Source organism: Bacillus sp. 166amftsu, assembly GCF_900107445.1.
GTDB classification, from domain to species: Bacteria; Bacillota; Bacilli; order Bacillales; family Bacillaceae_G; genus Bacillus_A; species Bacillus_A arachidis.
This window is the reverse complement of the sequence record NZ_FNQA01000018.1, coordinates 1-57,671: the sequence shown is the minus strand read 5'-3', so window position 1 is coordinate 57,671 and position 57,671 is coordinate 1. Positions and strand designations below refer to the sequence as shown.

Here is a 57,671-nt window from a genome sequence, read left to right as displayed (position 1 = left end):
TTCACAACTTCATACTGCTTCGTTGTATCAATCTCTGCCCATACAACATCCGATAACTTTGCATAACCGACGTCATACAACCTTGCCGCATCAAGAAGTAAATATTCATAGTTCACATATGGATTTTGATTATGACGGAATGTTGCTAACATGTTCATGAACACTTCATACGAGATTTTAGAAATCCCAACCATCTCACCATCAATACGATTTAACTGATGAATATCTTTTGAAATTTTATAAAGATAGCCATCCTGGAGCTCAACAAACGCTTCATCACCAGATCCACTCTCATTTGTAACCAACACACAATCCGGTTCTGGATGATGTAACACTTTAATAAGAGCCTTCTCTTCGATTAAAATATCATCTTCAATTAATAAGAAATCATCTGTAATAAGCTCTTGAACCTCCGCTAGTGATGCCATTGATCCCGTCCACTTATACTTCGGATTTTCCACAAAATGCACATTATAACGGCCTGACCAACCTTCAAACTGCTCCTTCTTATAGCCAACTACCACTACAATCTTTTCAATCCCATTATTTTCAAGAATTTCTAAACTACGATCTAGCAACAGCTTTTCCCCAACCGTTAATAAACCAGATGGCTTCCCAAAATCATGGCGCTTCCCAGCCGCAAGAACAACAGCTTGCGTAACCTTCTTTCCCTCTTTATGATGAACTCTAATCTTCTTCCCTTGGTACGCCACTAACTCCTGGCGCATATATTCAAAGCCTTTCTTATACAAATAATAATTCATGTACTTTCCTAACTTCTCGCTATAAATATATTGATTCTGTGCCAAATCATTCATAATATAATTTACTTTACCAACAGATATATTGCAGTGCTCTGCAATCTTTTTTTGGTTCATCTGTGGATTTTGATTAATAACTTCTAATACATTTAATACCTGCTGTGTAGCGCCCCTCTCCATAACCCCATCCATCCATTCATTTTTTGAACACATCATACCATTTACAGAGAATAATGTAAATATTTCGTAAATTTAACGTGTAGTTTGTAAATCCTATTGTATTTTTACATAACGTCAAAAAAGCCTAATTTCCCATACATTTCACAGGATCATTAGGCTTCTTACTATACTCACTGCTATTTTGTTAACTCTAAATGAGCTTTTAATTTATTAGACAAATCTTGACGATCCTTCTCTGGTACAAAGTAATACCATATACCATCTTGCTTGTGACCATCACCAGGGATTTGAACTTCCTCTTTCTTATTTATCGCAGACTTATAATTGCTTTGAAGATCCCACATTTGATCCTGAGTTAAATTTGTTTTTACGTTTTTCTCAACTGCTTCTAACATCGTACCAAGTTTTGTAATGGACGATATGTTAGCTCCTTTACTAATAACCGCTTCAAGCACTTGACGCTGACGCATTTGACGACCGAAATCACCGCGCGCATCCTGCTTACGCATACGTGTATACTTCAGGGCTTGTTCACCATTTAAATGAATGTTTCCTTTCTCAAATGACATCCCTTCAAGTGTGAACGCGATATCATTATACACATCAACTCCGCCAACAGCGTCTACAATATCACGGAACCCTTCCATATTTACTTCAATATAATAATCGATTGGAATATCTAAAAAGTTTTCAACCGTCTTCACAGACATATTAATTCCACCAAATGCATACGCATGGTTGATTTTATCCTTCTTCCCTTTACCAACAATCTCCGTATATGTATCACGAGGAATACTTGCGATTTTCATTGAACTATCTTTCGGATTTAGCGTTAATAACATAATCGAATCCGAACGCCCTTTATCTGCTCCGCGCTCATCTGCCCCTAATAATAAAATAGAAACAGGTTGTTTACTTCCTAACTTCACATCAGTAGATCGTTTCTCGGAATGATCACGTTCCAGCGGGGTATACACTTTATCGATTGTCCCCGAAACGGATGAGTACAGATAATACGCATAACCGCCTCCCGCAATGACAAGAACGCCAATAATACCAAGTATCCAAAATAGAATTTTCTTCATTGTGTAACCTTCTTTCTTGAATCAGCTTTATAGGTTTGTAAGGAATAAAGTACCAAGTCACATTATACATGTGAAGTTACCCATCAAATTATACTTTATTTCATAATTAAAACCCATATATTTTCTCATATAGCCTCTTATCTTTTTACTCCCTAATATAAATAAGCCCCCACTGCTCAAATAACGATGGGGCTATATTCTATTTTCACTATAAACAAAAAAGAAACTTCTGCTCGAAGTTTCCGATATCACCCATATATATCTACTGAATATTTCACATCAAAAATTGCTTTCCTAACAGATAACGAAATAACTCTTTCTTTTCCCGGTTGAATTATATGCTCTATTTCACATATATAGACTGTACTTCTTGATAGCCATTTTTATTATTTGACTGCCATCTCCAAGAATCTACACACATTTCTTCAATCCCACGCTTTGCTTCCCATCCTAATTCTCGCTTCGCTTTAGATACATCCGCAAAACATACAGCAACGTCTCCAGGTCTGCGTTCTGCAATTTTATATGGAACCGCCTTTCCTGAAACTTTCTCGAATGCTTGCACCATCTCTAGCACACTATAACCAGTACCTGTACCAAGATTATACGCATCTACTCCTGTTGTATGCAGTACTTTTTCAAGAGCCTTCACATGCCCATTCGCAAGATCCACAACGTGAATATAATCACGGACACCTGTACCATCTTTTGTTGGATAGTCATTTCCAAATACACTTAATTCTTTTAACTTACCAACTGCTACTTGCGTTACATATGGCATTAAGTTATTGGGAATTCCATTTGGATCTTCCCCAATACGTCCACTTTCATGTGCACCAAATGGATTGAAATACCGAAGTAATGCCATACTCCACTCTGAATCAGCTACAACTACATCATGCATCATTTGTTCAATCATCAACTTTGTTTGACCGTATGGATTTGTTGCACTTAAAGGGAACTCTTCTGTAATTGGTGATGTCTCAGGAATACCATACACCGTTGCTGATGAACTAAAAATCATTTTCTTTACATTGTGCTTCTGCATAACATCACATAATACTAATGTACTTGTAATGTTGTTGTGATAATACTTAAGCGGAATTGCTACTGATTCACCCACCGCTTTGAAACCAGCGAAATGAATCACTGCCTCAATCGTATTTTCTTTAAAAATCATATCAATTGCTTCTCGATTCAAAAGGTCTTCTTTATAGAATTTAAATTGTTTTCCTGTTATTTCTTTTACTCGATTTAATGATTCTACTGAGCTATTAGAAAGATTATCAACTACTATAATTTCATAACCATGATTCAATAATTCCACACATGTATGACTACCAATATACCCTGCTCCACCTGTTACAAGTATGGCCATGATGAAAACCTCCTAAATTTATTTACTAGCTTTTCATTACATATTTTTATGAACGCTGAACAGGATCAGTTCCAAATGTATTTATCCATATATCTCCTGTTTTTGTATTACATTAAAAAAGTCCAATTGCACGAACGACAATTGGGCTTTCTTTAAGAAATAATTGTCTCTCTAAATCCGGCTTAGATACAAGCTTCGTATACACAATAAAACGATCCGACGCGTCGCCAATATACTCAAATGGATAACATGTTGTTAACGTCAACGTCTCATAATCAGTTGGCACGATAATCATCTGGTCATTCGATCCCGTAATTTTGAAATCTGTTATTTCATAAACAACCTCACCATACGATTTGCTTCGTTAACTCCCAACCGAAAAGGCAACAATCCCAAGACCAAACAAAATAATAGAAACGGGAATCCTAATAATTACCCATCTCCATTTTGACTTACGCTTATGTACTTTCTTTCGCTTTTCCATAGGGTGTATTATGCTTGTTCTACTTTACGAGCTAATCACTGCTGGAACTAGCGCAGCTGCACTTGAAAGAAGTTCACTCACTCGTGCAGCATTTGCCTTAACCTAAGCTTGCTCTTGATTAGTCAAGTTCGTCTTTTGTAAATATGCATATAAATAGTCCACGCGATCAAGGTTTAAAGTTTTCAATGAATTTACAAGCTTTTGTGAAGCTTCTTTTCTATTCGTTTCTGCATTTGCTGCCGTTGCAGCAAATGCGTTTAAACCAAGAGCAAGTGCAGCGACTAATGAACTTTTTTTATAACAATTTTGAAACTCATGGTTATTTCTCCTTTTTATAACAATTTAACAATTTAACTATTTAAATATATCACAAGCAATCCTTAGTAGGATAACTTAACCATAATTTTTTAAAATGGGCATCTTACATAAAATCTAAGAACTAAACATTTTTTAATATGAAAGTGGCTGATTCTCATAACCGTTCGGATGATTACTATACCATTTCCAAGCTGAATAAAGGGCTTCATCAATTGAATACCTTATACTTTGGTTTCCATCCTAATTATGTACATATCTTTTTACCAAATATAAAAAGTGAATGCTCCGTATCTCTTATAAAATCATTAAATATCGCATTCATCGTTTCACCTGTTGTTTTCTCACACACTTGAATCAATTCATATTCTGAAGTTCCCACACCATAGCCTACATGATAAATTTCGTTTATTTTATATAGCCTTCTAATAAACCATGTAGTGAAAGCACATGTGCTTTCACTACATCCATGACATGGACATAATCACCTACCGCACTACCATCTTTGTACCATAGCCACCATCTATTATAAAACTCTCCTCTTGTTGTTTTACCATATGCAATAAAACATTCGGTACAATATGTGTTTCTGGACGATGCTCTTCACCTATTGTTCTATCTGTATGAGCGCCTATAGCATTGTGATAACAAAGAGACATATAACGTAAATCATATGCCTTATAAAAATCTTCTAAAGCCTATTCAATAATAAGGTTAGAATTCCCATAAAAAACAACTGGGAATGGGACATATGTGTTTCCTGCACTCGATCTTTATAAGGCATACCGTGAACTGATATAAATGATGAAAAAACAAAATGTATAATTGGATATCTGATCATTATTTTTAAAACTTGAAAAGTCGCTACAACATTACTTGTAACAGAATGACTTGACTAACACGATAAATCAAACTCGTTATGACAAAAACAAACTGCATGACAGCTTCAATACTATAATGCGAGAATACTGTCTCTAAATCAGCACTATTATGAAAGTTACCTTTTTCAAAAATAATGACCCTACCCTAAATTATAAAATTCATTTCTAATTATGCATCCGTTGCAAATTCAACATCTTAATAGTATGATAATAAAATTTTAATTGCACAAGTTATAAATAAACTCGCCCTTTTTTCATTAGAAAAGGAGACAAATGAGGATAGTCCTTTTCATTCATCTCCTAGAATAAAGAATATCTATTCTTTTTTATCACCAAGCGCGAATGTAACCTCAGCTTCACAAGCAATTTCACCATTTACAGTTGCAACTGCTTTCCCTTTTCCAATTGGTCCACGTACACGTGTCATTTCCACTTCTAAACGAAGTTGGTCACCCGGGCGTACTTGACGCTTGAAGCGGCAGTTGTCAATACCAGCAAAGAATGCGAGGCGCCCACGATTCTCCTCTTTTTTTAATACCGCAACAGCACCCACCTGCGCTAATGCTTCTACAATTAGCACACCTGGCATCACAGGATAATCTGGAAAGTGTCCATTAAAGTATTCCTCATTTGCCGTTACATTTTTAATTCCAACCGCACGCTTTCCTTCTTCTACTTCTAGAATTTGATCAACAAGTAAGAATGGATAACGATGTGGAATAATCTCTTTAATCTGCCCTATATCTAGCATATTACTCTCTCCTCATATATCAAATTGGTCATACCACCAACATACTGTCCTTATTATCCCATTCTCTATTGTTTTTGTCACGAAAAACAAGAAATGCTTTCTATCCAAAATATCTATTAGAACTATTCATACAAAAAAGATACACCCTTTTCCCTTCGCTAAAATCGGTATAACAAAATAATAGCAATTCACACGGAGGTTGGAAAAAGGGTGTATATCAAAGTTAGGGAAAGGCAATATACATTATTTGCCTTATGTGTCGTATTCATAGCTCATTATAAAGGACAAAAATAAGAAAGAAAAATTTAATATTTACTGATTTTTACCATTATGACCTTAATTTTCTACAAATTTCTACAAATTTCTTCATTTTTCTTATATTATCTTAAATGTTATATCTAGAAATTAAGATTCGCAATCTAGAACACTATACTTTATAAAGAATGCATCTTTATGGATTAGCCTTTAATACCAGTTCTATAAAATATTATCACAAAAGTCATATTTATTACATAAATATCCAATACTGCATATAAATTCTTTTAAATCTATTTAGCAATACATAAAAATAAAATATAATTAATAAGAAATTGTGGCTTTTTCTTGTTTATCTGTTAAATAAAAAAGAATTCCTTATGCCTTTGGGATTCTTTTTTATTTTTTACACATTACTCATATAGATAATTGTATAAGTATTAGTTACAAAATCAATAAATTGTATTACCGTTTTTAAGAGCTCTTATGCTAATGAAATTACGCCATCTACAAATTTTAAGATCGCCATTTCTATTTCTAAAACATCCATTTTTTATTATATTTAAATACCATTAATATCCATCTTCATAGTAGCAATATTCATTATACTGTTCTTTGGTTGATTCTGATTTCCACTATTTTCATCATAATAATCTTTTGCCTCATTTAAAAAAGCATTCCAACCATTACGTCTAATCATAATTGCTGGAGAGCTTTTCCCACTCCAATATTGGTGTTTTTTACATGATCTAGAGGTATATTTAATTCTTTCATTTAAACAGCTTATAATAAATATTCTTATGAAATTCTAATTATCCTTAAAAGAGAATTATATAGAAAAATCTCATTATCTAAAATGAAAATAGAAGAGACCCCTCGTCCTAAAAACAAGGGGTCTCGCTGCTTTTTGTTATATGGTATAAATAAAATCAGGTTCCATGTTCAATCATAACACGAATATTTATACATGTATATAGATGGTATATTAATAATTGCAAAAAGTATTTTCACTTTTATACTGTACACATAATTAAATTGAGCTCATATTTCCATAAAAAGACCAGTACACAAATACCAATTATCCCCCAAATCATAAATAATCAAATTGTGTTACCGGTCCGAAAAAAGTAAAGGCAGTGTATTCCTTAAGATTATAAAAAATAATTGTACCTGGCCATATTTAAATGTTTATCTTAGCCTGTTGACCAAGTAGGCTACTAAACAACCCACTTTTATCTTTTGCTAATTGAGTAAAACCGCCACTTTGAATAATTTGCCCTTGATCCATTACAATCACTTGATCAGCTTTACGTATAGTAGATAATCTGTGTGCAATGACAATAATTGTCATGCTTCCTTTCAATCTTTCCAATGCTTCTTGTATTTTCGCCTCATTTTCAGCATCCAACGCACTTGTTGCCTCATCTAATACTAAAATAGAAGGTTTCCGAAGTATCGCTCTCGCAAGAACAAGTCGTTGCCGTTCCCCTCCTGAGAGTTTAACCCCCCTATCGCCGATAAGTGTATCCAATCCCTGTGGAAGCCTACTGACAAACTCAGCAGAAGCGGAAAAATCCAATGCCTCCCAGATTTGCTCTTCACTCGCATCTGGCTCAACCATTCTCAAATTATCTCTTATACTAGCATTGAATAGAAATGGATCTTGAGAAACATAGCTAATTGATTTCCTCAATGACAATAGATTTTTACTCGTTAACGGTTTATTATCTATTAATAATTGACCGCTCTCTGGCTGAAGAAGCCCCATTACAATATCGATCAATGTACTTTTTCCAGCACCAGAACGCCCTGAGATGGCCGTCATACAATTGGATGGAATACTCAAATTGATATTTTTCAGGGCATATATAGAATCCTGTTTATTGTAACGGAAAGAGATATTACGGCACTCAATAGATTGCTCTATCTGAATAGGCTTCAAAAAATTATAATTTTGTTCTACATCTTGCAATTCTATACTTTTCTTACATTCTTCCTGTAAGTCCAGCAAAGCTTTAAAAGCAGGCAGATTCGCTGCAATTTGCTCCATATTGGATTGTATACCTGAAAATCGCGGCCACAATCGAGAAAATATAAGAATAATTAATAATAATTGCTCAGTCTGTGTCCGGAACAACTTGACCGATAGCAGAATCAGGAGGGCTATGGAAATCGCTGATGCGATCTTATAAAAAAGCTGGGAATTATTTCTCACCTTAATATATGCAAGCTGTTCACGTTCCACATCTTCCGTCCAATTACGTAGCCACATATAACGAGATTGTTCTAGGAGGTTGCTCTTTATATCCTTAATCCCATTAAAATGATCCGTTATGCCTGCAAGATAAGCTTTTGAATTCTCTGAGGTCCGGCCACCTAACCGTTTCGATTTCTTAATAAATCTTCGGGAAAAAAAGGCAAGCACTACACCGCAACATAGTACAAAGAGTGTTATATCTGCGGATAACCAAAAAGCAAGGCCAATCTGTATGAATGTGAAAATCAACGAAGTAAGCAATTGTAAAAATAAGTTAGTACCTGCACTAACACGCCCTAATTCCGTTGTTAAAGAGTTAATAAGATCCGACTTTCTTTTTTTCACAAAAAAACTCCAATTAGCCTGTAACAATCCACGATACGTTTCCAGTCTCAAGTGATTAATAAAACGTATCTGAATTTTCGCATTGCGAATCGTTATATTACTTTGCAAAACAGCTTGTCCCACAACCAATACGATATAGATCCCTAATACAAGTGGTAACCCTAAAGTTGCCGGAAAATCACTTAAAAATCCCAAAGCTCCTGAAAGTGGGCTTGCTTTTTCGTTCATATTCGCAATCCCGCTAATACTTAGCATAGGGATTAATAATAAAATACCGATTCCTTCTACAAGACTGACAGATACCATTCCCAAGAGATTAATAATGAGAATGTTTCCAGTAAAAGAGTATAACTGCTTTGTAAAGTATAAAATATTTCTCATTTTTACATCTCCTTACGGTATCTCGTTTTCCTCCAAGCCCATAAAACTGGCCGCAAAGGAAAATACAAAACATGCAATTGTTTTGGTAGTGGTAAAGTTTCCACATCCTGAGGGTAAGGGTATAACCAGCTAAGATGAAACAGTAGCTTTTGAGAGCTTGTTTTTAACAAATATAAATATCGCTCATGATATTTTGAAACTTCTTCTGGAACGGGATCTGTATGCAAGTTAATCATATTTTCCAAGTAATATATAGCAAGCTGCGCTAACTGCGTTACCCTTCTCCCTGACATTAATACTTTTGCCTCTTCTTCTATTATAAGAGTATCTAAAAGCTCGGAAGATAAAATAAGCGCCTGACCTACTAACTGCTTGCATCCATATCTTTTCAACAGAACAGTAAGTTCTTTCCAATCTATTTCTTGCCTTACCATACGGTCAATGTCTGTTAACCATCGAAGCCTGGACCAACCATGCCTAGTCCCATGAGTCACAAGAAACATAAACAAATCCTCTCTACCTAGAAAATAGACAGGATAATTCGTAATAGGGCTCATTCTTTTTCGTCCCCACAACTCATCAAAGTTTTGTTCCTTTCCAGGGCCTGGTTGTAGACGCCAATGAATCTCCAATTTTACCTTACTCATTGGATGCATATAAGTTGTATGATGGCGTCTCCACTTCCATTCATTCATAACTGTTGGAAAATCTTCCTCTTTGATATAACCATTCTTTACAAGTATTTCATTTACTTTTTCAAGATCATCTATAGGAACAAGAGCGTCCAGATCCCCAGATGTTCTAAGAGAAATATCTCCATATAAATCTACCCCAAGAATAGGGCCTTTCAAAAATAGGAGCCGGAGCTGATTTTCGGCAAATAATTTGCTTATCTTTCCCATTTCTCCACTTAAATGAAGCATATGAAATGTATTCCTTTTAAAGTATGTACTTAACACTTGTACAACATGCGAAGGAATGAGTTGATTATCGATATTCTTCATTTTTGTATAAATGAAGGCATACATGCGATGATGCAGCGCCAATTTCAGAAATTTGTTCCAATCAATATCGATAAACCAATCTTTTGGGATTGTTTGTATCTCTTTATCTTCCTTCTTTATAATTTCAAGTAACAATTTTAGTTCTTTAGGCAAATGGCTCAAATCAAGATTACAACCGGTATCCATCTCATTCTCCTTCAAGATTTTTTTACCCTATCCTTTTTGCAAATTTACTAACAACAGTAAATCTCTTCATTTCTTCTACGCCAGTAATATAAAAGGGCCCGCTACGTAACCACGCATGGGCAATCATATTTCCTGTCTCATCTTTCGCAGTCCCCAAGTAAAGGGTGCTTTCAATTTGACGCTTCTCCAACATTTTCATTGCAGCGATAGCTTTAACAAGACATTGGCTTTCCCAAAATGTATAACGGCTCATCATATGCACTGCTTGAGAAATTTTCCTTAACGTAATCTTTTCCGACTCATCATAGCTTAAAGACGTTTCTGCCATATGAATTCCTAATATAGGAGCAGCTTTAGAAAACGGTATACTTTTAAGAATACGAGCCCAACCTAAATAAAAGAAAGCTTCTATAAGTAATAATTTTGTTCCCATATCGAACGATAAGAAAGCTTTTGCTTTATTTATGATATTCATCGATCCTACTCCTAATCTATTAAATCTGAAACATTCAGCTATAAATCAATTTTTATCCCCAACCAAGATTAATCCTTCTGCATACAAGTGATTCAAGAAAGAGAGTACTTGTTCCTGACATTCTGCCTCTTCAATCATATATCGGGACATTAATATATTGACCAATTGATTAACTGATATCAATTCATTTATTAACTCCCAAATTTCACCGCCTATCCCTCCTAAATTGTAGTATTTTCCATTATGGATGCTCATCATCACTTTCTCTCCATCCATATCACTCACTACATTTTCTTGACCCTGTACGATAAAACTGTTTAATGAAATTTTTTTGTTAGTAATCATTATTTTTCCTCCTCTTTTAAAGACTCTAGGACTGTGGATACTAAATCATGCGCCGTAAACTTTGAAATAGGGCGCCTTAATTGAAACATCTCCACCTTATTTACAATATTTGTAGAGTTCATAAAATGCCATTCCATCATCCCCAATCGTGGGATTAATGAATTTCGATATGTATGGCGTAGCAATGTACGTAACCTTTCTAGTCCTTCAATACGCTGAATTTCAACATTCTCATTTTCCGTTTTCACCAATTCAAATACACCCGCAAGCGGTAACGGCTCATTGAAAAAGCTTGACGACACTGGTACAGCATATTTGGTCTCTCTTTCAAATAAAGGCTGATAATGCGTTGTTTCCATTCCAAATTGATCAAGACTCTCTTTCCATAACTTTTGTTGTGGATAAGAGGGTGTAACAAAAGGAATATTATCCTCAGAAAGAGATACCGCAATTACATCATCACTTAAAAGTTGATATCCCTTGCTCAAGAGAGCTGATGCAAGAGTTGACTTTCCAGCTCCCGATCTTCCTACAAAAGCATATACCTTCCCATTGATGGCTATTGCACTTCCATGCAAGGGAAGTATTTTTCTTTGCATCAATAATGCGCCCATGCAAGTTCCAAGAATATAAAGCCTAATCTTATCTTGGTCAGATCCTTTCATAGGTGAAACGATAATTTTTTCTCCATTTTGAATACAAAACGTGGCTGTTTCGGGGATTTGAAACATAACTAATTCTTCTTCGACTACGAATGCTGACTTTTTGGAGGATAACTCCTTCCATAACTTGGACAAATCTGCAGTTTCGATTCTGACGTCTACTTCATTTTCATAATTGTTTAATTGAGGCAATTCCGGCAGAGGAATCTCACTTAATAGGGTTAATCCGAAGGCTTTGTAAACCACTTTCTTTACAGTATGTATCATCTTTCTCACTCCACCTAGTTGGAAAATTGATTAGAAAAAACCCTTATACCGTTGTTAAACTATATAAGGGCTGTAAAGCATATAAATCTCATTTAAATATTAGTGCATTAGCTGTGGCTAAGTGTGCCTTGCTCATCCTCATCTTCAAACACTTGGTCAACAATTCGTTTTCCAGGTCCAGCCATTGTCATGTTGATATCAAGCACTTCTAATACTGGTGATTGCCATTCTTGTTTCATAGTTTCACCTCCCTTCAAATAAATTTCTTGATAAATCGATAAACGATAAGACTGCGCATTAAAATTCTAAAATCAGGATCAAACACGTTTTCTGGCTGTGGTTCTCCTTGAATTTTCAAAATCGCACTCTTAATGATTTCCATATTAAAAAAGTTAGAAGCTACAGGATCTGTGCTAAGCTGTTTTAGTTCCTCGATAAACATTTTCCATGAAGGAATCATGCGATGAATCACATCGGCAGCCTGTATCCCTCGCACACGTTGATTCAACCTTACTTTGTCAGGAAGCAATCCCTTTGTAGATCTTCGGATAAGTGCCCGATTTAAGCCATTTTGAACAAATTGTTCGAGTGGTAGAGATAAACAAAATCGAATTACTCGTAAGTCATTCGTCGGATCATGCCCCTGCAAGCCATAGCGCAAGGAAAGTTTTGTACCACTTGTACCAGTGGTATTCCATAAATTTAACTGCTCAAAATGTTTCTGCCTTATTTCATATATGTTAGGTATAGAAGCCCCCGTGACTTTAACACCATGTTCCTCCAGTTTGTTGAATACATCAGTACGTTTTGCAAGTTCTGGATTGACTAACGTCGGCAACTCATATTGCTGTTGTGGAGAGAACATGTTATTTATAAATGGGTATGCCTTCTTTCCTACGACTTTCAGTATTCGTGACTTTTTGACTCCAATACTTTTACCGTATAAGTCGATTTCATGATAAAGTTGGAACCATTTGAACTTTTTAAGTAAAACTGCATAATAATCTAGAGCTGGTCCCCAAGAGATGGTAAAATTCCCCCTCGCTCCATTTAAGAGCACTCCAACTCCTTGTTGCTGGGCTTTTTCATAAATTCCCTTTACCCAAATAGAATTTTCAAAGAATTTATAGGGCATTTCCATAATATCAAGCCAATCATCAATTTCAGAGAATGAATTTCTCCCTGGGAAATTCAAATAATGATCCGTAATATTCCCTACATGCTGTACTGTAGATTGGATAAACGGCTTCTCATCTGCAACCATATGACTACGAGTCCAATCAATAAATCCTTCTGCAGGTACAGAGCTGTATGTATATAATTTTTTATTTTCCTTTTGCAAGGCTCTTGCAGCAAAGCTAGCAACAGCACCTGAATCTAATCCTCCACTTAAATGGGAACCAACATTACGGTGCGTACGCAATCTTGATGTCACTGCACTTTCAAATACGTCCCGAAATGCCTCTTCATACTCTTGATTTGATTTGAGATGCAACTTCTCTCCTACAAATAACACGTCATATTTCGAAATACTAACTTTTCCATCGACTACAGAAATAGTATGAGAAGGAGGTACTTGTTCTATATTTTTATGGACTGTAGAAAAAGCATCTATCGTATCAAGCATATTAGGTATCGCTAAATATTCAGCTAACCACTGCTCATTTAAATCCTTCCCGACGTAAGGTAAGGAAAATAGTGGTCCTATGCTGGTACAAAAGGCAAATCGATTTTGATTACGGAAGAAGTAAAATGTTCTGCTTCCCGAAAAATCACGCGCACCGAAAAGTAAGCGTTTTCTTTCATCCCAAATCATAAAAGCAAAATCGCCAATCAAATATTTCGGCGCATTTTCCCCCCACTTTTGATAAGCCAATAAAATCAGCTTACTGTCAGGCATCTCCCTTCTAAGTGCCTGTTCCACTTGTAATCTATCAAATAATTCATCGCGATTATCAATAATAGCATCAGCCGTTATGACCAATTGCTTTTCATAATCATAATAAGGTAATTGTTCGTTGATAGATTGGGGTGTTATCCATTTCATATGGGCACCCAAAAAAATATTTTCCTTGTGCCACGTATTGGTACTATCGGCTGGATAACGAGATAAAGCTGACATGATTCCATTGCTATGCTCAAACGGTATGGGTTCCCTATTTAAATGATAAATTCCAGCTATTGCGCTCATTTCTTTCCTCCCGCTACGAAACAAGTAAGGGCAAACCCGATAAATAAGATAATCACCAGATATATCAATAAAACGTTATTTATATACCGGAAAAATCCTTTCTCAAACTACCGTGTTTCCGCATAACAGATTTTAAAGTTGAAATTTTCAGGCTATCTACCTTATAAATAAACCCTCGCCTTCTAATTTTGATATTCAAAAAAAGAACAAGGGTATAATTTTCTTATTTTCGCTAAAAAGTATTATGTATTTGTTTGTTGATTCAAATAAAAATAGATAAATTTAATATATCAATAAAGTATTTATATTCTTTATAAAGAATATAAACCCAGGTTATCATTTCACTATTGTATTGTCAAGTATCTATATACTCTAAATATTAAATGTTAACCCCTCTTTTTTGGATAATTAAAAAATGAATAATAAAATTATATCTTGCAAATAAATGGATTTATCTCCATATTTTTTCATTTTTTTGATATTAACATAATTTTTGTGCTATGATATTTTATATAGTTTAGTATAAACATGCTAATTAAAAAACATATTTTATATTCCTCTGCTGCTTTAATAGAAGCAGCCATGTTATTCAACATAGCTGTTTCTTTATAATTGAACAAAAGGCAAGTAACTTTTTATAGTTATACCATTTTTACTAAGGAGGTCATATAATATGCGTTCACCATTGATAATGCTAACCAAAAACATAATTCGTATTTACCACAAAATTATGTACGCTTACTATTTCACTCTCTATAGGGATTGCCTTGACTTTCATTCAAAAGAGGTTTATTTCCACAAAATGAAATTTCACAAAAACCGAACTAAATTAGATATTGAATCCTCCTAGTCCATTAACCTATATCCTATTAAAATTCTCTTATTGTTTCTTTTTATATACCAACATCTGTTGTCAACGCATTTTTGATACATGTAATAACTCTTGTCTGATCTTTTTCTGTCATACCTGATCCAGATGGAAGACAGAATCCAGTTTCAAATAATTTTCTAGCAATATCTTCGCAATCACTATGAGGGTAATAAGTTGTTCCCTTAAATAGGGGTTGCATGTGAAGAGGCTTCCAAACAGGGCGTGCCTCAATATTTTCATTTTCCAGGTGTTTCAGTAATTCCTGAATCGATACTCCTGTTTTTTCTTCATCTATAGTAAGAACTGTAAGCCATCGATTTGAATAAGTATCCTCTAACTCAGGCATAAACTGTACACCTGGAATATGAGATAATTCTTGATAGTATCTATCAAATATTTTTCTTCTTGCCTGTACCCTATCTTGGAGGATTTGCAACTGTGCTCTACCTATACCTGCCAAAACATTACTCATTCGATAGTTATATCCTATTACACTGTGTTGATAATGTGGGGCAGGATCTCTTGCCTGAGTAGCTAAAAACCTTGCTTTCCTTAATGCCTCAACATCATTAGATACAAGCATTCCTCCACCTGAGGTTGTAATGATTTTATTTCCGTTAAACGAATAAATCCCAAACTTCCCAAATGTTCCACTCGCCTTACCTTTGTAGTAAGAGCCAAGTGACTCTGCTGCGTCCTCAATTATTGGAACTTCATATTTATTACATAATGAGAGAATTTCATCCATTTTAGCACTTTGTCCATATAGATTTACAACAATTACCGCTTTTGGCAGCATTCCCTTTTCATTTGCTTCATGCAATGCACATTCTAAAGCTTGTGGTGACATATTCCATGTTTCAGGCTCTGAATCAATAAACACCGGTGTAGCACCTAAATATAAAATTGGATTTGCACTTGCTATAAAAGTAAGACTTGAACAAAATATCGTATCACCATCTTCTACATCCAATAAACGCAGCGCTAAATGAATAGCAGAGGTTCCTGAACTAACTGCAGCTGCATCACGAACTCCCACGTGAGATGAAAGCTCGCTTTCAAATGCATCCACATTTGGACCAAGTGGAGCGATCCAATTCATATCAAATGCTTCTTTTATATATTTTTGTTCATTACCGCTCATATGTGGGGCGGAGAGATAGATTCTTGTTTTTTCCTGTGAATATACCACTTTAAACACCATCCTACAGTTCTTTTTTTATTACTCTAGCTGGAACGCCCACTGCTGTACAATTTGCTGCAATATCACAGATTACTGTTGCCCCGGCACCAATAACGGACCAATCACCAATTGTAATATTGGGAATTACATTAGCTCCTACTCCTATATGTACTCCTGTTCCTACAGTAACAGATCCCGTAAGTACAGCATTTGGGGAAATATGTGCAAAATCTTTTACCCTATTATCATGTTCAATAATAGCGCCTGAATTGACAATAACTTGATTCCCAATTTCAACATCTGCATTAACAATTGCACCTGGCATAATAACCGTACCAGCTCCAATCTTTGCACTTAAACTAACGATAGCTTGCTTATGTATAAGCGTCACATAACGATGACTGGGAATCTCTAACTGCTCCATAATTCGTTTTCGTGTTCTGTTATTTCCTATAGCTACCACGAACCTTACATCTGTATGTTCGTTCATTAATTTTCCAGCCGCAGAAATAGGTCCAAAATATACGCCATCCTCAACTCTTAATTGTTCATACATATCATCTAATCGACCGATAATTTCATAATTCCCATATGATGATAGTATAATATCTTGGATAACCTTACTATGACCACCTGCCCCAATCATGATTATTTGCATTCATTTCACCTCCTCAAAAGTCCTTAGTACCAGTAAATTTCTCAATAGTTACATGCCCAACTTGGTTAATGCCTTCCGATTTAGATACCTTCTTCACCGTCAATAACAAAATTTTCATATCAAGAAAAAAAGTCCGATTTTTCACATACCACACATCAAAATCGAATTTTTCTTCCCATGAAATTGCATTTCTTCCATTCACTTGAGCCCACCCTGTAATTCCTGGTCTTACATTGTGCCGCTTAGCCTGTTCTTCTGTATATAGCTCCAAATATTCCATCAATAATGGTCTAGGACCCACCAAACTTAAATCCCCTTTTATAACATTAACTAACTGTGGCAATTCATCCAAACTATATTTTCTAAGAAATTTACCGAACTTAGTAAGTCTTACATTATCAGGCAGCATATTCCCCTCGCTATCTGTCTCATCAGTCATAGTTCTAAACTTATACAGGAAAAAAGGCTTACCATGTAATCCTGGACGTTGTTGCTTAAATAGGATAGGGGAACCTAACTTAAATCTAACTAAAACTGCTACTATTATAATAAGAAATGAAAACAACATCGATAATGACAAAGAAACGAACAAATCAAAAAGCCTTTTCATAAGTAATTATACTCCTATCGAAAATTTTTTGAGGCGCTTCCTACAGAACGAGGCTATAACCTTCCAACTACCTTTAGGGGATTCTTCTAATTCAACCATACTCTTGTATAAAATGAAATCAATTCGTAACTTACATTCTGCTATGAACTTCATTCAGTATGTTATAAATACATTTCCCCGTTCCCTGAAGATCAGACGCCTAAACTCAATAATAAAATCGCTATATTTTTATACAAATATAGCGGTTTTTTTCTTTCCATATTCAGTTGATGATAGTATTATCTATCAATCTAGTGGCCGTGCTTATATCACTAGATACATTATTGAATACACATTTGACTACAGTCATCGCCTTTTCCCTAGTTAACCAATGTAAACTAAGAAGAGTGTCTTCTAAATAGCTGTGCGTAATGATAGAAACAGCAGGATTATCAGTCTTCCTAATAACAGAATTTAGAAATGTGTTACAACTATGAACAATATTCCCTTCGAAGTTTATACCAACATTTTGAAACAAACAATTATCCGCATTAATTTTTCGCGTATATTGGGCATTATTGGAACCAAAAGATATATCCCCACCTATTCTGCTTGTTTTTGCTCTTATAAATTTACCGTTACTAAGGTTACAACATTCCAAATCTGCGGCCCCTTCTATTAAAATGAGACCTTCTATAGCAATAGGGCGACCACCATAATTAGCAGGTGGCTTAATATTAACATCATAATTCTTGACGGTAATATTCTTAATGACTCCACCTGTCAAAAGCACTGAAAAGTTTTGTGTTACCGCATTATCACTTCGCCACTCTCTTTCAACTGTGATGTCCGAAATATAGCATCTGCCATAATCATATCTGCTTATATTAAATCCGACTTTTCCAGCGTCAGTTATCACCACTGGTGGTCCATTCAATGTTTCAGATACTCGAAAACTTGTTGCCGTTACGTTAATCGTATAGTAGAGTTTATCCACACTAATTCCAGTAGGCACTTTGCCAACCCATTGTTCAAAACATATTTTTGCACCATTCCCCATTCCATGTGGAGTACTATAGGAAAACATTCCATTGGCGACATTTACAGTAGGGCTGCCAAAATATCCATAGATGCTTGAACCGTAAAATAAACCATTTTTTATCTGGCAATTTTGAATGACGGCTCCCCGGATATCCTGCAGTTTGATATTACCGTTATTACATATAGCTCCATTGACAAAATTATCCCCTTTCACAACGAGTTCACATCCAATGAAAGTGTTGTGAATGTATTTGACATACCAGTTATTCTGATAAGAACTAATTCCCCCTATGTTATATCCTTCAAATATATTATTTTCCAAAACTATATGAATGCCGTCTGCATTTACAAAATGTCCACGAGCATTATTAGAAATATAGTTATTATAAATATAAATTCTAGTATTCAATTCAAACCCCGATTGATTCAGTTCAGGTCGCCATGTCGGTATGTTACTTTCAGACCACATGGATTCGATATCTATTCCGAACATCGGGGCAATGCCATCGGTTGTAATGCCGTCATCAGCTTTACCAATTGAATAAATTTTATTTTCAAAAATATAAGTGTCATTTGAACCACCGAGAGTAATCCCTTGCCTTCTGCAGTTATGAATATCACAGTTATGAATGTAAATATGCGAACCCATCTGTTCCTGTGTATAATCAGCTGGATTAATCTTATATTCTAACCAGCCTGTTGAAATAGCATCCCCTGTACAATTGCTTATTTCTACACAATCTATCTCCACAAAGTTTGAGCCCCTTATTTCTATTCCTTGTCCCCACTCATGAGTGTAATTCTGGCTGTCCACTTTTGCATTTATTTTTGCAATTTGGGCATCGCTTAAAGGTGAAGACGTAATATCAATAACAAAAATCATTTTATTAGCATCTTCTATTGGAGCGAACCAACCTCTCCCAGTCGAAGATGCAGGAGCAAATTGACCGTTTGTTCTAGAACCGACTAGCGTGCCAATTGCAACAGTATCTTTATATTGATAAAAACTGTATGCTGTGGTGTTTATTCCAGAGATAGACCATAGTCTAAAAGCTTTAAGGAGCCCAGGATTCTCATATCTGTCCACTATTTCACTACGGATAAAATTGGGATTATTATTCAATGAACCGTCAGTATTCACTCCTCCTCTTACAAATTTCACACCTATTTCGTAAATATGTGTTTTTTTATCTCCGACTATTTTCCCACCAGAAATTTTCACATTTTTAACTCCCTTAATATCAAATACTCGATACCAGGGTGACGAATTAGTTTCCAGTTGTAAGACACACTCTCCCGACATTTCAAAATGTAAGCCGCTTGGTATGGCAATACACGAGAATGATGTATTGTCAATTTTCAACTTATATATGCCGCTCGGTAGTATAACATGATTGTATCCTTGGGACTTAGCCCAAACCAAAGCATCATTTATCCCCTTTGTAGTGGCAACAGAATTGGTACCATCGTTTTTAATATTCCATCTTACCAATTCTAATATATATGAATTTGAAACGTCCTCTGCATTTGAAACTGGTACCTTTTTTGGAGACCAGTGTGCTTTTGGGCCATCATAAGTTAATACATCACCATGAGTAGGTGATGCTGTTGTTACATCTACATCATTAAGGTCCCCAAGATTCGCATTTAAGTTTACGTCCATATTCCCACTTCCTTTTTTCTATATATTATGCTTCTATAGCTTAAATAGATTGGGTATATGAACTCTAACAATAAAAAGGATCCTTTCATTCCATAGCTTATAGCTCTTGAATTTTCCCCTTAAAACACGTGTTAATAGCATATAACAACACTTTGATTCGAATTAGGAGGGAATCCCCTTATTTAACTTAAATTTTTTTAATAACTTTTGTGAAATCCCTCTAATAATCCCAAATAAATATTTAAATTCCGTTGTTTTATGAAAAATCAATATATAAATCACATTAGGAACTATGATACATATGATTCCCTTTAACAATAACTCCAAGAAATTGCTTGATAACGTGAAATTGCTCGCAAAACTTGTAATAAAATACGTTCCTATGCCTATTGCTGCGTAGTAGGCGTATTTTAAGAAATAATCCATTACAGGCCTATTAAATACATTTTTGTATACTAAATAAGGGGTAAGCCAGAAAGGAACAGTAATCACACTTACAAGGGTACCAAGAAATACACCCATTATCCCCAGATATTTAACTAGTACGATGGAAAAAGCTAGGTTGACAGCAGCTTGAAACAAAGGTGCATATCTATCCTCATGAAAAACACCCGCTGTAGTTTTCACAGTTGTTATGGAGTTCCTCATGCCTCTTTCATAAAAAATAATTACTAATACAAACAACACACTTTTACTCATAAGATACTCTGATCCAATCCATAAAGTGATAAAGGGCTCCATTATAATACATAATAATATAGAGAAGAATGAGTATAACCAAAAATTCAAAAGCATATAGACCTTATACACACTATAAACCTTCTCTATACTTTCTTTTGCTACTAAATTCCCTACACTATGGTATGTATTATTAAAAATTTGATAAGTAAAATTCCTACAAATGTCTATTAACATACTGTAGTTAGAATACAGTCCAACTGCTGCTACACTAATAAATGAAGATATGATAATGTTATCGGTACCTAATACTAAGTAATTTCCTATGTTTTGCAACACAATTGCTTTCACATTCTTAACAATTTTATCTTTAGTTTCAGCATCTAATACACCCGAAACTTTATCTTTTAAAAACGGGTACATCCTGTTGACTATGATTGCCAAAGCAATGCTAGTAGTAACTGTTATCATACTGTCGATAACTAAATATAAAATATAATTTTTTGTAAAGTGAAGTATTCCAATTTTGAGACAAGCAGATACAATTGAAGATATGGAATATATTCCTGTTACAATATAGCCCTTCTGAGAAACACTTAAAAACGAATTCTTATGCATGTACAGATAAGGAGCAACTGTATTGAATAAAAATATAAGGTAAATCCAATGAATATTTTCAACATTGGAATCTTTAATAAAGTATCCAAGAAACGGCATTAAGGACAAACCGAGTAACAAGACAATCAAGGCAATTACCATATATGCTTTCCGATACAATCTCATAAGTATGTTGATTTTTTCTTGATCATTTTCTGCGACCGGCTTATAAAGACTGTACATTATACTAGCACCTATTCCTGCCTCCGCTAACGAAAGCATAGAAAGTATATTAGTAAGAAATCCATTTATACCTAGATATTCAATGCCCAGATTATTGATAAATACGGTTCTTGAAATAAAGCTTAAAGATGTGACAATGATTTGATTTCCGATTCCAGCAGATATATTAATTAGGGAATTTTTTACTCTCATATTAAAACCTTCTTGATATAGATTTTTTACATGTAGCCAACAAGATAGCTGATATTAAAGTAAACGAATGAATCCCCAAATGCTCTGCGGCTTTCTTTACATTTAAATTAGACTTAACAAAATCATAATATAAATTATAATAGGATAATTTCCCTTTCAGGCCACACTTATAAAATTCAATTTGCTGATTTATGTAATATGCGGTACCTTTCGGACTTTTAGCAAATATATCCCTCATATTTTTTGTTAAACCATCTTCTAAATAATTACATATATATATTGTCTTATTAAACCATCTTATTTTATAACCTTCATAAGCCATCCGATTCCATACCGTAGCCTCTGTCATAAATTTTTCCCCTTCAAACTCATGAAACTTGTATTTCCTTAGTATATCGGTATAAAAGGCTTCAGCTTTATCTCCTGTTATATTGTATTTATTCCGTTCAAGTGAAGTTGCATCAACATATTCACCTTTAAACGTTGTTCCTAAAAAATCCTTACTGCTCCCTCCCCTATTACCAGAAACACCACAAAATAATTTTTTATCCTCCAAACTATTTTCCCATTCTACTATACTTTCTAATGCATCCTCCGTAACATGATCATCGGAATCTACGATAAAAAACATTTCTCCTTCAGCCAAATCAACACCCTTGTTAATTGCTCTATGTTTTCCTCCATTTTCAACTTTATAGTATCGTATGGAAAATGAATTTTCTTCTAATTTCCACACTTTAAATAATTCCTCTGTATTATCACTTGATCCATCATCAATGACTAACCATTCAAAATTTCTATACGTTTGCTCCTGTAATGATCTGTATAATTTCTCTATAATATATCCTCTGTTATACGTTGGGGTGAATACTGTTATTCTCATTTATAATCATCCTTTGTATGAACCTTGCTTACTTCTCATATAATCTATTACTTTCACCTTTTTATCCCATTTCCCCATAAAAAAAGCACCACAGATTTTACTCTACTGGCGGGAAATCATGTCTTACTTTATTCAACCAAAATTATTAACTTCCTAACATATCCATCTAATTTATAAAAACCTATCTTATACATTATTTATACTTAATTTTTATTTAAATATAAATTAATGCTCCTCATACAAAATCCTTGGGTAAAAGGCAGAATATTAAACAATGTAGAATATACTCCTATATCCTTTGTATCTCCTTGGGAAAATTCAACTGCCCCATCTTTTCTTGTAACTTGCATTAAATAATGCATAGCTCTCTCTACACTATCCATGCATTCACTTGAAATTTCATCTATCTTTGAAGCATTTAACATAAACCATCCAAGTGTAGCTGTAGCAGAAGAATCAGGCCTACTCTCATTTCTAGTTACAGTCCAATTCCAACTTCCATTATCTTGTTGAAAACTCATTGCAGTTTTCGCAAACCTTTTAACACTCTCCTCAAGTGATAATTTATATTTACTATCTTGGGGCAATTCATTCCAAGCATCTATAAGACCAATAGCAAACCAACCAAGACCTCTTCCCCATCCATATAATCCAAGAGGGACTTTATTCTCTATCTTGTAGACATGACATGGTAGCGAATGTTTATGTAACATTCCGTACTTTTCATACTCCCTAATTTGTTTCACTGCTAAATCTATACATTCTTCCTCGTTATATCTAGTACCATAACAAACTAAAAAGGGGCATATAAATCCTATAGTATCTACATATCTGTAGCTCTTCATAAACTTCCTATATTCTACTGTGCCGTCTTCACCTATATGATCTTTAATCATTTCCCATGTATAATCTAATGCCTTTTTATATTTGTTTATGTCGATATGATCCAATTTCATAATAGCGTAAGCGAGTATAGCTCCATCTATATGCTTAGGTTTTTCTAGCCATTGACCACTACTATCAAATTTTGAATTCAAAAATTTTTCAATCTCATATTTCATTTCCTTATCATCATTATGTCTTAAATACTCAGATAAACCTAATACTAATGATGCTTCTTGCCAATGTTGTATCGTACTTTTCGTATAATTTCCTTTCAGCATATCTAATACAACTAATCTTGTATTGTCTGTTACTTTTATTTTTGGTGTGTTTAGTAACCACTTAGACCCTTTTTTCGTTATAGTGTTATTCCATATGGATTTATCCTCATATCTCCCCATATGAATTCTCAGTACCCAATCTTTTATTACAGGTACTACATCTATGGTAATAATCATTAAAATAATAAAAATTACAATGCAACTCAAAATTTGAAATATCATCTTTATATTGCCCTTTCAATGTAAAAATAATTTAAATACTTATTTAACATATCCAACAGTACTACCTAATGCTTCTGACATTTTGGTACACATATCTAGCGTGATATTCTCACCTATTGTCTAGCTTTTATCATAACGATGTGCTGTCTCTAGATTTAATTTGTGCCTATTGATATAATCTTTTGTTTTCCCTATAATTTCCGCTGGATTTCCCCCAACAATATACCCTTCTGGAACTGATTTTGTTACTACACTTCCCGCAGCCACAATAGCATTTTTCCCTATTGTAATCCCAGGCATAATTAAGGCCCTTGCTCCTACAAATACATTGTCTTCTATTTTTATTTTCGCTATTTTTGTATAATCTAAATATCGTTTCGTACTGGCGTCATGTGCAAGGAGATATACTTGGGGGCAAATGTAACATTATCACCTATTTCTATTAGCCAACAATGAGCATAGTCAATTGTACTTTCAGCTAATCCACTACAATTTTTCCCTATCTTCATAACTCTTTGCACACACGCTTCTACTGTTAAATCTTCAAGGGATATGATTCCTAATTTTACCATTTAGGATTTTTTTACCCGACTAAACATAATGGCCTCCAATGGATGTATTATTTAACTTATTTTTAAATGCTACATTTAACCATTTATTAAGTTATACAAATGATCCACTTCATCTTCTGTCCCCAATTCTTCTTTCTTGAGATTATCGATAAACTTACTTCTTAACTTTTCTTCTCTTATTAATAACTCAAGATGATTTGCCACTGACATAGGGGTCATCTCTGCAATTACTCCATTGATATTATTTCTTATATGATTATTAGCTGTCTCAAAATTAGTAATTAATATTGGCTTTGCCAGTATTTTTGCCTCATCTATAGAAATAGATTTACCTTCATATCTGGATGTTTGCATATATATATCTGCTTGTTTTATGTATGGATATGGATTTTCTTTTACACCTAATAATTTTACTCTTTTCTCCAGTTTTTCTTCCTTTATAATTCTTTCAAGTTCTTCTCTTACGTTGCCTTCTCCAATCAAATACCATGTAAGATCGTACCCTTTTTTTATGAGTATATTAAATGCTTCTAAAGAGATATCTAATCCCTTTTCTTTAGCCAATCTTCCTACCGAAATTAATGATATACTTCTATCGTTCTCTTCTTTAAAATCAACTTTCTCTAATGACATTTTCCTTATCATTCTGGAAGAAACTATATTGTGTATACATCCAATTTTTTTTGCATGTTCAGGAAAATTTTCTTTTAAAATATTTACTAGTTCTTCTGATACAGTCACTATATGATCCAGTTTACCAAAATAAAATTTTTCTTTGCTATAATCAATCCCTAATTTGTTATAATCCGTGTGTATCCATCCAATCTTTTTTTTTGCTTTTACCTTGTCTACACAGAAATATATAGGGTTTTTTTCCTGGAATCCTATAGCTACATCGTATTCCTCATTGATTTTACCTATCGAGTTTGACATATATTTCCATATTTTTTGTTCAATTATAGCCCCATTTGTTTCTGTCTTAGCCAGATAACCTAATACCCCTCTAGAAAATATCGTTTTAAAATCTCCTATTTTTATTAATTCTGTAAAAGACTTTTTTATGGGCATATCAAAATATTTATATTTTATCGGTTCTGGTAATACAGTGACTTCTTTTGGTAACTTATTTATAAATATTCCTTCATGCTTAAATAAAAATAAATCTACTTTGTATTTAGAATAATCTATAACTTCCAATAAAGAAATTAGGGCTTTTTCAGCCCCACCACAATTTAGATTATTCATTATAAATAATATATTTTTTTTCATGAACTTCACCCATTATAGAATTTCATATAACTTATATATTTCTTCTTCCGTTCCTAATTTCTCTTTCGAAAGGTTACTTACTAATGTTTTCTTTAGTTTTATATCTTTTATAAGTCTCTCAATTCCTTCTGCAATAGCCTCTGGTTTCATGTCTACAATTAATCCATTTATCTCGTTGTCAATTTGATCTTTCGCAGTACTAAAATCAGTAACAAGTATAGGCTTATTCAATATTTTTGCCTCATCAATTGCTATAGATTTCCCTTCAAATTTAGATGTCTGTGCATAAATATCTGCTTGTTTTATATACGGGTAAGGATTAGATTTTAACCCTAACAATTTGAAATTATTTTCTAATTTATTTGCTTTTATCAAATTAGTCAGTTGTTCTCTTTCTTCCCCCTCACCTATAATATTCCACTTTATTTTGTATCCTTTATCTATTAATTTCTTACAGGATTCTATAGCCATTTCAAAGCCTTTTTGATAGTGCAACCTACCTATCGAAAGGATAATAATTTCATTATCTTGCTTAACATAAACATCCTTATTTTCTTGATTAGCCATTTTATGTATCATTGTCGGTGATACAATATTGTAAATAACACTTATTTCATCTTTTTGATTAGGAAATCTATTTTTTAGAATGTTGGCACACTCTTCCGATACTGTAACTATATTGTTTAGCTTTTTGAAGTACAAAACATCAAAGTTCGAATCCATTCCTAATTTATTATAATCAATGTGTACCCATCCTATTTTTTTATGTGCTTTCACCTTATCTACACAAAAATATGTAGCGGTTTTTTCTAAGAACCCTATAGTAGCATCATACTGTTTCTCAATTTCATTTAAAGACTTAGCAATATATTTCCAGCTGCATTGTTCCTTTATCGATGTATTTTTTCCTATTCTATTCTTCATAGTGAACATACATCTATTATATGCTAGTGATATTTCTCCTTTTAATAAAAATGCTTTGACCGATTTAAACAAAGGTAAAGTAAACGTCTTATATGCTTCTGGTATAGGCAAAATTTGTACATCTTTTGGTACAAATTCCATAAATATACCTTCATGGTTAAACAAAAATAAATCCACATTATATAACTGATAATCTATTTGGGATAGTAAATTTACCAGACTTTTTTCTCCACCACCAGCAGATAGACTAGGCATAACAAATAATAAATTTTTTTTCATAATATAACCTCGATTTACTTAGCTAATTCTTGTAAGTATTCTACCGCTTTATATGACATTCTTTTAATATTAGGCATAGTTTGCTCTAGTTTTCGTTTTAATTGATCTTCTTCTCTTACCATCTCATCGAATTTAGCTTTTAATTTATTACTATTAGATATTTCTTCTATATTTAAGACTAATTTCTCTTCTCCAAATAAGTCTTTAGCTATTCCCTTCGATTTTATACTGTATCCCAATACCATAGTTGGAACACAGTTTGAGTAAGCCGCTATCGTGGCATGTGTTCTAGCTCCTATAAAGAATCGCATCCTAGCTATATAGCCTTTATATTGTATTGCATTTAAATTGTTTGGTAATATAATTACCCTACCTGTATTTTTAAATTCCTCATAATATGTATGCAGAACCTCATAATCATTATTCCCATCCTGCATAACATGCGGTGTGAGGGCAATTGTTGAATCTGTAGTATCTAGTATATGATTAATTAAATCTCTTACCGCAACTTGTGAATCCTTATTTCTATTCCATACAAGTGGACTAAAATTAAGACCTATTGTATTTTCCTCTTGCCATCCTTTAGGTAATTCCAACTCTTCTTTCTCCATGGTAAATGCAGGATCTGCACACAATTTAACATTATTCAGTCCCTTGTTTTTCAACATATTATAGGTAAGAGTTTCACGAGCTAATATTAAATCAAACTGTTTTAAGTCACCTAACTTTCTCTCCGACATATCCTCTTCACCTATAGAACATCCCCATAACACTAACTTCTTTCCTGCTGCTTTTACTTTTTTATCTATTTCATACAATGCAGGCTGCTCCCCGTAACAATAATTATCTCCGCCTATAGATAAGCATACATCCATATTCTTTATATGTTTAATTATATTATCTTCCATTTTAGCTATTGCATAAGATTCATCATTAAACATTTTTACTTTAAGTAAAGCCATCCACCAATCATATGAGTACTTTGCTATACTCTTAGTAGAACCATCATATATTCCATCTAACTTTGTTATAATCCTATCTGTTTCAGGCTTACTTGATATCAAATATATCTTTGCTTCATCTACCTCTTCTTTTATGATATTAGTAGAGGAACGAACAATAGCCTCACACCCTCTATTCAGACTTCCGCCATGGGCAAACATCATGATTTTCATACTTAAACTCCCTCACTATTATTTATTTCTAAATCTACTGTAGGCTGTGACGCAATATAACCCAACCGTTGATTGTCTCTTTATTAAATTTATTATTAGCCGCTCATATCTTCCTAGCTTGCTATAAATTTCACTATAATATATAGGTAGTGCCTCTCTCACATGTTTATTTCGTATCATACTTTTTACGTATTTATACCGCTTACTGAAACTTACATCTTTAGACGGTGTAAAATAAACGTGTATATAGGACATTACACTATTAATAAACTTTATTGATTTTAATTGATCTATTTTTACTTTATTAAATTTATCAGTATATATTTTAGGCAATTCCATAGTATATACTTCTACAGCCCTCTGAAAGTAATCTCTTTTCGATATATTTCTAGTAGCACTACCAGCTACTTCCCTATAATGATAACCTGCATAATTGATATATTTCATACGGGTTGCAACACTAAAGAATTCAACGTTAAACATTCCATCTTCCCCCAATGCAATTCCATTTGGAAATTTAACGTCATTTTCCTTGATTACATTATTTCGATAAATCTTATTTACAACGGTATTCAAGTTATCTGCCTTCAGAAAATAAGGTAATAATTCTCGATCTATATAATCCCTTTTGAGAACAGTATCTATAGGAAATGGATATTTTGTAGTTACCTTATGCCCTTCTGTTTCACTCTCGAAATTTGATATAACTACATCACAATTACTTTCTTTTACCGAATTATATAACACCCTATACATATCTCTTTTTACAGAATCATCAGCATCAACAAATCCAACATATTCCCCAACCGCTAAATGTAAGCCCCTATTTCTAGCAACACTTACACCTTGATTTCTTTGATTGATAAGTATAATCCGGTCATCTAATTCCTTATACTTCTCAATTATTTCTCTGCTGTTATCTGTTGAACCATCATTAATAAATATAAACTCACACTCTTGAAGTGTTTGATTTAAAAGTGACTCTATGCACTGAGTGATATATTTTTCTACGTTATAAACTGGTATTATTACACTTACTTTTTGGCTCATGCCTAATCACACCTTTATGGGAAATCTCTTACGCCACTATCATAAATACACCTCTATTATTATCCCCTATACTTGATGTATGAATTGGTTAGGCGCTTATAAAGTGGAACTTTAATCATTGAGGATTTTCTTCATCCCCCAATGATTATTAGTTGAACCAATCGGGTTTTTACGGGCCGTTGATCTCCCACCTAACTTCTTTGTTTTTGCCGAATTTTGAGGTGGGGGTCTTACTGCCCGTTAATGCGGGATAATTTTATATAACTTATTTAATTCAGCGTTATTACTATAATCTCGATCTCGCAAATTATTGATTAATGTTTTCCTTAGCTCATCATCTCTATATAAATTTTCGATACCTTCGACTAACCCCTCTACACTTGAATCACATATAACGCCTTCAATTCCATCATCCAATTGACTGGCCGCAGTAGGATAATTAGTTATCAATATAGGCTTTTCAAGGATTTTAGCTTCCGTAACCGTAACTGCCTTTCCCTCATATCTGGACGGTTGAACGTATAAATCACATAACTTCATATACGGATATGGATTAGTTTGTTTGCCTAATAGTATAAAACTGTCTTCTAACTGTTGTTCCATTATCAGTTCTTTAAGGATAGATTCATCCGATCCGTATCCTATCACATACCATTTTATATTGTTTAATCCTTTATTATGTAATGCTTTAAGAGCTTGTATAGCAACATCAAACCCTTTCGCATATGACAACCTTCCAACCGATAAAATATTAAAGGTATCGTTATTTTTTTTATTAAAATTCACAGTGCTTTCAGCCATATTTCGAATAAATTGGGGTGAAGTAATATTTTCTATTTGTACAATTTTATTTTTTAGCGATGGATATACAGTTAAAAACGTCTTTGTACATTCGTCTGATATAGATGCTATGTAATCAAATTTATTCCACATAGAAAAATCAATTTTATTATCAATTTCTAGTGTGCTATAATCTGTATGAATCCAAGCAACCTTCCTATCAGCGCTGACATTATCAGCTAAAACATCGTGTGGCCATGCGTAACTAATCGCAACGTCATATTTTTTTTTCTGTTTAGGCAAAAAATATGCTGCATATTTTGACACAAGTTGCATCTGAATATATCCCGAACCTTCCTTTAACTGTCTCTTTTTTGATATTCTGCCTGCCATATACTTACTGATTATTCTTGTGATTACTGCCCCAAAATATCCTCCACGTATACATTGCACAATTGACTTCCTAAAGACGGTATATCCACCTATCTGTGGTAGTACGTTAACTTTATTAGGTACTAGATTTAAGAACTCTCCGCTATGATTAAAAATCAATAAATCTATGTTGTATGTATCATAGTCGAAGCTTTCCAACATATTAATTAGACTTCTCTCTATTCCACCTATCTCCATATCATAGATAGAGATTAAAACATTTTTTTTCATACGCTTCCTCACATTCATGTTTTGTTTTGATGTAAGTAAATGAAAGCAATCGTAGTATGTGAATTCATATGGAATAAACTTTTCATTAGCTGCTTAAACTAGTGCGATCAATACAGATATTCTCTCTTTTATTCACAAATAGCGTATTAGAAGGAATACGCCCTTTTACAACGCTTCCGGCAGCTATTACGGTATTATCGCCTATAACAGTATCCTTCAATATAACTACATTAGAACCAATCCAAACATTCTTCCCTATCTTTACTTCACCTTTTACCAGATGACCATCTGTAGGGTCTTTATAATTATGATCGTGGTCATTAATGCACACATTGGGTCCTATCTTTGTACCTCTTCCAATCGATATTCTATTTACACAGTTGATATTACAGTTATCATTAATAAACACTTTTTCTTCTATATCTAATACTCCGTCAAAATCCAGTCTCATGCTGGCATTCTTTCTTACAAATACAAACTTTCCAATATTAACTTTTGAACGCTTATTAAAGATCTCAATCTTGCTATTTGCTTGGAGAAAAAAGATTGAACACTTTATATTACGAAAATATATTACCTTATAGAAGGCACCTCTTAATGCACCAATTACATGTGAAATATTCATTAGTACAGTAAAGTACAGCCCTCTATTACGGCTTTCTGCAACTATTGTTTGAATAATTTTCTTGAATACATTAATCATGTGTATTCTCCTTAAAACCTTTTTTTCCTATTATGTACTTTCTTAGCCTAGCAATATTATTTCCACCTATTATTTTCGCTAAGATCAATTTTATATTACCCTTGATTCTTACTTTGGGCGGCAACCAACTTTTATAAAAATGATGCATTGCATATGTATTTTCAGTTATAAATTTTCTGCAATTGATATAATCATATGGAGAAAAATAAGTTTGTGGATAAAAGGCCCCCATACCGCTTATTTCTTGATATTCTCCATTTAATTTTAACCCTGCATTTTTTAGTATATTCGTTACAATAGCCACATTGGTTAATTCATCATGTTTTCCATCTTCTTTGATGAACTCTTTCCCTTCATATGAATCCAAAAATGTTTTAATTAACTTATTTCCTTTCATAGCCCCTATAGTACTTGTAGCTATATAATTTTCTTGTTCAAATCCCCAAAATGAATCATGATGAAGCATATTATCAAAAGGTTTAAATACCTCTACATCAGTATCTAAATAAATACCTCCAAACTTATAAAGAACATATACTCTTACATAATCACTTACAAATGCAAATTTTTTCGCATCATAGGCTTCTTTGACATATAGGTTACATTCTATGTCAAAATTTTTTTCATTCCACTCAATAATTTCATATTCTGGGAGGTTCCTCTTCCAGCTATCTATGCATTTTTGTACGATCTCAGGTTTCTCTCCACCACCAAACCAACAATAATGTATGATTGATGGAATTTTCCTCACGTTCTCCAATTGATACACTCTCCCCGATATGCTTAAATTTATACTTAAAAGTAGGGGTTACTTAAAAATCTATAAAGATATATATTTACTTGTATAAATGATACCTAAACTTATTACATTCTCATAAAAATAATAAATGAGATAACATAATAAAAGGCCGTAATATACAAACTTCCTATCCTTTTTAGAAAATAATACAACAATCCATGAAATTAAAATTAATTGATATAAACTGAAATAAATGGTAAATCTTGCAAATATCCAATTTTGCGTTGAAATAATCATAAACACTAAACCAATTAAAGACATGTTTACAATGTAATCACTTTTCGGAAAGACTTCTCTTAATTTTTCTCTGCCAAGATATGCAATAACTATTGGCACAGCACTAACTGCAACACGTAATACATTTGCTCCTCCCTCTGCAAAGTTCTTATAGTGTCCATACTGAGTTGATTCTAATGCCGAAAACAAAGCGGATGAGAATTGGTTAAAACCAATTACTATAATGACCGAAAAGAACAGCAATACATACGTATCCCAAGCCCAAGCCTTTCTCCTAACCAAAAAATAAATTGGGATTAAGATAAGCGCTGACTTATGAATCATAGCTGCTAAAAGTACAATTAAAATATATTTTTTCCAATTTCCATTAAAAATATATTTCGTGGCCAGAAAGACAATGGATGCTGCTAAAAATTGTCTGATTCCATTCATGGATACCAAATACATTCCACCTGTAATATATACAAATAAAGCTAATTCAAACATTCGGGAGTATTTATAAAGAGTTATTACAATTAATACATTTGTTACTAAAGCGACAAAAAATATCATGATCTGCGGATCTTTTGAGAAATGTTGCAGAAACATCTGTAAAATATCAAATCCAAAATCCCCTGAAAAATCAATATTGCTCCAACTGAATTCATTGTGGGCATAGGAATACATGTAAAAATAAGTATCACCAATATTATTTCTAAGTCCCGATACAATAACAAGAGATGCCATTGCCAAGAAACTAAGCATCTTATTTGGTTGAACCGGAACGATCCCGTTGCTCATGCTCTTTGCAGAATACCTTGCAAAAAAAGATAAAATGTAAACTACAAAAAGGTTTATCCATAATATAGTCATTCCATAACTCCTTCCACACAGCAAACAAGCAAGTAACTTAGACAAGCAAAGACACTGAAAAAATAGATATATTTATACATAAATATATCAACAGACTCATCAGCCAATGATTGCAACCTTAAACAGCAATTACCCGCATGTCTTTACCTTCCTAATGACGCTTCGAAATGGTTTTATTACTCGTATTCTGTATATAAAGATAGAGAAGAATCCCGAAAGGTATCGCCAAGAGAGTCGTACCCTTACATGGTGATTCTTTAAGAAAAGCATAATTTCTAATCATTAGATTACTCGATACATAATGTATGGATTCTCGAAATCTCTCCTTAAAAGAAGGAGCATACTTCATAGCAACCTTCCTGAAGAATAAAAACCCACGCGGATTTTTCTTATATTGTTTAATCATGTTCATGCTTGAACCATCATCTAAATATTCCACATGGCATAAGACTTCGTTCATAATAAGTAAAGGACATTGTTGATCAATTAAAATATACTTATAACTGAGCGGACAGTACTTTTCTCCTGAAAATATAGGATATGGCAAAGATTTTTTTGTCAATTCCGAACGATAAACTAGTTTCTTATCGCCTCTAACCCCATGAAGACCATACAAACCTGATAGTGTGGAAGCCTGAATATTAGATGGCATTTTTGTTCCAATGATCTCCCCATTCTGTTTCGCATCCAAACCGACTATTCCAGCAAACTTCTTACTTCCATGTGTCTTCCAAAATGAAGCAATCTTTTCAACTGCATCTTCAGCCATATAATCATCCGAGTCTATACAAACATTTAGCTCTGTATCAATTAATTCATAAGCGGTATTGTGTGCTCCGTGCATACCTTGATTTTCTTGGTAATGATAACGAATGGGAACGACATCTTCTGCAATCCAAGTATCTATAAGTTCCTTTGTGTTATCAGTAGAGCCATCATCAATAATTAACCAAATAAAATCTTTACATTTTTGTCTCTTTAAACTTTCGTAACATAAATGAAGGGTATATGCACGATTATATGTAGGCGTAAAAATGGTTAAGAGTTGTGTCATTGCAACCCCTCCTGCATCAAATTTTTATTATTTATAGGCATGTGCATAATAGTAATCTGTCAGCCAATTTGCCATAGTAGCCGTATCATAGCCCTTATTTTGCATGACATTTGTTGTATCCTCATGCTCTAATGATAAGGAAAGAATTGAATCTGCCCATAATTCCGTTGAACTCTTTAAGCTCATGAATTTCATTCGACCAGTCAAGTTAGATTCACTAGTAATTGCATCAGACACCACACAATTTAAACCAGCAGCCTGTGCTTCCACTAGTACAACTGGCAAGCCTTCAAAAAGCGATGGAAATAGAAAAACATCAAATCCTTGCATCAATTGCGGGATATCAGTTCTAGTTCCTAGAAATCTGACTTTAGAAGACAATCCTAAGTCAGCGACTTTTTTTTCAATGCTTGCATGTAGAGTACCCTCTCCTATGAGAACCAGTATGGATTCTGGGTTCTTTTTATGTACAGCATGGAAAATATCTATTAAAAATTCATGATTTTTTTGCTTATTGAATCTTCCTACATGCCCGATAACTAACGTATTATCGTTTGCTCCAATTTCTTCTCTTACCTTATTTCTGTTACTTTCGTTATATTTAAATTCTGCAGCATTCACTGCGTTATTTAGAACTTTTACTTCATTAGAGTTTGCTCTTTTCTTCCCAAACAACCATTCCCCTGCTTTTTTTGAACATGCAAAATATGCAGTCGGATTTTCTTTCATTGTGAATCGTGCATATAATCGAAAAGGAAGTTTTATGTCGATACCTAAATCACTCAAATGACTGTGAGCAATACGGCACGGAACACCTGCATTTTTTGCTGCTCTTAATACAAAACTACTGTTCTCATTGATATGGGAATGTACTACTTTATACTCAGGATTAGTAGCAAAGAACTCATTGAGCAATTTAAAGTAACGTCGATAATTTCCAGGGCGTATCTGTGGCATTCGATAAATTTTTCCACCAAGCTCCTCAATTTCATCATCATAATGTCCCTTATCTGTTCTATGTACCATAAAATCAAATTGAATCTTACTGCGATCTATTCTTCGATAATAATTCATCAACATAGTTTCAAGCCCGCCACGATTCATGACGGTAACTACTTGAAGTATACGAATAGGTTTCAAGAGTACCACCCCTATCTAATCATCTTTCTGAGTGAATCTATTGCCACTAACATGAAATAATATCCTGCAGTAAATCTGTATTTTACACAAAAGTAAAACGCCTTCCAAACAATCGGAAAGTAATTCATTTCTAATTGTTTAAAAGAACGTTTTATACGATTATCATTCAGTATTTTACTTAATATATTAAATTTCGTTAATGGAGATACACGATTACTTTTACTGATTGTATTCAGACCAAGTCCGAGCGTATTAAGACAAATACGATTATTTAAAGCTAATTGGAAATTCCCTGATAGCCCCTTATCTTTTAAAAATCTCTCGATGATGTCATACAGGTTAAACCATTGGTTCATCAATTCCGATTTATAATTAGATGTCACCGAAGCCGTATTTGTTTTCCAATAATGATAAAATGGCTCGTTTAAGAAAACAAAATGATCTATATAATAAAACACCTGTATATTAAATAATGAATCTTCATTTGTACCAATATAACTCAAATCCACAAACTGAATAGCATTTTCTTTAATAACCGCAGAACGATAAAGCTTTGACCAAACAGTGCCCCACGCATCTAAGAATTCTGGATTTCCCATTTCTTCATTTATAGGACCGATTAAACGTCTCATTACATTTGCTTTAATTTCTTCGCCTTCATAACAAATTTTTTCAGGAAGATCAAATTTCTTCTCTTTTGAATGACTTCCAAATTCACGAGTATATGTACACATAACAACGTCTGCTTTACCTTGAACTGCTTCCTTATACAAGGTTTCATACATTTCCATGTCTATCCAATCATCCGGATCAACAAACCCAATATATTCCCCGCTCGCAGTTTGTATACCTGCATTTCTTGCTGAAGAAACACCACCATTTTCTTTTTCAATCACTATAATCCTTTTATCTTTCTTTGCATACTCATTAAGTATATTTGCACTCTTATCTGTTGAGCCATCGTTTACCACGATGATTTCGATATCTTCAAGTGTTTGTGATATTAAGCTGTTTAAACATCTTCCTAATAAATTTTCAACATTATAGACAGGAACTATTATACTTACTTTCGGCTTCATCCGTTTCCTCCAGAATATATTTCCCATAAATAGAACTCAATTCCGATTTAACTTGAATAATCGAATATTTATGTACTTTCCGCTTACTTTCAATACCCATTTTTACAAGTAATTCCTTTGACTTGCTCATCTCTACTACTTTTAAAGCAAACACTTGAGCATCTTGATTGGAAATGATATGACCATTTACTTCATCTTCTACAAGCTCCAAATGTCCCCTATTCTCACTTGCAATTATTGGCAACCCACAAGCCATTGCCTCCATAATATTAACCGGTAAACCTTCGCGAAGACTCGATGCAACCGCAATATCGCAGGCTGGTAAAAATTTCGGGATATCATTCCGATAACCAAGAAAGTCCACCATTTCATATACGCCAATTTGTTTGGCCAAGTCTTTACAATCCTCTAGTAAGGGACCGTTTCCAGCTAATAGGAGCTTTGCGTTTGGGACAATATCCTTTATTAAAGCCAATGACCGAATCAAAAATTGTTGATTTTTATTTTTATTAAACTCAGCCGCATAGAACATCAAGAAATCATTAGGTTTATATCCCATCTCACTCCTTATACAAAGCTTTTGAATCTCATCAACTGGTTTAAAGTATTCTGTATCTACTCCCACTCCGTGAACCTGTTCAATTTTAACTGCTTTGAAACGCCGCTGAACAGCCAGATTATAATCCTCTTGATTTATTGTTATCAGGCAGTCTGTGTAATTTGCCATTATTTTTTCAATGGGATAATATAATAACCAATTTATAAGCGGGGCACCTTTACAAAAATGGAACCCGTGAGCAGTATATAAAACCTTCGTTCCATATTTCCTAGCATTTCTTGCCGCTAAACGTGTAATCACGCCCCCCATTGGTGTATGGCAATGAATAATTTTGTATCCATTTTCATTAATAATAGCTTTCAATTCTTTATAAGCCTTAATATTTTTGAACTGCAAAGGTGATCTTTGGATAGAAATTTCATACTTCTTATCCACGTAGGGAAGTTCCATGTTGCCAGCAGCAGCAACATGAACTTCCCACCCTTGTTCTTTAAACCATTTCATATACGGCAAGTGAAAAGCTTTAAAATGAAAATCAACTGTTGCACAGAATAATACTTTATTTCTCACATATATCACCCTACACTCGTTATAATCTGTCTAACCAACTTGCACATACTTCATTTTTCTAAATAATAAAATGCGTATCTACGCACACGTACTCAAATTGACATTCATACTATATTTTGCAGAACTATACGACTATTTGCCAATTTCAATAGCTCTTCTCTTAATTCTGATTTCTCAATATTATGATATGTTTGAATAATTTCTTCGATTTCTTTTATGTAAAGATCAGACCTTTTACCTATATAAATTTTAGGATGGATTTGTTGCTCATGTACTTCCTCTTTTTTCAACAACTCTTCAAAAAGCTTCTCTCCAGGTCTCATTCCAGTGAACTTTATTTGTATCTCATCTAATGAATGTCCAGATAATGTAATTAAGTTTTTCGCAAGATCCACTATTTTGACAGGATCACCCATATCCAAAATGAATATCTCCCCACCTTTAGCTAATGCCCCGGCTTGTATTACAAGTTTAGATGCCTCTGGAATTGTCATAAAGTAACGAATCATTTTTGGATCAGTGACAGTCACTGGTCCCCCTTGCTTAATTTGCTTTTTGAACAGTGGTATAACACTACCACGGCTCCCTAATACATTTCCAAATCGTACAGCCACAAATTTCGTACTACTTGTTTTATCTAAGTTTTGGATTACCATTTCAGCAAGCCTTTTTGTCGCTCCCATTACACTCGTAGGATTCACAGCTTTATCTGTAGAAATCATTACAAACGTCTCAACGCCATGCCAACTTGCTGCTTTTGCTACGTTTGTTGTCCCAATCAAATTATTTTTTACCGCTTCTTCAGGATTACGTTCCATTAAGGGTACATGCTTATGTGCAGCAGCGTGATAAACAACTTGAGGATGATATTGACTCATGACTGACATCATTTTCATATCATCCTGTACATCAGCAATTTCTGTAGTAAAGATAATATCGGTGTCACTGTATAGCTCTTTTAATTCCATTTCAATAGAATAGATACTATTTTCCCCATGGCCTAATAAAACCAATTGTTTTGGATTAAATTTTGCGATTTGACGACAAATTTCAGATCCAATTGAACCACCGGCACCAGTTACCAAAATAACTTTATCAGTAATGAAACCTGAAATACTTTCAATATCTAATTCAACAGGTTCACGCCCTAATAAATCTTCTACCTGAACATCACGAAATTCATTTACTGAAACCTTCCCAGTCATTAAATCCTCTAACCTTGGGAGAATTTGTGTTTTTATTTTTGTCTTGGAACATTCTTGGAAAATCGTATTTAATGCTTTCTTGCTAAGCGACGGAATTGCTATTATGATATTATCAATATCTAATTGCTGAACAGCAGATTCAATACGTTTAACCCCTCCGATTACTGGTACCCCAAGAATATCCAATCCATGTTTCTTTATATTGTCATCGATGAAGGCAACAGGCAGTAATTCTGTTTCATTATTATTCAAAAGCTGTCGTACAACCATTGCTCCCGCAGAACCTGCCCCAATAATCATTGTTCTTTTTTTGTCGTCACCCTTTTTAATATATGCATCTCTAAATATTCGCCATAGAAAGCGTGATCCTCCAATCAGTAAAACATGAATCATCCACGTTACAACAAGCAGACGGAAATAAATATCATGGAGCAATATCTGTTGTACTACTGCTGTTGTGATAACAGAAAGTGTAACTGCTTTCAAAACAATGAATAGTTCGCCTATACTTGCATACTCCCATGCTTTTTTATATAACTTATAAATAAAAGAAAAAACATGATGGCTAAGAAGCAAGGTCAGTGCACTTACTACAATAGGCAATGTTATGACATGGAAATCAGCACTTACTAAAAAGCGACTAAAGAAAATCGTGGTTAATACAATTAAGGAATCTATTAAAATTAATAGAAACAACCTTTGATGATACGTCATAATAAGCCCCTCTCTCAATTTTTTGCAACTGATATTTTTATTTATATATACCCAACTAAAGATTTAATGAAGGAAATAAATGAATAACTAATACAAAGTTCCTGTCTACAAGATCCTTCAAAAAGACTTTCTAGACAGAAACTTCAAATAAATACGGGCATTTAACCCTCCCTCACATCACGCTCTTGACGACTAACGTCTAAGGTCTTTTAACCCACAGCATAATCGAGTGCCTCCATTGATAGCGGTAAGGAGACATCACCGTACCCTATACTTTTTTTTATAGGTGACCTTTCATTCTCTACCGAAGAATGTCCTTCCTCCTTACCCCATGGGCTAAAAAGTACTGTACGAGCATCTCCCGCATAACTGATTTGAATAAATCTCTTATACCTTTTTATTCAAAATAGCTCCTAGAAACCTACTGTTGCTTAAACCTAACACTCTTTCTGCTTCAACTACTGCTTCACTAGCAGTTTTATTGCAATTTAATACCAACAATACACCATCACACTGACTAGCTAGTATACTCGTGTCTGTTACTTCCAGAAGAGGTGAAGAATCAAATAAAATAACGTCATATTGTTCGATTACTTTGTTAATTAAATCTTGCATGGATGGTAAGCTAAGCAGCTCAGCCGGATTATTAACTTCAGAACCACTTGTTAAAACATGCACATTTTTGATTTTCGTCTGAATTACCGCCTTCTCTAGCGTTACTTTCCCCTCTAGAACATTTGTTAATCCCGATCTATTTTCTATTCCAAAAATTTTATGTAATTCTGAAGTTCTTAAATCCGCATCAATGACTAAGACCTTTTCATCCTGCTGGGCCATAGAAACCGCCAAATTTGCCACAGTAATGGTTTTCCCTTCCCCATATCCAGGAGAAGTAATTATTATAGTTCTTTTTTTATCTGCTTCAGATACAAACTGAAGATTAGTACGAATTGTTCGATATTCCTCAGCAACCTTCGAATTCGGAGCTGTATGCGCAATCAAATTACTATTATCAAGAGGACGACTTTGTTTTTTATTAAGAATCAAATGTTTTTCCTCCTACCATTACACTTTCTTTCTTACTGTTTTGATCTACTATGTTATTTTTTTTCATTTGGGAAACACTTCCCAAAATAGGGATCGGTAGTAACTTCTCAATATCACGTTCGGATTTAATTGTTTCATCAAGGGAATCTAATAAGAAAACGATCCCTATACTCAATATAAATGCGACAGCCATGGCCAGCTCTATCGTACCTGCATGATTTAAATTTATTGGTGAAGGATTTCCTTTTTCGTTCGCTTCTGTTAAGACACGAACACCTCCAAAATTCATAACAGATTTTACTTCTTCTTTATAAACATTTGCTGTAACATTAGCAATTTGAGCAGCCTGTACTGGATTAGTATCTACAGCTGTTATAGTGATAACCTGCGATTCTTCTACCTTTCCAACATTTATCTGCCCGCTTAATGCGCCTGCTGATTTTTTCAAATTTAGTTGCTGAACTACTTTTTCTAAAACAACAGGTTCTTTAATCATCACTTTAAGTGTACCCATTGTTTCAGCATTTGCCGGAATAAGGATCCTTGCGGAAGACGAATATAAAGGCGTTTTCATAAAAAAACTGTATATCCCACCAACGAATCCGGCCAATAGTGTGATTACTGCGATAATCCAAAATCTTCTTTTTATAACATTAAACAAACTTTTTAAATTTATTTCCTTCTCCATACTTCCCCTCCACTATTATTTAATTAAAAATGAAGTTAAATATATATTGAACAACATCATTTATTTTACATTTGAATATATTTACAAATCACCATCCAAATATACATATTTTCAATTATTTAAAAATGTACAAAATCACTTCTAATTTTTATTACAATGACTGACCCTAAAGCATGAATAACTCCTCAAAAATTCCTTCGTATTGTTACATTATTTCATGTCACAATACGAAGGAATTAGTGTTAGTATCATCCACATAGAACATTGCACAGTCTTTTAAACAAATCCTTACCCTATAAGGTTTTAACAATATACCTATGTATATTTACTTTTCATAGTCAGGGAAAATGAATCAAAATTGTACATATTTATCCCAGCGTTAACACGTATATTTAAATTAATATTTATATATATTCAATGTAATTTAATGCAAGATAAGAAAATTGAACTTTTCAAGTATAGATTTAATTAATAAAAACAAATGTTTTGTTTTGTTAATCATAATATACTCATGTATTATTCATTTTAGTTCTTGATAATACCCTCGTCAATATAAATTTATACGTCCACTTCACTCTCTCCCCAGAATATTACATTCAATTATCTTCATATAAATTCACACACAATCTCATAAATAATTGTTTCAAGGAAGTAAAGATCATATAGTCATATGCATATTACCCAATTAAAAATTAGTTACAAACCTTTTCGTTTTCTACTAACTTCTTCATATGATCTAATAGCTCTTTCTTTAGCTCTTCATGTTGCAGTGCCATTTCAATAGTTGTTTGAATGAAACCAAGCTTTTCTCCAACATCATAGCGTTTTCCTTCAAAATCATATGCGAATACACGTTGAATTTCATTTAAACGTTGAATCGCATCTGTTAATTGAATTTCTCCACCAGCTCCTGTTTGTTGATCTTCTAAGAACGTAAAGATTTCTGGTGTTAACACATAACGTCCCATAATTGCTAAATTAGATGGCGCTGTTCCTTTAGCAGGTTTTTCAACAAACTTACTCACTTGATAACTTCTATCCTTCTGCTCTAACGGATCAATAATACCATAGCGATGTGTTTCATTCTCTGGAACAGCTTGAACACCAATTACTGATGATTGTGTATTCTCATATTGATTCATTAATTGGCGTAAACACGGCGTATCCGCTTGAACAATATCATCACCAAGTAGTACCGCAAACGGCTCATTTCCAATAAATTTACGAGCACACCAAACAGCATGCCCTAGACCTTTCGGCTCTTTTTGGCGGATATAATGAATATTGATTTTTGAAGACTCTTGTACTTTTTCAAGGATTTCATATTTCCCTTTTGAAAGTAAGTTTTGTTCTAACTCAAAAGAATGATCGAAATGGTCTTCAATTGCACGTTTTCCTTTTCCCGTTACAATAATGATATCTTCAATGCCAGACTCAATTGCCTCTTCCACAATATATTGAATTGTTGGTTTATCAACAATCGGTAACATTTCTTTCGGCATTGCTTTCGTTACTGGTAAGAATCGAGTTCCTAATCCTGCAGCTGGAATAATAGCTTTTCTTATTTTTTTCAATGGTAATCCTCCTAGTAATCTAAAACATATTTATATAAACCATAAAATTTAACCGTTATAAAAAACATCAAATAATTGAATTACACTCGATGTGGAATAATTTATCCATATATACCTTGTTTTAATTTTATGATTTTTGCCTATTCATATTTCACACATTATTATTCTATGAATGCAGATATTACTAATACAGAATCAATAAAGTATTATATTGATATCTCTGATAATACCTTACCATTCTTTTTTAACTTCTTTTGTACTTGCTCTTCTAAAATATTTTCCCACTTGTCACCAACGACATTAAAAGTGTATCTTTCAACATTCTCTTTAGCCTTACGGCCATACTCTTTTCTTAATTCTTCAGATTCCATTAAAGTCATTAATGAATTGGCAAGTTCATCAATATTTCCTTCCTCTACAAGCAATCCATCTTCTTTATTTTTAATTATTTCAACAGGACCTGTACAAGCAAAACTTACACACGGAACTCCTACTGACATAGCTTCAATGATAACCATCCCAAAAGGTTCGTATCTAGAACTTAAAACATAAATTGATGAATTAAGCATTTCACCAATAATATCATTCGTTTTTGGCATTAGAAAAATATTATTATAAGCTTTATAATCAAAAATTTGTTGTCGAAGGAGTTGTTCATCTTCCCCCGAACCAAATATTTTCAGCTTCCAATCTGGATATTTCCCTATAACTTTAGCGAATGCAGGGACTAAAAGGTCAAAACCTTTCTGAGGCACATACCTACCCGCCGCAATCACTACTTTTTTATCCAATTCAGCTGTTTCCTCAGGGATTGCTGTAGCATTTTCTACTTTATATAACTTTACCCCAGTTCCTTTTAAGAGCGATTGATAGTCGTTAATTTCCGAATCTGTTAGGCATGTTAAAGCATCTAATTTCCCATAATATTTTTCAATTTTATTTTGTAAACATTTTTCATGGCCACCAAAATACTTATGTTCTTGACCAATCTTGATTACATTATTACTTACAAACCTAGCTGCTAAGATATTAAATGATGGTATTGTTGTAATTAAGATACCTTCATTAATTTTTCTTAGTGCAGCAATAATTTTAAAGTCAACAAAAAGATTGAACATGTGATATAAATCTTCACTTTTATCTATGAAAAAACTAGGCATTTTCAATAAAATTTTCTTTATTACTTTCTGATAAAGAGGTGTGTTTCTTCCGAATAGTTTTCCTCTTCTAGCATCAAAAATAGGAGTAAGCTTTACTTTTTTATCAATATCAAACATCGGTTTTGCACTCGTTCTCCTAACACTAACAATCTCTACATCATAGTTTTGAGAGGCAAAATAGTTAGCAGTATTCACAACTGTCCTTACAGTTCCTCCCATTCCGTAAATATTATATACAAGGAAAGTAATTTTCACCCGTCCATACCTCACTATTTCTTTATTTTTTCATTGATATTTTTTTAATTTCTTTATAAATTCGTTCAAAGTTCTTTTCATCATGGTAAGCATAATACTTTTTAGATTTAATAAGATACTGAGGTTTGTATTTAAAATCATTTTTAACATATTCACTAATGGATTTTATTACTTCTTCTTTTGTATATGCTATATCTCCAACTAAATCTTTATTTAAATCTACATAAGATCCTCTGTGTTTCAAATAATCATTCACATCAAAATGATAAAAAATTGTTGGCTTTTTCAAATAATTAAAATCAAAGACAACGCTTGAGTAATCCGTAATCATTAAAGAACTATTTTGAATCAGTTCTTTTACACTCTCTTCACCAAGTTTAACAAATTGTATTCTTTCATTTAAGTTTGTAAATTCATCCTTATATTTTTTTTGTATTTCAATATGTGGGAAGAATTTAAGTACTAAATTATTTTTTTCAAGCAAATCATGTAATCTTTTATCCTGCAATAATCCCTGATAATATACAAAGAAATCTGATTCTAAAAACCCTTCTTTTGAGCCAATTATCCATTCTCTCCATGTAGGCATAAGTAGAATCTCCCTACTTTTCTTATCCTTACTTTTATCCACCAGTGAATCAAATCTAGCTAAGCCTGTAGTCATTATTTGCTTTTCTTTAAAATTCATTTTATTTATCAAAATGTTCTTTTCATGCGTAGAAGAAACGACAAACTTTTTAATCATTCCGTTATACGATTTGCTATTGAACTCTAACTTTTTCATTGCAATAATACCATGTTGTAAGTAAATAATTGGCTTTGTGTTACTACCCATTTTAGGATGAACAATATTTGGAATAACATCTCGAATTCCATGGCTTACAATAAGATAATTACTTAAATGATATAAGCAAAGATGTTTAAAACTATCATAGCGAATAACCTTAGCTTTATATGGCTCTAGATTATCCATATTCTTATTCTCCGCTTTACTTACATAATAATAGTCTTCTGAAACATTCTTCTTAACACATGATTCAAAAAAGGCAAATCCGTTATCTTGCGCAACCTCTCCTAAGTTCTCACCAATAAGCCATACTGGTTTCTTCCTAAATTTACTCCATATTTTAGCAATCCCTTTAGCCATTAAGAATCTTACTTTCTCCTTTTTCTTCTCATGGGCCTTTAAGTTTCGCGTTTCAAACGACATCGTCTTATTCTTTTTTTCAAAGAATATAGAACCGTATAACTCACTTCCAACTTTTATTGCATTCGACTTAAAAGTAGAGTTCTGGTTTATAATATTTATATCATTACACAATACCCTTGTTTTAACCTCGTTATTATTAATCCTTGCAGCAAAGTAAACATCCCATTTCCCTGCATCCTGAACTTCATTTGTTTGTATAAGTGATCTATCAATATCAAATTGATACTCATTCAACTTATTCAGCTTACCATTTTGTATAAAAGTTTGGCCTGTGTTTCTTTCTATACAAATTAACCTTGTATCCTGAACTTCAAACTGCTCTTCAGTCATTGAACAAATAACAAGGTTAATATTGTTATTTTTGGAATCCATTGCAATACAATATGCCTGTAAAGAATTTTGTACAGTTACCGATAATTCATTTTGATTTGTGTAATATGGAAGGATTTGCATCGGATACCCATTAATATTTTGGTTTAATGGTGGATAGATAATTGCTTTAGCTTTATTATCTATATCATCTAAGTTAGAAGCCAAACTAAACTCAATACTATGCCCATCACTCTCAATATGAATCATAAACTTTAAATTCAATTCACCATAGCGCCCAATATCAAATGCATTCCAATTATATGAACTATTAAAATAATATCCCTCATCTTCTTTTACAAATTCGCTTATACATTTCATTTTCAAATCGAGGGACTCTTCATACAGATACACGTTTTTTACAACATAATCAATATCTGGAATGTCTATAAAACCTTTTACTATCAAATTGCTAGCCTCGTAATCAACACTGATTACATCACAATATACTCCTTCATCCCTAATTAATAGTGCTAGGTTATCGTCTAAAGTCGCATATGGTCGAATTCTCTTTACACCACTAGACTGATTGTAAACTGTCCTAGGAATAATCACAAAATCCGATTTAGAATCTAAATTTAATTTGACTTTATCTCTGATCCCCTGTACTTCAAAGCTTACAAATATATCCCAAATCCCTTTTTCCCAAAAGACATTCTCTTCCCCAAAATCGACAATTGATTCAAAATATTTGTCTGTTACAGAAATAGGATAAGATAGTTCTCTTTTGGTACCTCGTTGAATAAACAGCAACTCCGCTCTTTGATTTTCCGTATCTATGGAGCTTTGAAATTGAACTTCCCCTTCAATAATTAACTTATTTTGATCCAATTCTACATTGTCAATTTGGGCAGAAACCATTTGTTCTGTATTCTTTTCAATACTCATAACTACTTCATGTTTATTATTACGAGAAAACACATGATAGTATAATTGATCATGATTACTAAAATAACTGCCCACTACTTTATCTGCTTTTGTGTATTTAACCTTTATTGATATAGGCTTATCATTAAAGGTTCCTGAACAAAACATTTCCCAATTGCCGTCATATAGTGGATTGTCTTTTAACTCTAATATTGCTTGATATTCATTTGTATGACTGTTCACTTTTAAACCAGCTAGTTTCCTAACTTCTTTTGTAAGGTTATTTTCCAAGAACAACTCTTTTAAGCATACTTCCTTACGTTTAAACTCTGGTGAAAAATCCCCTAGTATTAGGAGATCTTTTTCCTTATTTTCACTAACTTCAGTTACAGAAACTATAATACTTACGGAATCTTTTCTACTAAACTCAACAACTTTTTCAATCGAATCACTAGTACTTAATTGAAATACCGTTTGTTTTAGACATATATAGAAATCTTCCTTTATATTGTTATATATAGGAATAGAAATTATATCCTGATCCAGTTGTAAACAAAGATTTAATTTTCCATCATTCATTATTTTTGACAGCTCAGAAATTGGTAACGTGTATACCATTCTATCTGCATGAAGTTCTGCGCTAGATGACAATAATTGCTTTTTAAAACTTCCCTTTTGAATAAATAGCCCCTTTATTCTCTTATAGACTTCTTCAATCTCCCCATCTGTTTCTACAGAAATATCCAATCTAATATTTCCCTTTGGAACATTGTTTATTTCTTCTAGTAACAATTTGACTTTCAATTCTCTCTCACCTTTCTTCTACTAATAGTTCAATTTGCCCATCAACTACATAATCTTCAGCTATCGCTTTAATTGCTTAGCTTTTTCAAATATCCCTTTCGCAATCCTCTTTGAATTATTCTGATCGACATATGAAAATAAGCGATTTCTAAGCAATGTATATTTTTCTTTTTCCTTAAACCCATTATTTATATAAAAATCCAGTGATCGGATTAGCTCCTCCATATGGATGCATCTATCTCCAAACAGTTCCCGTTCTACATCTAAATACCCATTTAACATACCATCAAATTGAAAGAAAATAATTGGCTTTTTTAAATAGTACATGTCCCAAGAAACACTAGAATAATCTGTTATAAGCAACGAAGATTCCATTATCAACTCATTAATTTTTATATCCCCGTATCTAACAAACTGTACATTTGGGGTATGATATCGGAAATAATGAATAGAATTATGAATTCTTGGATGCATACAAAATTTTAATATAACGTTATTTTTCTCTAATTGTTCAGCTAGGTTTGGATCATTTAGTAGCCTTTCATATTGCCTATAGAATTGACTATTTAAAAACTCTTCCTCTGATACTTCATCTAGCCACTCTCGCCATGTCGGCAGCAATAAAATTTGCTTTTGCTTCCCGCCCCTATTTTGCAAATGATCCCACCTTGCTAATCCGCTCACAATGATTTCATCTTCTGTGTAATTGAAAAATTGTTTTACAATTTCTTTTTCGTATTCCGAGGATACAAAAAATAAATTTGTTCCATTCGGGCTCCCTTTTTTAAAGATCGAATCTACCTTTTTTAACCCTAGTACACCGTGTTGTAAAAAAACGTGTTTTTTAGCATGGATAACTTTCTTTAACGTTCCTCTGTTTTCCTTCCATATATAACAGTGTGCTTTTGACTCAGAAGATATCATAAATGTACTAGCAAGGAGATAAATCATATGCTTCACACTCATAAAATCAATAACTTTATCCTCATATTGATTGAGCATCTTATAGTCATTAGATCTTTTGTTAATTACATAATATAGGTTAGGAAATTGCTTATGATCATAGCAATACTTAAAGAAATAATAAGAATTATCTTGTGCAGTTTGGCTAAATTTTTCATATGCTAATACAATGCATTTTCGATCCCAATATCGTTTAAACGTATAGTATATAATTAGTGCCACCTTTTCTTTCAAGGCATATTTTAGCTGGTCATAAGCTCCCTTTTTTCGATAATGTAAGCTGAGCCCATCTTTAACAGTCACATATGGATACACTACATACCCACCTTCAGTATGGTCACGCTGTAAGCGATTGTTTATTTTTTTATTAACAATGTAGCTAGGATGTTTAACTCGATAGCTTTTAAGTTCATCAGATTTCAAATGCACATAAAAATCCCAAAAAAACGGACCTAGCTCAAGTTGACTCAATTCTACTTCGAAGACAATCTTTTTTTCAAATTTATTTACGTTACTTTCTTGATAGGGGAGATGATAAAATTTATCTTCTCCCCTTTTTTTTAAAGTTACACCCTTTGTCTCACATTTACCTGTATATTTTATTCTAATAGCAAATTGCCACTTTTTTTTTCTCTTCTTAAACGATGTTATTCGCATTTTAGCAATTAATTTTCCAGAGGATTTTACCATTCGCCTCACTCTTTCCTCAATATTTCACTGAATTTAATTCATAAAGTTAGCTATACAGCTGCGCACCTTAGATTTCTAAGTAACTTTTATCGTATAACTCAACTATGAGCGATATACGAAGGTTTTAATCCTGCCGTAATCATGCAAATCCTTCATCCATTTAATTAACGTGTAAAAATACAGATATCTGATCGATAGTTATACCATCTACGGATGACAATTTAAAATCATATTTATCAGAGCGATATATAAATGATGCTCCGTCTTCACTTGTTAATTGTGCTTGACCTAACTTCTCTAACATCGCTGCTTTCGGGATAGACATATTCTGCATTGTAACTTGTTTTACAATGGACTGCTGGTTATATAGAACAATAATGTTTTTATAACTATTTAATGTACCTTCTAATAGATTTTCGACATTTTTCGACTTCCCTATTACACTTTGCACATCTTGTTGATTTTTTCCTAATAAAGATATACCACTTTCAAAATCTTGATTTGAGCCCGATAGCTCCTTTAACTTGTTATAGATATCCTCATACTGTAATGCTGAGCTAAAAGGAATCGCACTAGAAACACTCTCACTAACCCAACCTTCCGTTCCATCTTCATATACAAGTTTTAACCAATTGATATCATCTTTTGCATCTTTTTGCTGTTGTTTTACAACAAACGGTGTGCCGAATCCTATCATGTTTACTTGCTCGCTATTTAGATTTGGCATACTTCTCACATATGCCTTTGCTGTTTTCACATATCGAACATCTAAATTTGCCACCGGATTTTTTTTCTTTTCGGCGGAAACATGTTTCTTTTTACCTACTGCCTCTACCTGTGGCGATTTTGAGAATGCATCTTTTTTCAAATAAGCAGTACTTCCTAATCCGATACATAAAACCAATCCTGCCAAAGGAATCGTATACTTTTTCTTGTTATTACTTCTCTTGCGGCTTAATGTAGTATAGGGTAATTTCCTACTTAATTTTTCATCACTTTCTTGCTTCATATCTTGTCCGGCCTGTTTTCGCTGCGCCTCTTCTTTAAATTTCTGTTGCTCTTCTTTACTCATTGCACGATATTCTTTTAAAAACTGCTCATATTTAGGCATTACATCTTGGATGAGTCCATAATCTTTAATTTCACCATATTCAAGCCACAATGCCTTTGTACAAAAAGACTTAACTTGTCCTAATGAATGACTCACAAAAAAGATCGTTTTCCCTTGTTCTTTAAATTCATTCATTCGCTTTAAACATTTATCTGTAAATGTTTGATCTCCTACAGACAAGGCTTCATCAATAACTAAGACATCTGGATTAATATTCACAGAAATTGCAAAACCAAGGCGGGATTTCATACCACTAGAATATTTTTTTACAGGCATATCAATAAACTTACCAATATCAGCAAACTCAATAATATCTGGTGCTAAAGCTTGAATCTCTTCTTTGCTTAAACCCATCATCAGGCATTTTAGTTCAATATTTTCCCGACCCGTTAATTGGTTATTAAGTCCAGCGGCTATTGCAATAAGTGCAATTTTCCCCTTTATATCAATACTTCCCAACGTAGCTGGTGTAATACCAGCAATTAAATTAGACACTGTGGATTTACCAGATCCATTTACGCCAATAATACCTATTACATCCCCTTTTTGAGCCTCAAAACTTAAATTTCGTAATGCGTAAAAATCTTCACCGAATCCGCCAGGGCATATAATATCCTTTAACTTATCAGAACTTTTACTATGCATTTTATATTTTTTTGTTACATTATGAAACTTCACTGAATAATTCATTTTTTACAATCCTCATTATAGGTAGTCTACAAAATGTTTTCTAAATTTCACATGTATTGCTGTACCAATCAATAACATAAGGAATACAATTCCCCAAAAATAGAGCGTGTATTTTATATCTTCATAAAACCAACCTGTTCCTAAAAAAGCATCTCGATAACCTTCAACGATATAACATAATGGGTTTAGTTGCATAATCTTTTGTAATGATAGCGGTAACTTCTCAGGAGTCCATAAAATAGGAGTTAAATAGAGTAGCATCCGCATTAAAGATTGAACTATCATTTGTACGTCACGTACGATTGTAGCTAACGTAGAAGTAATTAAAGAAAATGCAAAGATTAACATAACGGCGGAGAACATATAATAGATCAGTTGGAGATAATGTATTGAAATCCCTTGACCCGTCACTAAAAATATTACAGTAACAATACCAACTAATATTATATGTTGATAAAAGTTAGCCATAATTACATAGCTAGGAATAACACTCATTGGAAAGCTCATCTTTGAAATCATATTCAATCTTGTATAAATAGATTTAGAGGCCTGCATAGTTGCAGGGTTAATAAAGAACCACACAGATATACCTGACACCAACCAATATACAAACGGTATACCATCAACACTGGAGCCACCCCTTATTGCAACTCCAAAAACGAACCAATAAATACACATTTGAATTAAAGGGTTTAACATTTCCCAAATAATGCCTAGATAGTTATCTTTATTTGTACTTTTAACTTGATAAATAGATAGACGTTTAATTAAATAGAGACTATTTATCTGTTCTTTTAATACCATAATCATTGCATTCATTTTATTGTGCCTCTCCAAAAAACACTTTCTCTACCACACGTCTAGATGCAAAACCATCTTCCAAATAACAGTAGTTACTATAGAAAGTATCGTATTTTTTTTCAAATTCGCCTAATCCATTCCTTTGGAATTTCATAATTTCTTCTAACACACCTTCACTTGTTGAAACAACTGGTCCAGGGGCTTCTTTTTCTAAATCAAAATAAAAACCTCTTAGTTTATCACGATATGAATCAATATCATACGTGTAAAAAATCATAGGCCTTTTTAAATTGGCATAATCAAAAAAGACAGAAGAATAATCTGTAATTAGCAAATCTGATAACACGTATAATTCATTAATATCAACATGCTGCGAAAAATCATAAACAAATCCTTTATAGGGGGCTAAATCAAATTGCTCTGCTACTAGGTAATGCATTCTTAGCAAAATAATATACTCAGAACTTAAATTTCGTTGTAAAAGGCTTAAATCCAATTGCAAGTCCAGCTTATAACGCCCTTTACTATAAAATTGATCATCCCTCCATGTTGGAGCATATAAAATAACTTTTTTATCTACCGGTAAACCATTCTTTTTCTTTATCTCTTCAATTTTCTTATCATTATTGTCTACATATAAAAAATCATTTCGAGGATATCCTGCCTCAACTATATTTTTTTTAAATTGAAACGCCCTTTGAAAAATCTCTGTGGAATATGCATTAGGTGATAATAAATAATCCCAATTTTGCACTTCTCTTTTGAAATTTTCCTTATATTTTTCTGTAGTTGTTCCTGGCATATGGACTTCATTCATATCCATTGCTAATTTCTTTAATGGTGTACCATGCCAAGTTTGTACATAGGTGGTGTGCTTCGGTTTTGGGAGCCACAATGGCATCCGACTATTTGTAACCCAATATTGTGCACGTGCCATTAAAATAAACCAACGAAGCGAAAAACGTTTAATATATGGAATATTTGCCTCTTTAAACTGTACTGTGTAATTTTTATTCACACTCCAAACCATATGGAATCCTGCCTGTTGTTCCATATATTCATATATCGCACGCGGGTTACAACTGTACTGTTTGCCAGAAAAACTTTCAAAAACAACTAATTTTTTCCGAACAGGTAAGCGACTACAAGCGACAAATATCGTTTTACAAACAACCTTTATGATTCGATGGTTTTTTATTCTTCTGATTACACTCATTTTTATTAATCACCTTCTAACTACAATTAGCCGTTTTATAAATTACACACTAACAATTAAAATTCTTACATAAATAAAAAAGCTAAGTAATTTTCATGAATTTCACTTAGCCTCTTTCACTCGCTACTTATGACATAGCTTAAATCTTAATTTCATTTCGACCAAATAAGTAATTCACTAAATTCCTACTTGAATTACCATTTGAATATTGATTCCAACGTGCATTAAATTGTTCCAACTTTTTAATATCGAATGAATGATTTTGTATCGTCTCAATAATTTCAGCCGAACTATACACAACGGGTCCAGGAACATCTAACATAAAATCTCCAATGATTCCTCTTTTCTTCGCGTATTTCTTTAAATCATATGTGAAGAATACCATTGGTTTATTTAGTAGACAAAATTCAAAAGGTACAGAGGAATAGTCTGTTATTAAAATATCCGTTACTAAAAACAAATCATTTATATTAGGATATAGAGAATAATCATATAGGAAATTCTTATATTTTTCCTTGTATCCCAATTCATTCCTAATAGCAGGGTGTAGTTTAATAACAAGAATATATTCATCTTTTAACGCTTCATACATTGCATTAATATTTAAATGTAAGTCAAAATCTTCTAGCTCTTTATCTCTAAAAGTCGGCGCATATAAAATTACTTTTTTCTTTTTTAAATCGGGATTATCACTTACAAGATTATGGATAATGTGTTTTTGATCATCTTTATTAAAAAACAAATCCGTACGCGGAATACCTGTTTTTAATATATTGTCGGTTGTTATTCCAAATGCATTTATATAAATCTCTGCCAATGAATCTGATCCTACAACAATCTTATGAAAATTGTTATATACCCTTAAAAATCTATTCTGAGCATATTTACTTCTCTTTTTAAAAGAAGGAGCTAGTAATCCAAATTTCTTGATAGCGCCTGCCGCATGCCAAAGTTGGATACATTGTACCCCACTTTTAAATCGGACCGTCGACAACGATCCGAAATAATTATCAATAATGACGTGTTGAGCTGTCGCTAAATGATATATTGCTTGTACCGTTTGTGCTATATTTTTTGTTTCAAATGCGAATGATTTTACATCCGAATAACTTTTTACTTCATACTTACAAGTTGCTTTATATAAAAAAACAACTTCACAATCTATATGTTGCCTCTTCATTTCTTCATAGATAAAAATAAGATTTTCCCCATAAGACATAATAAAGGTCACCTTATTTTTAAGGGGGAATAACTTTGCTATACTAAATAGGATTTTGAATACAATGAGGTATACCGTTATAATAAATTCTCGAAACATACTAAACTACCTAGCAACTAGCACTAGCTCCTTTTTAATTTTAGTAGTAGAAATCCCAATTGTTCTTGGTAAATAAACAACCTCACAGTGTTCCTTCAAGAAATCAAAATTTCCTTCCCAATCATCACCCATAACAAAAATATCCACGTCATGATTAATAACATCTTCCATTTTTTGTTCCCAATTATGCTCAGGAATTACCTCATCTACATAGCGAACCGCTTCTAGAATCATTTTACGATTTTCATAGCTATGATAAGATTTTTTATTTTTTAATTTATTAAACTCATCTGAAGAAACCGCAACAATTAAATAATCCCCCAAATCTTTCGCTCTCTTTAACAAATTAATATGTCCCCAGTGCAATAAATCAAAAGTCCCATATGTAATAACCTTTTTCATAATCCTGCCCCCTGCGAATTATCATTATCATTTCATAATTTTTTAGTTTATAAATATATTTAAATTAGAGCTTTTCCTATACAAGTGAATCGTGAGGGAAACTCGCATCCAATGTAAAAATTATGTAATTCTAAGATATTTTTACATAATTTTTACATTCAGTTCACACGAAATTCACAAAAGTGATTATAACATATTTTTTATTTACAAACTATGACAACCAGATGAAGATTATTGTCATATTAAACAAAAGAATGCGCTTTCTTGTCGTTTTTTGTAATGTTCATTTGCTTTTAAAAAAATAACAAAAAAAGGTGCGAAGAAAATATTCCCTTCGCACCTTTTCTAAATTATAAACTTTCCAGCCTTATCGCAACGCACGACGTGGTAATTTATCAATATTCTCTAACATGATACCTGTACCAACAGCAACACAGTGCATTGGGTTTTCAGCGATTAATACTGGTACTTTTAATTCTTCTGCTAGAAGCATGTCAATACCGTGTAATAATGCGCCACCGCCTGTTAAAATAACACCGCGGTCAATGATATCCGCAGATAGTTCTGGCGGAGTACGTTCCAATACGCCTTTTGCAGCTTGTACAATGACAGCTGCATTTTCTTTTAATGCTTCTGTAATCTCTTCTGAACATACTGTAATTGTACGTGGTAAGCCCGTTACCATGTCACGTCCGCGAATTTCAAGTTCTTCACTACGTGCACCTGGGAATACTGTACCGACTTTAATTTTAATATCTTCTGATGTACGCTCCCCAATTAATAGCTTATACTTACGTTTAATATAATTTAAGATTTCCATATCAAACTTGTCGCCAGCCATTTTGATAGAGGAGGAGGTAACAATATCACCCATTGAAAGTACAGCGATATCTGTTGTACCTCCGCCAATATCAACAACCATATTTCCGCTCGGTTGGAAGATTTCCATACCAGCACCAACAGCAGCTACTTTTGGTTCTTCTTCTAGGAATACTGTTTTACCACCTGAACGTTCAGCAGCTTCACGAATTGCTTTTTGTTCTACAGATGTGATGTTTGTTGGACAACAAATTAAAATGCGAGGTTTTGAAAAGAAGCTCTTCACGTCCAATTTGTTAATGAAATACTTTAACATTGCTTCTGTAATTTCGAAATCTGCAATTACACCATCTTTAAGCGGACGAATCGCTATAATATTACCAGGTGTACGCCCTACCATACTTCTTGCATCTTCACCTACCGCTAATACTTTTCCAGTATTACGATCAATCGCTACAACAGACGGTTCGTTTAAAACGATCCCTTTACCCTTTACATGAATTAATACGTTAGCCGTGCCTAAGTCAATTCCGATATCTCTCGCAAACATTCCTGCTTCTTCCTCCTTGATATTCAAAATCAGGTTGTACCCGAATTCTTTTACACCTAATTTCAAATTTTATCATAGTTTTAACGGAAACGTAATATTTGAAAAGATAATTCTTCTGAAAAATGTTCCGTTATTCTCAGGGGAATGTTTGCATATGATACTTTATTGTCGCACAGGCTTTTCTACATCTTCTTTTCTGTACTTCTGTTTCGTCGCTTCTCCGCCTCTTAAGTGACGAATCGACTTATGATAATCAAGAATTTCTTTCACTTCATTTGCGAGCTCTGCATTAATTTCTGGTAAACGTTCTGTCAAATCTTTATGGACTGTACTCTTTGATACCCCAAACTCCTTTGCGATTACACGCACTGTCTTTCTTGTCTCCACGATATACTTACCAATCTTGATAGTTCTCTCTTTGATGTAATCGTGCACACCACTCGCCTCCCTAAATTGGATGTGAGAAGTGTGAAATGAGACTCGCTGCATATGACTAAGAAGTAAATTCGAATGCTGTTTGTAAGCGTTAAACATTCTGGATTTTATAATGAAATGATTCACGATTTCTCACCTCAAACACTCTCTTTGCATTGGTTTATAACATTGTATTGCTCGCACTACTGATATATGCTACAAGTTCGGTATTTTTGCGGACTAAGTTAAGAAAAATTACAATTTTGTGTGAGAAATACGTTAACAATGACAATTTTCACTTGATAAATTTCTATACAAAACAAAAAAATGACGCCTCTTGTCAAAGGCGTCATTCTTCACGATCACATTCTTCCTCTAATAACTGATGGCGGGGAACTTCTTTCTTACTCGCAATGTAATAATATAAAGTAAATAAAATGAACACTAAAATAAGAGCAATCGACAGCACAAATAAAAATGACATAGAATCCCCTCCTTTTCTTAATATATATTCGAGAATTCCGTCAAATTTCCTTGTTATTGCGATTTTCTTCCTTTAAACGAATTATTTTTATATAAAAATAAAAAAATCAACTCCCTAGTGAGAGCTGATTTTTTCGTTTGACTATTCTTGTGTAGAAGAAGAATCGCTAGATGATTCCGTAGAACCATTTGTTGATTTTTCCTCTTTTTTCCCTTTTTCGTCAGCTGAACTATTTGTTGATTTCTCTTCTTTTTGTGACTTTTCATCAGCTGAACCACTTGTTGATTTCTCTTCTTTTTGTGACTTTTCGTCAGCTGAACCACTTGTTGATTTCTCTTCTTTTTGCGATTTTTCATCAGCTTTGCCGCTTGTTGATTTTTCTTCTTTTTGCGATTTTTCATCAGCTTTGCCGCTTGTTGATTTTTCTTC

General features: G+C 33.3%; 50 protein-coding genes and 2 pseudogenes (1 of these 52 running past the window's edge). All 52 read right to left on the bottom strand.

Translation table 11 applies throughout. The annotated features are described in order from the left end of the window. Positions 1-941, bottom strand: the 5' portion of a protein-coding gene (locus BLV40_RS23340; RefSeq protein ID WP_090694397.1) for a phosphocholine cytidylyltransferase/choline kinase family protein. Its footprint begins 934 nt before the window's first position; 941 of the gene's 1,875 nt are visible here — the first part of the coding sequence; its start codon is at positions 939-941; its stop codon lies off the left edge, out of view. A 176-nt stretch (positions 942-1,117) separates the two neighbouring features. Further along, entirely contained in the window at positions 1,118-2,026 is a 909-nt protein-coding gene (locus BLV40_RS23335) for a polyisoprenyl-teichoic acid--peptidoglycan teichoic acid transferase TagU (protein ID WP_026591929.1), read from the bottom strand. 343 nt (positions 2,027-2,369) lie between these two features. Next, on the bottom strand, positions 2,370-3,404 hold the full coding sequence (gene galE, locus BLV40_RS23330) for a UDP-glucose 4-epimerase GalE (protein ID WP_090694393.1): 1,035 nt from the start codon (positions 3,402-3,404) through the stop codon (positions 2,370-2,372). A gap of 112 nt (positions 3,405-3,516) precedes the next feature. Then, positions 3,517-3,888 (bottom strand): annotated as a pseudogene (locus BLV40_RS23325) (sortase). A 562-nt stretch (positions 3,889-4,450) separates the two neighbouring features. Beyond that, positions 4,451-4,585, bottom strand: coding sequence for a hypothetical protein (locus BLV40_RS29665; RefSeq protein ID WP_280138952.1), 135 nt, complete (start codon positions 4,583-4,585; stop codon positions 4,451-4,453). A 106-nt stretch (positions 4,586-4,691) separates the two neighbouring features. Continuing rightward, the gene (locus tag BLV40_RS23315; protein WP_231503935.1) at positions 4,692-4,862 is read right to left on the bottom strand and encodes a hypothetical protein; all 171 of its coding nucleotides are present in this window, start codon (positions 4,860-4,862) and stop codon (positions 4,692-4,694) included. 538 nt (positions 4,863-5,400) lie between these two features. Continuing rightward, positions 5,401-5,835: a 3-hydroxyacyl-ACP dehydratase FabZ gene (gene fabZ, locus BLV40_RS23310; protein WP_026591926.1), complete on the bottom strand. Its 435-nt coding sequence runs from the start codon at positions 5,833-5,835 to the stop codon at positions 5,401-5,403. Between the two features lie 817 nt (positions 5,836-6,652). Then, positions 6,653-6,790 carry a hypothetical protein gene (locus BLV40_RS28960; RefSeq protein ID WP_211482136.1) on the bottom strand — a complete coding sequence of 46 codons (138 nt, stop codon included), beginning with the start codon at positions 6,788-6,790 and terminating at the stop codon, positions 6,653-6,655. Between the two features lie 480 nt (positions 6,791-7,270). Continuing rightward, positions 7,271-9,073 (bottom strand): ABC transporter ATP-binding protein, encoded by a 1,803-nt coding sequence (locus BLV40_RS23305; RefSeq protein ID WP_090694390.1) that lies wholly within the window; start codon positions 9,071-9,073, stop codon positions 7,271-7,273. Between the two features lie 2 nt (positions 9,074-9,075). Then, positions 9,076-10,263 carry a nucleotidyltransferase domain-containing protein gene (locus BLV40_RS23300; RefSeq protein ID WP_090694387.1) on the bottom strand — a complete coding sequence of 396 codons (1,188 nt, stop codon included), beginning with the start codon at positions 10,261-10,263 and terminating at the stop codon, positions 9,076-9,078. Positions 10,264-10,285: 22 nt separating this feature from the next. Beyond that, positions 10,286-10,738 (bottom strand): lasso peptide biosynthesis B2 protein, encoded by a 453-nt coding sequence (locus BLV40_RS23295; RefSeq protein ID WP_026591922.1) that lies wholly within the window; start codon positions 10,736-10,738, stop codon positions 10,286-10,288. A gap of 45 nt (positions 10,739-10,783) precedes the next feature. Then, positions 10,784-11,083, bottom strand: coding sequence for a lasso peptide biosynthesis PqqD family chaperone (locus BLV40_RS23290; RefSeq protein WP_090694384.1), 300 nt, complete (start codon positions 11,081-11,083; stop codon positions 10,784-10,786). Next, positions 11,083-12,012, bottom strand: a complete 930-nt coding sequence (locus BLV40_RS23285; RefSeq protein WP_090694380.1) for an aldolase — start codon at positions 12,010-12,012, stop codon at positions 11,083-11,085. Before BLV40_RS23285 ends, BLV40_RS23290 begins: the two co-directional genes overlap by 1 nt. A gap of 107 nt (positions 12,013-12,119) precedes the next feature. Beyond that, entirely contained in the window at positions 12,120-12,251 is a 132-nt protein-coding gene (locus BLV40_RS28190; protein ID WP_026591919.1) for a paeninodin family lasso peptide, read from the bottom strand. 14 nt (positions 12,252-12,265) lie between these two features. Then, positions 12,266-14,203 (bottom strand): lasso peptide isopeptide bond-forming cyclase, encoded by a 1,938-nt coding sequence (locus BLV40_RS23280; protein WP_090694377.1) that lies wholly within the window; start codon positions 14,201-14,203, stop codon positions 12,266-12,268. A gap of 893 nt (positions 14,204-15,096) precedes the next feature. Further along, positions 15,097-16,266 (bottom strand): DegT/DnrJ/EryC1/StrS family aminotransferase, encoded by a 1,170-nt coding sequence (locus BLV40_RS23275; RefSeq protein WP_090694373.1) that lies wholly within the window; start codon positions 16,264-16,266, stop codon positions 15,097-15,099. A gap of 13 nt (positions 16,267-16,279) precedes the next feature. Next, positions 16,280-16,915: an acetyltransferase gene (locus BLV40_RS23270; protein ID WP_090694369.1), complete on the bottom strand. Its 636-nt coding sequence runs from the start codon at positions 16,913-16,915 to the stop codon at positions 16,280-16,282. 13 nt (positions 16,916-16,928) lie between these two features. Further along, positions 16,929-17,525, bottom strand: coding sequence for a sugar transferase (locus tag BLV40_RS23265; RefSeq protein WP_090694365.1), 597 nt, complete (start codon positions 17,523-17,525; stop codon positions 16,929-16,931). Between the two features lie 262 nt (positions 17,526-17,787). After that, positions 17,788-20,208, bottom strand: coding sequence for a right-handed parallel beta-helix repeat-containing protein (locus tag BLV40_RS23260; RefSeq protein ID WP_090694361.1), 2,421 nt, complete (start codon positions 20,206-20,208; stop codon positions 17,788-17,790). A 162-nt stretch (positions 20,209-20,370) separates the two neighbouring features. Beyond that, positions 20,371-21,918: a lipopolysaccharide biosynthesis protein gene (locus tag BLV40_RS23255; RefSeq protein WP_090694358.1), complete on the bottom strand. Its 1,548-nt coding sequence runs from the start codon at positions 21,916-21,918 to the stop codon at positions 20,371-20,373. Position 21,919: 1 nt separating this feature from the next. Further along, positions 21,920-22,801, bottom strand: a complete 882-nt coding sequence (locus BLV40_RS23250) for a glycosyltransferase family 2 protein (protein WP_026591912.1) — start codon at positions 22,799-22,801, stop codon at positions 21,920-21,922. A 203-nt stretch (positions 22,802-23,004) separates the two neighbouring features. Then, a complete protein-coding gene (locus tag BLV40_RS23245; protein ID WP_026591911.1) occupies positions 23,005-24,186 on the bottom strand; it encodes a glycoside hydrolase family 88 protein in 1,182 nt (393 codons plus the stop codon). 120 nt (positions 24,187-24,306) lie between these two features. Next, the gene (locus tag BLV40_RS29470; protein WP_244525448.1) at positions 24,307-24,486 is read right to left on the bottom strand and encodes an acyltransferase; all 180 of its coding nucleotides are present in this window, start codon (positions 24,484-24,486) and stop codon (positions 24,307-24,309) included. A 65-nt stretch (positions 24,487-24,551) separates the two neighbouring features. Further along, positions 24,552-24,758, bottom strand: coding sequence for a hypothetical protein (locus tag BLV40_RS29465; protein WP_244525447.1), 207 nt, complete (start codon positions 24,756-24,758; stop codon positions 24,552-24,554). A gap of 75 nt (positions 24,759-24,833) precedes the next feature. After that, entirely contained in the window at positions 24,834-26,027 is a 1,194-nt protein-coding gene (locus BLV40_RS23235; RefSeq protein WP_090694355.1) for a glycosyltransferase, read from the bottom strand. A gap of 12 nt (positions 26,028-26,039) precedes the next feature. Further along, positions 26,040-27,230, bottom strand: a complete 1,191-nt coding sequence (locus BLV40_RS23230) for a glycosyltransferase (protein ID WP_026591909.1) — start codon at positions 27,228-27,230, stop codon at positions 26,040-26,042. 14 nt (positions 27,231-27,244) lie between these two features. Continuing rightward, positions 27,245-28,405, bottom strand: a complete 1,161-nt coding sequence (locus BLV40_RS23225; protein WP_090694352.1) for a polysaccharide pyruvyl transferase family protein — start codon at positions 28,403-28,405, stop codon at positions 27,245-27,247. Positions 28,406-28,423: 18 nt separating this feature from the next. Beyond that, positions 28,424-29,455, bottom strand: a complete 1,032-nt coding sequence (locus BLV40_RS23220) for a glycosyltransferase (protein WP_090694348.1) — start codon at positions 29,453-29,455, stop codon at positions 28,424-28,426. 240 nt (positions 29,456-29,695) lie between these two features. Continuing rightward, complete coding sequence (locus BLV40_RS23210) at positions 29,696-30,898, bottom strand: glycosyltransferase (RefSeq protein WP_026591906.1); 1,203 nt, start codon at positions 30,896-30,898, stop codon at positions 29,696-29,698. A gap of 85 nt (positions 30,899-30,983) precedes the next feature. Then, positions 30,984-31,601: an acyltransferase gene (locus BLV40_RS23205; protein ID WP_090694346.1), complete on the bottom strand. Its 618-nt coding sequence runs from the start codon at positions 31,599-31,601 to the stop codon at positions 30,984-30,986. Beyond that, the gene (locus BLV40_RS23200) at positions 31,594-32,361 is read right to left on the bottom strand and encodes a glycosyltransferase family 32 protein (RefSeq protein ID WP_026591904.1); all 768 of its coding nucleotides are present in this window, start codon (positions 32,359-32,361) and stop codon (positions 31,594-31,596) included. The genes BLV40_RS23205 and BLV40_RS23200 overlap by 8 nt, the downstream gene beginning before the upstream one ends. A gap of 60 nt (positions 32,362-32,421) precedes the next feature. Then, a complete protein-coding gene (locus BLV40_RS23195; protein WP_026591903.1) occupies positions 32,422-33,489 on the bottom strand; it encodes an EpsG family protein in 1,068 nt (355 codons plus the stop codon). 151 nt (positions 33,490-33,640) lie between these two features. Then, complete coding sequence (locus tag BLV40_RS23190; protein WP_026591902.1) at positions 33,641-34,543, bottom strand: glycosyltransferase family 2 protein; 903 nt, start codon at positions 34,541-34,543, stop codon at positions 33,641-33,643. A 27-nt stretch (positions 34,544-34,570) separates the two neighbouring features. Further along, complete coding sequence (locus BLV40_RS23185; protein ID WP_090694342.1) at positions 34,571-35,683, bottom strand: glycosyltransferase family 1 protein; 1,113 nt, start codon at positions 35,681-35,683, stop codon at positions 34,571-34,573. Between the two features lie 11 nt (positions 35,684-35,694). Further along, positions 35,695-36,762 carry a glycosyltransferase gene (locus BLV40_RS23180; RefSeq protein ID WP_026591900.1) on the bottom strand — a complete coding sequence of 356 codons (1,068 nt, stop codon included), beginning with the start codon at positions 36,760-36,762 and terminating at the stop codon, positions 35,695-35,697. Then, on the bottom strand, positions 36,725-37,891 hold the full coding sequence (locus tag BLV40_RS23175; protein WP_090694339.1) for a glycosyltransferase family 4 protein: 1,167 nt from the start codon (positions 37,889-37,891) through the stop codon (positions 36,725-36,727). Before BLV40_RS23175 ends, BLV40_RS23180 begins: the two co-directional genes overlap by 38 nt. Before the next feature lie 104 nt (positions 37,892-37,995). Then, positions 37,996-39,810 carry a polysaccharide biosynthesis protein gene (locus BLV40_RS23170; RefSeq protein WP_090694336.1) on the bottom strand — a complete coding sequence of 605 codons (1,815 nt, stop codon included), beginning with the start codon at positions 39,808-39,810 and terminating at the stop codon, positions 37,996-37,998. 387 nt (positions 39,811-40,197) lie between these two features. Continuing rightward, a complete protein-coding gene (locus BLV40_RS23165) occupies positions 40,198-40,857 on the bottom strand; it encodes a CpsD/CapB family tyrosine-protein kinase (protein ID WP_090694332.1) in 660 nt (219 codons plus the stop codon). Beyond that, positions 40,847-41,545 (bottom strand): YveK family protein, encoded by a 699-nt coding sequence (locus BLV40_RS23160; protein ID WP_026591896.1) that lies wholly within the window; start codon positions 41,543-41,545, stop codon positions 40,847-40,849. Before BLV40_RS23160 ends, BLV40_RS23165 begins: the two co-directional genes overlap by 11 nt. A 692-nt stretch (positions 41,546-42,237) precedes the next feature. Further along, the gene (gene galU, locus BLV40_RS23155; RefSeq protein WP_026591895.1) at positions 42,238-43,119 is read right to left on the bottom strand and encodes a UTP--glucose-1-phosphate uridylyltransferase GalU; all 882 of its coding nucleotides are present in this window, start codon (positions 43,117-43,119) and stop codon (positions 42,238-42,240) included. Positions 43,120-43,325: 206 nt separating this feature from the next. Then, positions 43,326-44,498, bottom strand: a complete 1,173-nt coding sequence (locus BLV40_RS23150; RefSeq protein WP_244525445.1) for a glycosyltransferase family 4 protein — start codon at positions 44,496-44,498, stop codon at positions 43,326-43,328. Between the two features lie 58 nt (positions 44,499-44,556). Next, on the bottom strand, positions 44,557-47,784 hold the full coding sequence (locus BLV40_RS23145) for a CDP-glycerol glycerophosphotransferase family protein (protein WP_090694329.1): 3,228 nt from the start codon (positions 47,782-47,784) through the stop codon (positions 44,557-44,559). Between the two features lie 60 nt (positions 47,785-47,844). Further along, complete coding sequence (locus BLV40_RS23140; protein WP_090694326.1) at positions 47,845-49,437, bottom strand: CDP-glycerol glycerophosphotransferase family protein; 1,593 nt, start codon at positions 49,435-49,437, stop codon at positions 47,845-47,847. Between the two features lie 160 nt (positions 49,438-49,597). Then, positions 49,598-51,238 (bottom strand): teichoic acids export ABC transporter ATP-binding subunit TagH, encoded by a 1,641-nt coding sequence (tagH, locus tag BLV40_RS23135; RefSeq protein WP_090694322.1) that lies wholly within the window; start codon positions 51,236-51,238, stop codon positions 49,598-49,600. 15 nt (positions 51,239-51,253) lie between these two features. Next, entirely contained in the window at positions 51,254-52,057 is an 804-nt protein-coding gene (locus BLV40_RS23130) for an ABC transporter permease (RefSeq protein ID WP_026591890.1), read from the bottom strand. Position 52,058: 1 nt separating this feature from the next. Then, positions 52,059-53,255 (bottom strand): CDP-glycerol glycerophosphotransferase family protein, encoded by a 1,197-nt coding sequence (locus BLV40_RS23125; protein WP_026591889.1) that lies wholly within the window; start codon positions 53,253-53,255, stop codon positions 52,059-52,061. A gap of 139 nt (positions 53,256-53,394) precedes the next feature. Continuing rightward, complete coding sequence (locus BLV40_RS23120) at positions 53,395-54,573, bottom strand: CDP-glycerol glycerophosphotransferase family protein (protein WP_090694318.1); 1,179 nt, start codon at positions 54,571-54,573, stop codon at positions 53,395-53,397. A 6-nt stretch (positions 54,574-54,579) separates the two neighbouring features. Then, the gene (gene tagD / locus BLV40_RS23115) at positions 54,580-54,975 is read right to left on the bottom strand and encodes a glycerol-3-phosphate cytidylyltransferase (RefSeq protein ID WP_026591887.1); all 396 of its coding nucleotides are present in this window, start codon (positions 54,973-54,975) and stop codon (positions 54,580-54,582) included. Positions 54,976-55,342: 367 nt separating this feature from the next. Then, complete coding sequence (locus BLV40_RS23110) at positions 55,343-56,344, bottom strand: rod shape-determining protein (RefSeq protein WP_026591886.1); 1,002 nt, start codon at positions 56,342-56,344, stop codon at positions 55,343-55,345. Positions 56,345-56,506: 162 nt separating this feature from the next. After that, positions 56,507-56,779 carry a sporulation transcriptional regulator SpoIIID gene (spoIIID, locus tag BLV40_RS23105; protein WP_000544009.1) on the bottom strand — a complete coding sequence of 91 codons (273 nt, stop codon included), beginning with the start codon at positions 56,777-56,779 and terminating at the stop codon, positions 56,507-56,509. A gap of 328 nt (positions 56,780-57,107) precedes the next feature. Beyond that, the gene (locus BLV40_RS23100) at positions 57,108-57,242 is read right to left on the bottom strand and encodes a hypothetical protein (protein ID WP_026591884.1); all 135 of its coding nucleotides are present in this window, start codon (positions 57,240-57,242) and stop codon (positions 57,108-57,110) included. A 141-nt stretch (positions 57,243-57,383) separates the two neighbouring features. Continuing rightward, a pseudogene (locus BLV40_RS23095) lies at positions 57,384-57,671 on the bottom strand (M23 family peptidase); the annotation flags it as partial.

Excerpts from the sequence above, each read along its gene's own strand:
- BLV40_RS23180 (WP_026591900.1), bottom strand. The coding sequence starts at position 36,762 with ATGAAGCCGAAAGTAAGTATAATAGTTCCTGTCTATAATGTTGAAAAT.
- tagD (WP_026591887.1), bottom strand. The coding sequence starts at position 54,975 with ATGAAAAAGGTTATTACATATGGGACTTTTGATTTATTGCACTGGGGA.
- BLV40_RS23260 (WP_090694361.1), bottom strand. The coding sequence starts at position 20,208 with ATGGACGTAAACTTAAATGCGAATCTTGGGGACCTTAATGATGTAGAT.
- BLV40_RS23265 (WP_090694365.1), bottom strand. The coding sequence starts at position 17,525 with ATGAAAAGGCTTTTTGATTTGTTCGTTTCTTTGTCATTATCGATGTTG.
- BLV40_RS23220 (WP_090694348.1), bottom strand. The coding sequence starts at position 29,455 with ATGAGCCAAAAAGTAAGTGTAATAATACCAGTTTATAACGTAGAAAAA.
- BLV40_RS23305 (WP_090694390.1), bottom strand. The coding sequence starts at position 9,073 with ATGAGAAATATTTTATACTTTACAAAGCAGTTATACTCTTTTACTGGA.
- BLV40_RS23270 (WP_090694369.1), bottom strand. The coding sequence starts at position 16,915 with ATGCAAATAATCATGATTGGGGCAGGTGGTCATAGTAAGGTTATCCAA.
- BLV40_RS23195 (WP_026591903.1), bottom strand. The coding sequence starts at position 33,489 with ATGACTATATTATGGATAAACCTTTTTGTAGTTTACATTTTATCTTTT.
- BLV40_RS23285 (WP_090694380.1), bottom strand. The coding sequence starts at position 12,012 with ATGATACATACTGTAAAGAAAGTGGTTTACAAAGCCTTCGGATTAACC.
- BLV40_RS23170 (WP_090694336.1), bottom strand. The coding sequence starts at position 39,810 with ATGACGTATCATCAAAGGTTGTTTCTATTAATTTTAATAGATTCCTTA.
- BLV40_RS23290 (WP_090694384.1), bottom strand. The coding sequence starts at position 11,083 with ATGATTACTAACAAAAAAATTTCATTAAACAGTTTTATCGTACAGGGT.
- BLV40_RS23225 (WP_090694352.1), bottom strand. The coding sequence starts at position 28,405 with ATGAAAATCATGATGTTTGCCCATGGCGGAAGTCTGAATAGAGGGTGT.
- BLV40_RS23235 (WP_090694355.1), bottom strand. The coding sequence starts at position 26,027 with ATGAAAAAAAATATATTATTTATAATGAATAATCTAAATTGTGGTGGG.
- BLV40_RS29465 (WP_244525447.1), bottom strand. The coding sequence starts at position 24,758 with ATGGTAAAATTAGGAATCATATCCCTTGAAGATTTAACAGTAGAAGCG.
- BLV40_RS29470 (WP_244525448.1), bottom strand. The coding sequence starts at position 24,486 with ATGCCTGGGATTACAATAGGGAAAAATGCTATTGTGGCTGCGGGAAGT.
- BLV40_RS23125 (WP_026591889.1), bottom strand. The coding sequence starts at position 53,255 with ATGAGTGTAATCAGAAGAATAAAAAACCATCGAATCATAAAGGTTGTT.
- tagH (WP_090694322.1), bottom strand. The coding sequence starts at position 51,238 with ATGAATTATTCAGTGAAGTTTCATAATGTAACAAAAAAATATAAAATG.
- BLV40_RS23190 (WP_026591902.1), bottom strand. The coding sequence starts at position 34,543 with ATGACACAACTCTTAACCATTTTTACGCCTACATATAATCGTGCATAT.
- BLV40_RS23230 (WP_026591909.1), bottom strand. The coding sequence starts at position 27,230 with ATGAAAAAAAATTTATTATTTGTTATGCCTAGTCTATCTGCTGGTGGT.
- BLV40_RS23335 (WP_026591929.1), bottom strand. The coding sequence starts at position 2,026 with ATGAAGAAAATTCTATTTTGGATACTTGGTATTATTGGCGTTCTTGTC.
- BLV40_RS23205 (WP_090694346.1), bottom strand. The coding sequence starts at position 31,601 with ATGATTAATGTATTCAAGAAAATTATTCAAACAATAGTTGCAGAAAGC.
- BLV40_RS23100 (WP_026591884.1), bottom strand. The coding sequence starts at position 57,242 with ATGTCATTTTTATTTGTGCTGTCGATTGCTCTTATTTTAGTGTTCATT.
- BLV40_RS23250 (WP_026591912.1), bottom strand. The coding sequence starts at position 22,801 with ATGAGAATAACAGTATTCACCCCAACGTATAACAGAGGATATATTATA.
- BLV40_RS23315 (WP_231503935.1), bottom strand. The coding sequence starts at position 4,862 with ATGTCTCTTTGTTATCACAATGCTATAGGCGCTCATACAGATAGAACA.
- BLV40_RS23295 (WP_026591922.1), bottom strand. The coding sequence starts at position 10,738 with ATGAATATCATAAATAAAGCAAAAGCTTTCTTATCGTTCGATATGGGA.
- BLV40_RS28190 (WP_026591919.1), bottom strand. The coding sequence starts at position 12,251 with ATGAAACAAGAATGGCAATCACCAGTATTAGAAGTGCTTGATATCAAC.
- BLV40_RS23255 (WP_090694358.1), bottom strand. The coding sequence starts at position 21,918 with ATGAGAGTAAAAAATTCCCTAATTAATATATCTGCTGGAATCGGAAAT.
- BLV40_RS28960 (WP_211482136.1), bottom strand. The coding sequence starts at position 6,790 with ATGATTAGACGTAATGGTTGGAATGCTTTTTTAAATGAGGCAAAAGAT.
- BLV40_RS23300 (WP_090694387.1), bottom strand. The coding sequence starts at position 10,263 with ATGGATACCGGTTGTAATCTTGATTTGAGCCATTTGCCTAAAGAACTA.
- BLV40_RS23150 (WP_244525445.1), bottom strand. The coding sequence starts at position 44,498 with ATGGGAGGAACTGTAAGGACAGTTGTGAATACTGCTAACTATTTTGCC.
- BLV40_RS23140 (WP_090694326.1), bottom strand. The coding sequence starts at position 49,437 with ATGGTAAAATCCTCTGGAAAATTAATTGCTAAAATGCGAATAACATCG.
- BLV40_RS23210 (WP_026591906.1), bottom strand. The coding sequence starts at position 30,898 with ATGAAAAAAAATGTTTTAATCTCTATCTATGATATGGAGATAGGTGGA.
- BLV40_RS23110 (WP_026591886.1), bottom strand. The coding sequence starts at position 56,344 with ATGTTTGCGAGAGATATCGGAATTGACTTAGGCACGGCTAACGTATTA.
- fabZ (WP_026591926.1), bottom strand. The coding sequence starts at position 5,835 with ATGCTAGATATAGGGCAGATTAAAGAGATTATTCCACATCGTTATCCA.
- galE (WP_090694393.1), bottom strand. The coding sequence starts at position 3,404 with ATGGCCATACTTGTAACAGGTGGAGCAGGGTATATTGGTAGTCATACA.
- BLV40_RS23130 (WP_026591890.1), bottom strand. The coding sequence starts at position 52,057 with ATGAATGCAATGATTATGGTATTAAAAGAACAGATAAATAGTCTCTAT.
- BLV40_RS23280 (WP_090694377.1), bottom strand. The coding sequence starts at position 14,203 with ATGAGCGCAATAGCTGGAATTTATCATTTAAATAGGGAACCCATACCG.
- BLV40_RS23160 (WP_026591896.1), bottom strand. The coding sequence starts at position 41,545 with ATGGAGAAGGAAATAAATTTAAAAAGTTTGTTTAATGTTATAAAAAGA.
- BLV40_RS23245 (WP_026591911.1), bottom strand. The coding sequence starts at position 24,186 with ATGATATTTCAAATTTTGAGTTGCATTGTAATTTTTATTATTTTAATG.
- BLV40_RS23120 (WP_090694318.1), bottom strand. The coding sequence starts at position 54,573 with ATGTTTCGAGAATTTATTATAACGGTATACCTCATTGTATTCAAAATC.